The organism is Sphingomonas sp. S2-65 (assembly GCF_021513175.1).
GTDB lineage: Bacteria > Pseudomonadota > Alphaproteobacteria > Sphingomonadales > Sphingomonadaceae > Sphingomonas.
In genome coordinates this window covers 111,034-166,025 of record NZ_CP090953.1, presented here as the reverse complement: position 1 = coordinate 166,025, position 54,992 = coordinate 111,034, and the positions used below count along the sequence as shown (strand labels likewise).

57 protein-coding genes and 3 tRNA genes (2 of these 60 only partly in view) are annotated in these 54,992 nt (G+C 67.1%); 20 read left to right on the top strand and 40 right to left on the bottom strand.

All coding sequences use genetic code 11. The annotated features are described in order from the left end of the window. The 8 genes from LZ586_RS00880 to LZ586_RS00845 all read right to left on the bottom strand — a co-directional run. Positions 1-687: the 5' portion of an XrtA system polysaccharide deacetylase gene (locus LZ586_RS00880; protein WP_235077835.1), read on the bottom strand. 156 nt of this gene lie to the left of the window's left edge; the window shows 687 of its 843 coding nt (coding positions 1-687); it begins with the start codon at positions 685-687; its stop codon lies beyond the left edge, outside the window. Positions 688-691: 4 nt separating this feature from the next. Then, positions 692-1,813, bottom strand: coding sequence for an XrtA/PEP-CTERM system-associated ATPase (locus LZ586_RS00875; RefSeq protein WP_413777305.1), 1,122 nt, complete (start codon positions 1,811-1,813; stop codon positions 692-694). 12 nt (positions 1,814-1,825) lie between these two features. Continuing rightward, entirely contained in the window at positions 1,826-3,418 is a 1,593-nt protein-coding gene (locus LZ586_RS00870; protein ID WP_235077834.1) for a hypothetical protein, read from the bottom strand. Then, the gene (locus LZ586_RS00865; RefSeq protein WP_235077833.1) at positions 3,415-4,500 is read right to left on the bottom strand and encodes an AAA family ATPase; all 1,086 of its coding nucleotides are present in this window, start codon (positions 4,498-4,500) and stop codon (positions 3,415-3,417) included. Before LZ586_RS00865 ends, LZ586_RS00870 begins: the two co-directional genes overlap by 4 nt. A gap of 4 nt (positions 4,501-4,504) precedes the next feature. After that, positions 4,505-6,019 (bottom strand): XrtA system polysaccharide chain length determinant, encoded by a 1,515-nt coding sequence (locus tag LZ586_RS00860; protein ID WP_235077832.1) that lies wholly within the window; start codon positions 6,017-6,019, stop codon positions 4,505-4,507. Positions 6,020-6,032: 13 nt separating this feature from the next. Next, positions 6,033-6,674 carry an XrtA/PEP-CTERM system exopolysaccharide export protein gene (locus LZ586_RS00855; RefSeq protein ID WP_235077831.1) on the bottom strand — a complete coding sequence of 214 codons (642 nt, stop codon included), beginning with the start codon at positions 6,672-6,674 and terminating at the stop codon, positions 6,033-6,035. Positions 6,675-6,773: 99 nt separating this feature from the next. Beyond that, the gene (locus tag LZ586_RS00850; protein WP_235077830.1) at positions 6,774-7,991 is read right to left on the bottom strand and encodes a pyridoxal-dependent decarboxylase, exosortase A system-associated; all 1,218 of its coding nucleotides are present in this window, start codon (positions 7,989-7,991) and stop codon (positions 6,774-6,776) included. Then, entirely contained in the window at positions 7,988-9,487 is a 1,500-nt protein-coding gene (locus LZ586_RS00845; RefSeq protein WP_235077829.1) for an acyl-CoA ligase (AMP-forming), exosortase A system-associated, read from the bottom strand. Before LZ586_RS00845 ends, LZ586_RS00850 begins: the two co-directional genes overlap by 4 nt. A gap of 67 nt (positions 9,488-9,554) precedes the next feature. On the opposite strand from LZ586_RS00845, the gene LZ586_RS00840 reads away from it, so the two are divergent. The 3 genes from LZ586_RS00840 to LZ586_RS00830 are packed head-to-tail and all read left to right on the top strand — an operon-like array spanning position 9,555 to position 11,310. Next, positions 9,555-9,833: an acyl carrier protein gene (locus LZ586_RS00840; RefSeq protein ID WP_235077828.1), complete on the top strand. Its 279-nt coding sequence runs from the start codon at positions 9,555-9,557 to the stop codon at positions 9,831-9,833. Continuing rightward, positions 9,830-10,531 (top strand): hypothetical protein, encoded by a 702-nt coding sequence (locus LZ586_RS00835; protein WP_235077827.1) that lies wholly within the window; start codon positions 9,830-9,832, stop codon positions 10,529-10,531. Before LZ586_RS00840 ends, LZ586_RS00835 begins: the two co-directional genes overlap by 4 nt. After that, positions 10,519-11,310, top strand: coding sequence for a hydrolase 1, exosortase A system-associated (locus LZ586_RS00830; protein WP_235077826.1), 792 nt, complete (start codon positions 10,519-10,521; stop codon positions 11,308-11,310). The genes LZ586_RS00835 and LZ586_RS00830 overlap by 13 nt, the downstream gene beginning before the upstream one ends. A 4-nt stretch (positions 11,311-11,314) precedes the next feature. Here the strand turns inward: LZ586_RS00830 and trxB are convergent, their stop codons facing one another. The 6 genes from trxB to LZ586_RS00800 all read right to left on the bottom strand — a co-directional run bounded on the left by trxB (position 11,315) and on the right by LZ586_RS00800 (position 16,088). Continuing rightward, a complete protein-coding gene (gene trxB, locus LZ586_RS00825; protein WP_235079861.1) occupies positions 11,315-12,286 on the bottom strand; it encodes a thioredoxin-disulfide reductase in 972 nt (323 codons plus the stop codon). A 132-nt stretch (positions 12,287-12,418) separates the two neighbouring features. Next, positions 12,419-12,739: a hypothetical protein gene (locus tag LZ586_RS00820; protein ID WP_235077825.1), complete on the bottom strand. Its 321-nt coding sequence runs from the start codon at positions 12,737-12,739 to the stop codon at positions 12,419-12,421. Between the two features lie 83 nt (positions 12,740-12,822). After that, positions 12,823-12,899: transfer RNA gene (locus tag LZ586_RS00815), tRNA-Met, on the bottom strand. A gap of 91 nt (positions 12,900-12,990) precedes the next feature. Further along, complete coding sequence (locus tag LZ586_RS00810) at positions 12,991-13,515, bottom strand: 2'-5' RNA ligase family protein (RefSeq protein WP_235077824.1); 525 nt, start codon at positions 13,513-13,515, stop codon at positions 12,991-12,993. Further along, a complete protein-coding gene (locus LZ586_RS00805; RefSeq protein WP_235077823.1) occupies positions 13,512-15,443 on the bottom strand; it encodes a potassium transporter Kup in 1,932 nt (643 codons plus the stop codon). The genes LZ586_RS00810 and LZ586_RS00805 overlap by 4 nt, the downstream gene beginning before the upstream one ends. A gap of 174 nt (positions 15,444-15,617) precedes the next feature. Next, positions 15,618-16,088, bottom strand: a complete 471-nt coding sequence (locus tag LZ586_RS00800) for an Lrp/AsnC family transcriptional regulator (RefSeq protein ID WP_235077822.1) — start codon at positions 16,086-16,088, stop codon at positions 15,618-15,620. 139 nt (positions 16,089-16,227) lie between these two features. Between LZ586_RS00800 and ald the strand changes: the two genes are divergently transcribed. Next, positions 16,228-17,331, top strand: coding sequence for an alanine dehydrogenase (ald, locus tag LZ586_RS00795; RefSeq protein ID WP_235077821.1), 1,104 nt, complete (start codon positions 16,228-16,230; stop codon positions 17,329-17,331). Between the two features lie 175 nt (positions 17,332-17,506). Further along, entirely contained in the window at positions 17,507-17,725 is a 219-nt protein-coding gene (locus LZ586_RS00790) for a DUF3072 domain-containing protein (protein ID WP_235077820.1), read from the top strand. 28 nt (positions 17,726-17,753) lie between these two features. On the opposite strand, the gene LZ586_RS00785 is transcribed toward LZ586_RS00790, so the two are convergent. From LZ586_RS00785 to lon, 10 genes are all read right to left on the bottom strand, one after another. Next, positions 17,754-18,416, bottom strand: a complete 663-nt coding sequence (locus LZ586_RS00785; protein WP_235077819.1) for a tetratricopeptide repeat protein — start codon at positions 18,414-18,416, stop codon at positions 17,754-17,756. After that, on the bottom strand, positions 18,416-18,823 hold the full coding sequence (locus tag LZ586_RS00780; protein WP_235077818.1) for a cytochrome c-type biogenesis protein: 408 nt from the start codon (positions 18,821-18,823) through the stop codon (positions 18,416-18,418). The genes LZ586_RS00785 and LZ586_RS00780 overlap by 1 nt, the downstream gene beginning before the upstream one ends. Then, on the bottom strand, positions 18,820-19,347 hold the full coding sequence (locus LZ586_RS00775) for a redoxin family protein (RefSeq protein WP_235077817.1): 528 nt from the start codon (positions 19,345-19,347) through the stop codon (positions 18,820-18,822). The genes LZ586_RS00780 and LZ586_RS00775 overlap by 4 nt, the downstream gene beginning before the upstream one ends. Then, positions 19,344-21,296: a heme lyase CcmF/NrfE family subunit gene (locus LZ586_RS00770; RefSeq protein WP_235077816.1), complete on the bottom strand. Its 1,953-nt coding sequence runs from the start codon at positions 21,294-21,296 to the stop codon at positions 19,344-19,346. Before LZ586_RS00770 ends, LZ586_RS00775 begins: the two co-directional genes overlap by 4 nt. Continuing rightward, entirely contained in the window at positions 21,293-21,727 is a 435-nt protein-coding gene (ccmE, locus tag LZ586_RS00765) for a cytochrome c maturation protein CcmE (RefSeq protein ID WP_235077815.1), read from the bottom strand. The genes LZ586_RS00770 and ccmE overlap by 4 nt, the downstream gene beginning before the upstream one ends. Continuing rightward, positions 21,724-21,858, bottom strand: a complete 135-nt coding sequence (locus tag LZ586_RS18090) for a hypothetical protein (RefSeq protein ID WP_261346056.1) — start codon at positions 21,856-21,858, stop codon at positions 21,724-21,726. Before LZ586_RS18090 ends, ccmE begins: the two co-directional genes overlap by 4 nt. Further along, positions 21,855-22,613, bottom strand: coding sequence for a heme ABC transporter permease CcmC (gene ccmC, locus LZ586_RS00760; RefSeq protein ID WP_235077814.1), 759 nt, complete (start codon positions 22,611-22,613; stop codon positions 21,855-21,857). The genes LZ586_RS18090 and ccmC overlap by 4 nt, the downstream gene beginning before the upstream one ends. Before the next feature lie 157 nt (positions 22,614-22,770). Continuing rightward, positions 22,771-22,845: transfer RNA gene (locus LZ586_RS00755), tRNA-Val, on the bottom strand. A gap of 93 nt (positions 22,846-22,938) precedes the next feature. Beyond that, on the bottom strand, positions 22,939-23,214 hold the full coding sequence (locus LZ586_RS00750; RefSeq protein ID WP_235077813.1) for an HU family DNA-binding protein: 276 nt from the start codon (positions 23,212-23,214) through the stop codon (positions 22,939-22,941). Positions 23,215-23,352: 138 nt separating this feature from the next. Beyond that, positions 23,353-25,809: an endopeptidase La gene (lon, locus tag LZ586_RS00745; protein WP_235077812.1), complete on the bottom strand. Its 2,457-nt coding sequence runs from the start codon at positions 25,807-25,809 to the stop codon at positions 23,353-23,355. A gap of 133 nt (positions 25,810-25,942) precedes the next feature. Between lon and LZ586_RS00740 the strand changes: the two genes are divergently transcribed. Continuing rightward, complete coding sequence (locus LZ586_RS00740; protein ID WP_235077811.1) at positions 25,943-27,670, top strand: M1 family metallopeptidase; 1,728 nt, start codon at positions 25,943-25,945, stop codon at positions 27,668-27,670. Further along, positions 27,667-28,743: a hypothetical protein gene (locus tag LZ586_RS00735; RefSeq protein ID WP_235077810.1), complete on the top strand. Its 1,077-nt coding sequence runs from the start codon at positions 27,667-27,669 to the stop codon at positions 28,741-28,743. Before LZ586_RS00740 ends, LZ586_RS00735 begins: the two co-directional genes overlap by 4 nt. Before the next feature lie 56 nt (positions 28,744-28,799). On the opposite strand, the gene clpX is transcribed toward LZ586_RS00735, so the two are convergent. Both clpX and LZ586_RS00725 read right to left on the bottom strand, forming a co-directional pair. Continuing rightward, positions 28,800-30,065, bottom strand: coding sequence for an ATP-dependent Clp protease ATP-binding subunit ClpX (gene clpX / locus LZ586_RS00730; RefSeq protein ID WP_235077809.1), 1,266 nt, complete (start codon positions 30,063-30,065; stop codon positions 28,800-28,802). A gap of 147 nt (positions 30,066-30,212) precedes the next feature. Beyond that, positions 30,213-30,866, bottom strand: a complete 654-nt coding sequence (locus LZ586_RS00725) for an ATP-dependent Clp protease proteolytic subunit (RefSeq protein ID WP_319938063.1) — start codon at positions 30,864-30,866, stop codon at positions 30,213-30,215. Positions 30,867-31,039: 173 nt separating this feature from the next. Between LZ586_RS00725 and LZ586_RS00720 the strand changes: the two genes are divergently transcribed. Then, on the top strand, positions 31,040-32,353 hold the full coding sequence (locus tag LZ586_RS00720) for a hypothetical protein (protein WP_235077808.1): 1,314 nt from the start codon (positions 31,040-31,042) through the stop codon (positions 32,351-32,353). On the opposite strand, the gene LZ586_RS00715 is transcribed toward LZ586_RS00720, so the two are convergent. The 3 genes from LZ586_RS00715 to LZ586_RS00705 all read right to left on the bottom strand — a co-directional run bounded on the left by LZ586_RS00715 (position 32,317) and on the right by LZ586_RS00705 (position 35,224). Beyond that, entirely contained in the window at positions 32,317-33,252 is a 936-nt protein-coding gene (locus tag LZ586_RS00715; protein WP_235077807.1) for a glycosyltransferase family 2 protein, read from the bottom strand. The genes LZ586_RS00720 and LZ586_RS00715 overlap by 37 nt on opposite strands. 139 nt (positions 33,253-33,391) lie before the next feature. After that, the gene (tig, locus tag LZ586_RS00710; RefSeq protein WP_235077806.1) at positions 33,392-35,074 is read right to left on the bottom strand and encodes a trigger factor; all 1,683 of its coding nucleotides are present in this window, start codon (positions 35,072-35,074) and stop codon (positions 33,392-33,394) included. A gap of 65 nt (positions 35,075-35,139) precedes the next feature. Then, a tRNA-Leu gene (locus LZ586_RS00705) sits at positions 35,140-35,224 on the bottom strand. Between the two features lie 109 nt (positions 35,225-35,333). Here LZ586_RS00705 and LZ586_RS00700 point away from each other — a divergent pair. From LZ586_RS00700 to LZ586_RS00690, 3 genes are all read left to right on the top strand, one after another. Beyond that, positions 35,334-35,579, top strand: a complete 246-nt coding sequence (locus tag LZ586_RS00700; RefSeq protein WP_235077805.1) for a hypothetical protein — start codon at positions 35,334-35,336, stop codon at positions 35,577-35,579. Positions 35,580-35,600: 21 nt separating this feature from the next. Further along, positions 35,601-35,819 (top strand): hypothetical protein, encoded by a 219-nt coding sequence (locus LZ586_RS00695; RefSeq protein WP_235077804.1) that lies wholly within the window; start codon positions 35,601-35,603, stop codon positions 35,817-35,819. Positions 35,820-35,952: 133 nt separating this feature from the next. Further along, a complete protein-coding gene (locus LZ586_RS00690; RefSeq protein ID WP_235077803.1) occupies positions 35,953-36,675 on the top strand; it encodes a Crp/Fnr family transcriptional regulator in 723 nt (240 codons plus the stop codon). Between the two features lie 3 nt (positions 36,676-36,678). Here LZ586_RS00690 and LZ586_RS00685 read toward each other — a convergent pair whose 3' ends face one another. The 5 genes from LZ586_RS00685 to gatC form a co-directional block, all read right to left on the bottom strand. Beyond that, positions 36,679-37,281, bottom strand: coding sequence for a peptidylprolyl isomerase (locus LZ586_RS00685; RefSeq protein WP_235077802.1), 603 nt, complete (start codon positions 37,279-37,281; stop codon positions 36,679-36,681). A 92-nt stretch (positions 37,282-37,373) separates the two neighbouring features. Further along, positions 37,374-38,906 (bottom strand): hypothetical protein, encoded by a 1,533-nt coding sequence (locus tag LZ586_RS00680; RefSeq protein WP_235077801.1) that lies wholly within the window; start codon positions 38,904-38,906, stop codon positions 37,374-37,376. A gap of 281 nt (positions 38,907-39,187) precedes the next feature. Continuing rightward, positions 39,188-40,687: an Asp-tRNA(Asn)/Glu-tRNA(Gln) amidotransferase subunit GatB gene (gatB, locus tag LZ586_RS00675; protein WP_235077800.1), complete on the bottom strand. Its 1,500-nt coding sequence runs from the start codon at positions 40,685-40,687 to the stop codon at positions 39,188-39,190. Position 40,688: 1 nt separating this feature from the next. Beyond that, positions 40,689-42,173, bottom strand: coding sequence for an Asp-tRNA(Asn)/Glu-tRNA(Gln) amidotransferase subunit GatA (gatA, locus tag LZ586_RS00670; protein ID WP_235077799.1), 1,485 nt, complete (start codon positions 42,171-42,173; stop codon positions 40,689-40,691). Then, positions 42,170-42,457 carry an Asp-tRNA(Asn)/Glu-tRNA(Gln) amidotransferase subunit GatC gene (gene gatC / locus LZ586_RS00665; protein WP_235077798.1) on the bottom strand — a complete coding sequence of 96 codons (288 nt, stop codon included), beginning with the start codon at positions 42,455-42,457 and terminating at the stop codon, positions 42,170-42,172. Before gatC ends, gatA begins: the two co-directional genes overlap by 4 nt. A 130-nt stretch (positions 42,458-42,587) precedes the next feature. Between gatC and LZ586_RS00660 the strand changes: the two genes are divergently transcribed. Together LZ586_RS00660 and ruvX are read left to right on the top strand one after the other, a co-directional pair. Next, positions 42,588-43,697, top strand: a complete 1,110-nt coding sequence (locus LZ586_RS00660; RefSeq protein WP_235077797.1) for a DUF3089 domain-containing protein — start codon at positions 42,588-42,590, stop codon at positions 43,695-43,697. Continuing rightward, complete coding sequence (ruvX, locus tag LZ586_RS00655; protein ID WP_235077796.1) at positions 43,694-44,155, top strand: Holliday junction resolvase RuvX; 462 nt, start codon at positions 43,694-43,696, stop codon at positions 44,153-44,155. Before LZ586_RS00660 ends, ruvX begins: the two co-directional genes overlap by 4 nt. A 31-nt stretch (positions 44,156-44,186) precedes the next feature. Here the strand turns inward: ruvX and LZ586_RS00650 are convergent, their stop codons facing one another. After that, positions 44,187-44,432, bottom strand: a complete 246-nt coding sequence (locus LZ586_RS00650) for a DUF6894 family protein (protein ID WP_235077795.1) — start codon at positions 44,430-44,432, stop codon at positions 44,187-44,189. A 154-nt stretch (positions 44,433-44,586) separates the two neighbouring features. On the opposite strand from LZ586_RS00650, the gene LZ586_RS00645 reads away from it, so the two are divergent. Together LZ586_RS00645 and LZ586_RS00640 are read left to right on the top strand one after the other, a co-directional pair. After that, on the top strand, positions 44,587-45,576 hold the full coding sequence (locus LZ586_RS00645; protein ID WP_235077794.1) for an aspartate carbamoyltransferase catalytic subunit: 990 nt from the start codon (positions 44,587-44,589) through the stop codon (positions 45,574-45,576). Beyond that, positions 45,573-46,793: a dihydroorotase gene (locus tag LZ586_RS00640; protein ID WP_235077793.1), complete on the top strand. Its 1,221-nt coding sequence runs from the start codon at positions 45,573-45,575 to the stop codon at positions 46,791-46,793. Before LZ586_RS00645 ends, LZ586_RS00640 begins: the two co-directional genes overlap by 4 nt. A gap of 270 nt (positions 46,794-47,063) precedes the next feature. Here LZ586_RS00640 and LZ586_RS00635 read toward each other — a convergent pair whose 3' ends face one another. Genes LZ586_RS00635 through LZ586_RS00625 form a run of 3 tightly spaced genes read right to left on the bottom strand, consistent with a single transcriptional unit; the run spans position 47,064 to position 49,820 of the window. Further along, a complete protein-coding gene (locus LZ586_RS00635) occupies positions 47,064-48,449 on the bottom strand; it encodes an SPOR domain-containing protein (protein ID WP_235077792.1) in 1,386 nt (461 codons plus the stop codon). An 11-nt stretch (positions 48,450-48,460) separates the two neighbouring features. Then, positions 48,461-49,096, bottom strand: coding sequence for a hypothetical protein (locus tag LZ586_RS00630; RefSeq protein ID WP_319938028.1), 636 nt, complete (start codon positions 49,094-49,096; stop codon positions 48,461-48,463). 10 nt (positions 49,097-49,106) lie between these two features. Beyond that, positions 49,107-49,820 carry a ParA family protein gene (locus LZ586_RS00625; RefSeq protein ID WP_235077791.1) on the bottom strand — a complete coding sequence of 238 codons (714 nt, stop codon included), beginning with the start codon at positions 49,818-49,820 and terminating at the stop codon, positions 49,107-49,109. A gap of 218 nt (positions 49,821-50,038) precedes the next feature. On the opposite strand from LZ586_RS00625, the gene LZ586_RS00620 reads away from it, so the two are divergent. The 4 genes from LZ586_RS00620 to LZ586_RS00605 all read left to right on the top strand — a co-directional run bounded on the left by LZ586_RS00620 (position 50,039) and on the right by LZ586_RS00605 (position 53,042). Next, complete coding sequence (locus tag LZ586_RS00620; RefSeq protein ID WP_235077790.1) at positions 50,039-50,980, top strand: SPOR domain-containing protein; 942 nt, start codon at positions 50,039-50,041, stop codon at positions 50,978-50,980. A 46-nt stretch (positions 50,981-51,026) separates the two neighbouring features. Then, complete coding sequence (locus tag LZ586_RS00615; protein ID WP_235077789.1) at positions 51,027-51,818, top strand: MipA/OmpV family protein; 792 nt, start codon at positions 51,027-51,029, stop codon at positions 51,816-51,818. Between the two features lie 24 nt (positions 51,819-51,842). Beyond that, a complete protein-coding gene (locus LZ586_RS00610) occupies positions 51,843-52,622 on the top strand; it encodes a TSUP family transporter (RefSeq protein WP_235077788.1) in 780 nt (259 codons plus the stop codon). A 150-nt stretch (positions 52,623-52,772) separates the two neighbouring features. Then, a complete protein-coding gene (locus tag LZ586_RS00605) occupies positions 52,773-53,042 on the top strand; it encodes a hypothetical protein (RefSeq protein ID WP_235077787.1) in 270 nt (89 codons plus the stop codon). Between the two features lie 143 nt (positions 53,043-53,185). Here LZ586_RS00605 and LZ586_RS00600 read toward each other — a convergent pair whose 3' ends face one another. Continuing rightward, positions 53,186-53,572 (bottom strand): winged helix-turn-helix transcriptional regulator, encoded by a 387-nt coding sequence (locus tag LZ586_RS00600; protein WP_235077786.1) that lies wholly within the window; start codon positions 53,570-53,572, stop codon positions 53,186-53,188. An 89-nt stretch (positions 53,573-53,661) separates the two neighbouring features. Here LZ586_RS00600 and LZ586_RS00595 point away from each other — a divergent pair, with 89 nt between their 5' ends. Further along, positions 53,662-54,255 (top strand): FMN-dependent NADH-azoreductase, encoded by a 594-nt coding sequence (locus tag LZ586_RS00595; protein ID WP_235077785.1) that lies wholly within the window; start codon positions 53,662-53,664, stop codon positions 54,253-54,255. A gap of 83 nt (positions 54,256-54,338) precedes the next feature. On the opposite strand, the gene serB is transcribed toward LZ586_RS00595, so the two are convergent. After that, positions 54,339-54,992, bottom strand: partial view of a phosphoserine phosphatase SerB gene (gene serB, locus LZ586_RS00590; RefSeq protein WP_235077784.1) — the 3' portion only. The gene runs 222 nt beyond the window's last position; 654 of the gene's 876 nt are visible here — the last part of the coding sequence; the start codon falls outside the window, past its right edge; its stop codon occupies positions 54,339-54,341.

The window sequence follows — 54,992 nt, the reverse complement described above, 5'->3', positions numbered from 1 at the left end:
TGGATCAACTTCCCAGGGATGAAAATAGAATATCGCGGGTGCGCTACCGGCATTGGCGGCGCGGATCGCCCGCTCGGTCACCGCGCTCGGCAGCAGGCGGAAGAAGCCGCCCCCGGCGGTCACTTCGCGGCCCAACACGGTGGCAATGGTGATCGGCATCTCGATCAGGTCGGCGTCCGGCATCGGGCGATACGTCCCGCGCGGCGCGTCGGGGACGCCGTAATGGTCATGCCGCAGCGGCGCGATGCTGGAGGAATAGCGGTATCCCTGCTCGGCAAGCACCGCATGCGCCCAGGGTGTTCGGCCATCGATTGAAAAGCTGGGCGCGCGATAGCCGGTCACGGCTGTCCCGCTCGCATCCTCCAGCGCTTTCTTCGCCCGCGCCAGATCAGCCCGAAACGCGTCCGCATCCATGGTGAACACCCGGGCATGATCCCAGCCATGACTCGCGACTTCGTGCCCGGCGTCGGCGATGCGGCGGATCAGCGCCGGGTGGCGATGCGCGACCCAGCCCAGCGTGAAGAAGGTCGCCGTCACGCCTCCAACCGCGAACAGGTCGAGCACCCGGTCGGTGTTCGCCTCCACGCGGCGGTCCAGCCCTTCCCAATCGGCCCGATCGATCACGGTCTCGAACGCGCCGACCTGGAACCAGTCCTCGACGTCGACCGAAAGGGCGTTGGTGATCATGATGTCAGGCGGCGGTGCCGTGCAGCGATGCCAGATCCGGGCGGCTCGGCGCAGTGCCGGTCTCGACCCAGTCCACCAGCAGCGTCAGCACGCGGCGCAGCGCCGCATCCTGCTGCTGTAGCTGCTGCTCGAGCTCGCCGATCCTGCGGTTCAGGGCCGCGTCGCCGATGCGGCGGTCCAGCCGCTCGGCTGCGGGCGTCGGCGTGGGTGCCGGCTCGGGCGCAGCGCGCGGCAGGTCGACAGCGACCGGCTTCGCCTCGCGCTCTGGAAAGCGATCTTCGAACCCGCGCGGCGACACCGAACGCAACGGCGCGGTGTCGCTGTCCAGGTCGGCGATCACCGCCGCGACGTCATGCCCGCTGAAGGTGTCGATGCGCTCGATCGCGCCGAACAGCATCACACGGCTCGCCAGCTGGTTCAGCCGGCGCGGAATGCCGCCCGACCAGCGGTGCATCGCCGCGATTGCATCGTTGGTGAAGCGCGGCTTGCCCCGCCAGCCCACGCGCGACAGGCGGTGGATCAGGTAGGGCTCGACCTCGTCGCCGTCCATCGGCGCCAGATGGTGCATCGCGATCACGCGCTGGCGCAGCTGATCCAGCCGCTGGTCGGCAAGCGTATGGCGGAACTCGGGCTGGCCGAGCAGAAAGATCTGCAGCAGCGGATAGCCGCCCGCCTGGAAGTTGGAGAGCATGCGCAGCTCCTCCAGGCTGTCGATCGGCAGCGCCTGCGCCTCGTCGACGATCAGCAGCGTGCGCCGGCCCGACCGCGCGACGGTGTGCAGCCCGCGCTCGATCGACGACAGCATCTCGGCCTTGCTCAGCCCAACGCTGTCGATCTCCAGGCCGCCGCAGACCATGCGCAGCAGGTCGTCCGCCGCGATCTGGGTCGACACCAGCTTCAGGACGTTCAGCCGCTCGCGGTCGATCTCGGCGAGCAGGTGGCCCATCAGCGTGGTCTTGCCCGCGCCCGGCTCGCCGGTGATGACCACGAACCCCTCGCCCTGGCTCAGGCCATAGCCCAGATACGCCATCGCCTTGCGGTGCGTCGCGGTGTCGAACCAGAAGTCGGGATCCGGCGTCAGCTGGAACGGCCGCCCGCTCAATCCATAATGATCGTCGTACATCATCTCATCCCGATCTTAGAAGCCGTACCGCAGGGCCAGCAGCGCCTGCGCCGAAGCGCTGGAGTCGCCGTCCCGTTCGTAGCCGAAGAGGCCGAGCGACGCCGTCGCACCGAGCCTTCCGAAATTGTGGGTGTAAGCCGCGTTCGCGCCCCAGCCGAAGATGCCGTCCTCGCCCAGGCTGCTATTATAGTAGCTGGCGAGCAGGCTGGTGCTCACCTGGCCGTTCGCCCCGACATCGCTCGATCCGAACAGCTGGGCATAGAAGCTCTCATCGAACGATCCGTCGAGCAGCGCGCTGCCGCCATCCTCGGGCGCCAGGAAGGTGCGCCGCGAATAGCCACCCCCCAGCCCGATGCTGGTCCCGCCCCGGTTCAGCACCGCCACGCCGGTCACGCCGCGCGAGCGATAGGCCGACGTCACGGCGGAGGCGAACACGTCGTTCAGGCATCCGCCCGCCGCGGCACCGGTGGTGCCATAGATGCAGCCGCTGAACTGGTTGCCGAAAGGATCGGTGGTGGTGACGAAGCTGGTCGGCAGCCGCGACAGCGTGCCGTTCAGCTGCTGGCCGAACGTCTGGACATTGTCATACACGCCGATCTGGATGCCGCTGCTGGCGCCCATCTGATAGCTGAACGATCCGGTATAGGTGTCCGAATTGTACCGCCGGCCGAACCGCGCCTCCAAATTGGTGCGCCGGCTCGGGCGCCAGATCACCCCGGCGTCCCAGAACACCCCGTCCAGGTCATAGGCTATCCGCCGCGGCGAACCTGGATCGGTCACGAAGCGTCCCGCGCGATCGCGCACCGGCTGGCCGGCGGCGTTGCGCAGCGCGTCGCGCTGGCTGATCTCGATCTGCTCATAGCCGACGCCCGCGGTAAGCGCGACGCCGCGCGCCACCGGCAGGACGACGTCGCCGCGGCCGTATTTGCCCTCGAACCGCTGGTCGAGCTGCCCGGCATCCTCGCGCGTGTACGATCCGCTGACGGTGACCCCGACCGGCAGCACCGTGCCCGACTTCACCCCGACGCTTGCGGTGGCGACATGCACCGTCGAATCGTCATAGCGGTCGAGCGGCGCCTCCCCGGCCGGAACGCCGGTACCGTATGGCTCCTCGACCTTGGTGTAGCCGAAGCGGTACGCGGCGTTGGCGAAGGCCGGGCCGATATGCGTGGCCACGCTCGGCCCGGCATAGGCCGAGAACACCTGGCTGACGTTGCGGACATTGCCCTGCGTCGTGTTCAGTGCGTCGCCGCGGATGTCGGAGCGCGTACGGGTCGCGATCGCCCCGCCCTCCAGCGTGACGCCGGGCGCCACCACGACATTAGCCCGCGCCAGCCCGCTGTGCATGTCGTTATCGGCCAGCGGCTCGTCATAGTCGAAGCGCCGCTCATATTGGTAGCTGACCTGCACCTGCACCCGGCGCGACTCGACCGACGCATCGAACCCGGCGCCCAGCGTCGAATAGGTCAGCACATCGCCGCCATCGCCCAGATCGGCGGCGAGCACCTGGCTCGCCTCGATATAGGGCGAGATCCGCGCGCGCTGCGCCCAGGCCGGCTGCGCCGCCGCGGATGCGGCAAGCGCGATCAGGATCAGCTGCCGGCTCATTGCGCCGTTTCCCCATAATAGCTTCCGAACCGGCGTCCGCCGGGCTGGAAGGAGACTGCGTTCAGGATCAGCTGGATATGCTCGCACGCGTCGAGCGTGGTCACCGCCTCGCGCAAATCGCCTTCGGTGGTCTTGTCGGCGCGCACCACCAGCATCGCCTGCCCAACATGGAAGGCCAGCACCGAGGCCGGCGACGCCGCCAGCGCCGGCGGCGAATCGAAGATCACGATGCGGCGCGGATTGGCCGAGGCGAGCCCGTCCAGGATCGCCCGCGCCCGGTCGCTCGCCAGCAACTCGGTGTCGGCGTTGGTCCGCGTCCCCGCCGGCAGCACGGAAAGCTGCGGCACGTCGGTCCTGATGATGCACGCCTCGGCATCGGCGACGCTTCCCCCCAGCACGTCGAGCAACCCGGGACCGCCCGGCAACCCCAGCCGCTCCAGGATGTCCGGCTTGGCGAAATCGGCGTCGACCAGCAGGATCTCCATGTCCTTCTCGGCCGCCATCGAAAGCGCCAGGTTGATCGCGCAGAACGTCTTGCCTTCGTCGGGATGCGCCGAGCACACCAGGATCATCCGCGCGCGGTCGCCCGCCTGGGCAGTGCCCTGGTTCGCCACGGCGCGCGCGGTGGTGAGCAGCTGGCGCTTCACCATCCGGAATTCCTCGGCCAGCGGCGTGATCGGCGCACCCGGCACGATCATCCCGCCCTCGCGCAGCAACGCGCGGTCGATGACTCCCGACTGCGCCTCCGGCTCGGGCGCGAGGAAAGCGTCGCCGAGTTCCAGTTCTTCAACCGGCTCGGACTCGGCCGGCGCGGCGACGACATCCTCGACCGCGACAGGCGCCACGAACACCGGCTCCGCCACGAACACCGCCTCCGGCACGAACGCGGGCTCGGGCACAAATGCGGGCTCCGGGGCCGCTATCGGCTCCGGCACGAACATCGGCGCAGCCGGCAGCGGCTCGGCGGCGCGGAGCGGCGGCAGCGGCTCGACCGGCAGCCTCGGCGCGTCGGCATAATGGAACTGCCCGGCGGCACGCTCCAGCAGCGATCCGCGAAGCCGGCGGGGACTATGGTCGTTCATGCGCTCAGGCCCCCATGCCGCGCTGGAGGAATTCGACGCCGACCAGCCCGACGAACGCCACCATCAGCGCCGCGAACCCGCCGGCGAACAGCGCCAGCCGCTTGCGCCGCAACGCGATCTGCGCGGACGTCAGCACTTCGCCGATCGATCCGATCACCGGCATCCCGCTGGTCTTTTCCAGCCGCGACGCCGTCGGGAACGTCGTCTGGAGCTTGGCCAGCGCGAACGCCGCCGCCACGCCCGCACCCAGCCCGGCGACCAGCACTGCCGCCAGCAGCAGCGGGCGATTGGGCGAAGTCGGCGCCCGCGGCTGAGTCGGCGGATCGACGACGTTGAACTTGACTGCGTCGCTGATGTTCTGCGCCTGGCTGGAGATCTTCACTTGCTCGCGGTTCGCCAGCAGCTTCTCATACTGATCCTTCAGCACCTGATATTGCCGCTCGATCTCGCCCTGCTCGGCGGCGACGCCCGGGTCCTGCTGCATCTTCGATTGGAGCTGCGCCAGGTCGCTTTCGATCTGGTTGCGCCGCTCGTTCAGCGCCGCCACCTGCGAAGCCTTGTCGGCCTGCATCGACTTGAGCCCCAGATAATAGGGATTCGACGTGCCCGCCGCCGCGCCGCTCGTCACCGGCTCGCTGCGCGCCGCGGCCTGGGCCGACGCCATCTGGCTCTTGAGCGCGATCACGTCGGGATGCTGGTCGGTCCAGCCCTTGGCGCGCGCATCGGCGAGCTGTCCCTGGATCGCCTGCAGCCGCGCCCGTGCCGGCCCGGCGACCACTTGCCCGCTCGCGCCCGGCAGGTTGGCGGGCGTACCCGCCATCTGCCCGTTCACGGCGTTTAAACCGCTCTGTGCCGCCGCCAGATCGGACTGGATCTGGGCCAGCTGCGCGCGCGCCGCTCCCACGCGATCGTCCAGCGACCCGGTACCGGGCAGCGCGCCCAGATACCGCGCCTGGAAATCGGCGCGCTTGGCCTCGGCGTCCTGAAGCTGCTTCTGGCGCTCATCCAGCTGCGCTTCCAGGAACTGGAGCGACTGGCTGGACTGGTCGCGGTTGTCGGCAAGATTGTCCTCGACGAAGATGTCGATCAGCTTCTGCGCGATCTGCCGGGCCAGCGTACCGCTCGCCGCGGTGACGGTGATCTCGAACAGGTTGTCCTGTTGCGCGGTCAGCTTGATCGCCTTCTGCAGCCCGGCCACCCGGTCGGCGATGTCACGCTCGCTCGACACGGTGCGCGCCAGGTCGGTCGAGCGTACCACCTTGTCCAGGTTCACGGCCGAGGTGAGCGTCTGGCGCACCCGGTCGATGTCCTTTTGCTGCTGCGCGACGGTGACCCCGTCGGTCGGCAGGATCTGGCGCATCTGCACGAAGATCCGCGCCCGCGATTCGTAGCTGTTGGGCATCTGCGACACGACCAGCCAGCCCAGCAGGCACACCCCCCAGGCCACCGCCAGCGCGATCCAGCGCCGCATCCAGACGGCATGCAGCGCCGCGCGCAGTTCGTCGTACAGGCTGCCCATGCCGCCAGTGTCCTTAGAACATGCTCTGCGGGATGATCACGACGTCACCCGGCTCGAGCTTCACATTGGCGGACACGTCGCCATTCTTGAGCAGGTCGCCCAGGCGGACGCGATATTCGCGCTGCTTGCCGGTCTGCCGGTCATAGCGCACCAGCCGCGACCGGTTGCCCGACGCGAACTCGGACAAACCACCCACCGCGATCATCGCGTCGAGCACCGTCATGTTGGCGCGATACGGGATCGACGCCGGCTTCTCGGTCGCGCCGACGACGCGGATCTGCTGGCTATAGGTGCCGGAGAAATTCTCGACGATCACCGATACGATCGGATCCTTGATGAACTCGCCCAGCGCGATCTTCATGTCGTCGGCCAGCATCGCCGGGGTCTTGCCCACTGCCGGCATGTCGCTGATCAGCGGCGTGGTGATGCGACCGTCGGGACGCACCTGCACCTTGGCCGACAGCTCGGGATTGCGCCACACGAAGACGTTCAGCTGGTCGAGCGGACCGATCACATATTCGTCGCTCGGCACCTCGCGCGTCGCCACGAACGCCGCCGGCGGCAGCTCGGGCCGGCTTCCATTGGAGCAACTCGACAGGATCGTCCCCGTGACGCCAAGCGCCACCGCAACCCTGCCAAACCGATACAAACCCATGCTCGAGCTCCCTTCCAGACGGCTTGCTTACGACCAATGTTTCGGCCGCGTTTCCGCGTGGATCAGGCTCAGCTATGCGCTTGATAGGTAAAAATACTGTTAGGTGTGCGGGATACCGGCAAGCACTTCCCGAACCGGTGCATGTCCCAGGAACGCGGAGGGGCTGGCGGAAGCACCATAGGCTCCGGACGCGAAGATCGCGATGACGTCACCCACGCCCGCACTCGGCAGCACCACCTTGTCGGCCAGTCGGTCGAGCGGAGTGCACAGCGGCCCGACCACGCTCACCGTCTCTTCGCCGGCATTCGCCATGCGACTCGCGACCGCCACCGGATAGTTGCGCCGCACGACCATCCCGAAATTGCCAGTGGCGGCAAGATGCTGGTGCAGCCCTCCGTCCACGACCAGGAAGGTCTCGCTCTGGCTTTCCTTCCGGTCGATCACCCGCGTCAGATAGATGCCGGCTTCGCCCACCAGGTACCGGCCCAATTCGATGGCGAATCGCGTCTCCGGGAATGTCTCGATGACGCCGCCCAGCGCCTCTCCCACCGCCGCGACGTCGACTGCCATGTCCCCCGCGAAATAAGGGATACCGAGGCCGCCGCCGATGTTCACCAGTGGCGGCATGGCACCGGCCTCGTCGCGCAACCGCCGTGCCAGCGCGACGGTCGCCGCCTGCGTCTCGATGATCGCCGCGGTATCCAGCGACTGCGAGCCCGCAAAGATGTGGAACCCGCGCCAGTCCGCTCCCTCCGCGGTCAGTCGCTTCACCAATGCCGGCACGCGCGCGGCATCGACACCGAAGGGAGAGGCACGCCCGCCCATCCGCATCCCCGATCCGCGCAGTTCGAAGTCCGGATTGACTCGCACCGCCAGCCGCGGCGTGACCCCCAGCCGCTGCCCGGCCGCGAGTGCGCGCTCCGCTTCGCCTTCCGATTCCAGGTTCAGCGTCGCGCCGGCCTGGATCGCCGCTTCCAGTTCGAAGTCGCGCTTGCCCGGCCCGGCAAAGCTGATCGCCGCGGCCGGCTTGTGCCGCGACGCCAGCGCCAGCTCGCCCGCCGACGCCACGTCCAGCCCATCCACGAGGGGGGCCAGCGCGCGCACCAACGGCTCATACGGGTTCGCCTTGACGGCATAGTGCAGGCTCACCGCGTCAGGCAGGTGCGTCCGCAGTCCCGCCACACGCGCCGCCACGACGGCAAAGTCGTACAGGTATAGCGGCGTTCCTTCCTCGGCCCATTCGGCGGCGGTTCGCCCGGCGACTGTCAGCACATCCTGCGCGGCATATCCCGGCGGGATTGGTCCCACTGGCTTCATCGTGTCATCTCCGCCTTCAGCGCCGACCGGTCGAGCTTGCCATTGGCGTTCCGCGGCAGGCTGTCCCGCCATACATAGCGCGCCGGCTGCATGAAGCTCGGCAACTCGCGCCGCAGCCGCTCGCGCAGGCCCGCCTCGCCGCTGCCGTCGCCACGCGCCACCACCAGGATCGCCTGGCCAAGCCTCTCATCGGCTATTCCGAACGCCGCCGCCTCGGCGGTCTCCCCGCCCGAAAGCACGGCCTCCTCCACTTCGGTGGGGCTGATCCGGTTGCCCGCCGATTTGATCATCTCGTCGTCGCGCCCGACGAAGCGGAGCAGGCCATCCTCACCTCCGACAACCGTGTCGCCCGACCACACCGCAATGCCGCCGCTCTCCGCGAAGTCCGGGGCGGGCCGAAAGCGCATCGCGGTACGCTCGGCATCCTGCCAATATCCCTGGGCGACCAACGGCCCGGCATGGACCAGTTCGCCCGGCTCTCCCACCGCGGCTCGCCTGCCATCGGCCCGAACCACCAGCACCTCGGCAAAGGGGATCGCCCGCCCGATCGATTCGGGGTTGGCATCCACCAGCGCCGGCGGAAGATAGGTCGATCGAAACGCCTCGGTCAGTCCGTACATCGGGTACAGCCGCGCCGCGCCGAACCGCTCGCGCAGCCCGCGCACCAGGCGCGGCGTCAGCGCGCCACCTGAATTGGTTAACCGGCGAAGCTTGGATGCAGTCTCAACGGGCCACTCCGCCTCCAGCAGCTGCACCCATAAAGGCGGCACCCCTGCCAGGGTGGTGACGTCATACCGCGCAACTGCCTTCACCACATCGCGCGCTGTCAGGTAATCGAGCGGGATCACCCGGGCACCCGCCGCCCAGGTCGAGAAGAGCTGGTTCTGCCCATAGTCGAAGCTGAGCGGCAGCACGCCGAGCACGAGATCTTCAGACTGAATCTCAAGATAGTGCGCCACGCTGATGGCGCCGAGCCATAAATTGGCGTGGCTCAGCATCACGCCCTTCGCACGCCCCGTCGATCCCGACGTATAGAGGATCGCCGCCAGCGCTGCCGGATCGGCTCCGGAGGGCGGCAGCGCGTCGGCGCCCTCCAGTTCGTCCTCCGTGATTATCCGGCAACCGGCGGGCACATCGCCAGCCTCCAGCGCGGGGAGCCTGGCCGCCTGCGTCACCAGCGTCCGTGCACCGCTATCGGCCAGGATGTGGGCCACCTGATTGCGCTTGAGCACCGGGTTGATCGGAACATGCACCAGCCCGGCTCGCGCCGCCGCCAACGGTATCAGGCACGCCGTGCGGGTCTTGGGCAGCCAGGTCGCGACCCGCTCGCCCGCATTCAGTCCCAGGCGGGACAAGGCATGCGCGACGCTGCCGACCTGCGCTTCCAGCCCGGCATAATCGAGCGTACCGGCGCGGTCCTCGAGCGCGACTGCGCCGGGCGCGCCCCGAGCCGGCAGATGGTCGATCGGGCGGGGAACGGGATCCAGTGCGATCATGCCCCACCCTTACCCTTGGCAGCGCACCCGCCAACCCTTAGGGCTCCGAAAATTAGCGCGCAGGGGAATGGCATTGCAGCGGGAAGGGTTTGGCGAGGTCGAGAACACGGTGCGCGGGGTCCTGCGCGACGTGCTGGGCCTCAGCGAGGAGCGGGTCGCCGCGTTCAACGAAGCGACGCCGCTGTTCGGCGCGCTGCCCGAACTCGATTCGCTCGCGGTCGCCGGCGTGCTCACCGAGATCGAGGACCGGCTCGGCATCCTGATCGAGGATGACGAAGTCGATGGCGACATGCTCGAAAGTTTCGGCGCGCTGACGCGCTTCGCCGCGGACAAGGCGCTCAGGTGATCGACTGGTACGACTGGTCCGGCGGCCGCGAAGCGATGCTTCGCTTCGGCCCAGCCTCGGGACCGGTCGTCGTCGTCGCGCTGCCCCTGTTCGAGGAAGCGAACCGCACCCGCACCTTCGCCGTCGCGCTGATGCGGCTGCTGGCGGAACGCGGCATCGCCTCCGCTCTGCCCGACCTGCCCGGCACCGGCGAGAGCCTCGTGCAAATCAAGGCCGTCGGCCTCCCCCAGCTGCACGCGGCGTATCAAGGCGCGGTGGACGCCCTGCGCCGCCAGGAACGCTCCTGTTATGCGCTGAGCATCCGCAGCGGCGCGCTGATCGACGCGCACGCCTCCGTACGGGGCCGCTGGCACTTCTCGCCGCAGCCCGGCGCCGACCTGATGCGCGAGCTCAAGCGTATCGCGCTGGCACCGGGTACTCCCGATCAGGGTAATTGGTGGTCTCTCGAGAATTCGACCGAGATCGCCGGCAATCGCCTGTCGTCCGACCTGCTGAGTGCCCTCGCACTCGCCCAACCCTATGCCGATGCGCCGGGCTCGCCGCTTCGCACCATCCGCTACGATAGCGATCCGCGCCCCGCAGACCTGCAGGCCGCCGGGACTCCTCTCTGGCGCCGCGCCGAGCCCGATCACGATCCGGCGCTCGCCGCCCTCCTCGCCGACGACATCGCCGCCTGGATCCACGCATGCGAAGGCTGATCTCGTTCCGCTGCGAAGGCGCGACGCTGGTGGGCACACTCGACGAGGCTCCAGGCCGCACCGGGCTGCTCATCGTCTCGGGCGGCAACGAGCTGCGCATGGGCGCGCATCGCGGCATGGCCCGCCTCGCCCAGCGTCTGGCGATGTCGGGCTATCCGATATTCCGCTTCGACCGCCGCGGCATCGGCGACTCCGAGGGCGAGAATCATGGCTTCGAAAGCAGCTGCTCCGACATCGCCCACGCCGCCGCCGCCTTCCGCAAGGCTGCCAGGCTCGACCGGCTGGTCGCGTTCGGCAATTGCGATGCCGCCACCGCGCTCATCCTCTTCCACGACCGCGCGGAGATCGACGCGCTCGTCCTCGCCAATCCATGGCTCGTGCCGCCGGCAGGCGATCTACCCCCGCCCGCCGCGATCCGCGCGCACTACGCAGCCCGGCTGAGAGACCCGCGGCAATGGCTGCGCCTGCTCAGAGGTGGCGTAAACCTAGCGAAGCTATTCAAGGGCTTGCGAGCAACTGCCAACACGCGCTCTCAGGATGAAAGCCTCGCCGCCCGCGCCGCGCGGGCGCTCCAAAGGGCGGTGCCCACCACGCTGCTGATCGCCACCGGCGATCATACCGCGGTGGCCTTCCTCCACGAATATCGCGGCGCTCGCTTCGATGCGGTACGCCGCGCCATCCCGATCGCGCAGCACGACACCGCCAGCCACAGCTTCGCCGGCGAAGGCGACAAGGACTGGCTGTTCGACCGGGTCCTCGCCACGCTCGAAACCGCCTAGAACCTTATTCCGCCGCTTCGGCGATCTGCTCGAAATCGGCCTCGGCCAGGAACCGCTCGGCGTCCAGCGCCGCCATGCAGCCGGTGCCCGCCGCGGTGATCGCCTGGCGGTAATGCTTGTCCATCACGTCGCCGCACGCGAACACGCCGGGCACGCTGGTCCGGGTCGTGCCCTTCTCGACGGTGATATAGCCGTCATCGTCCAGCGCGATGTGCCCGCGGAACAGCTCGGTCGCCGGATGATGCCCGATCGCCACGAAGCCGCCATCGACTTCGATCGTCGACACTTCGCCCGTCACCATGTCCTTCAGCTCGATGCCCACCAGCCCTTCGGGCATGCCGCCGCCGATGAAGCGCTCGACCTTCTTGTTCCACATCACGCTGATGCGGTCATTGGCGTGCAGCCGCTGCTGCAGGATCTTCTCGGCGCGCAGCGTATCGCGGCGGTGGATCAGCGTCACGTCATGGCTGTGGTTGGTCAGGTACAAAGCTTCCTCGACCGCGGTATTGCCGCCGCCGATCACCGCCACCTTCTTGCCGCGGAAGAAGAAGCCGTCGCACGTGGCACAGGCGCTGACGCCCTTGCCCTTGAGCAGCTCCTCCGAATCGAGCCCCAACCAGCGCGCCTGGGCGCCGGTGGCGATCACCAGCACATCGCCCAGGTAAACCGTGCCGCTGTCGCCCACCATCCGGAACGGCCGCTGCGTCACGTCGACCTCGACGATCGTGTCCCACATCATCTGCGCGCCGACATGCTCGGCCTGGGCCTGCATCTCCTGCATCAGCCACGGCCCCTGGATCACTTCGCGGAAGCCGGGATAATTCTCCACGTCGGTGGTGGTCATCAGCTGCCCGCCCGGCTGGATACCCTGCACCACGATCGGCGCCATGCCCGCCCGTGCGCCATAGATGGCGGCGGAAAGCCCGGCGGGGCCCGAGCCCAGGATCAGCATGCGCGTGGAGTGAGTGGCGGTCATCATACTCTTCCGGAAAGGTCTGGCCCCGCGTCTACAAGGCGGAGCGCGTCCGACGCAACATGGGGCCGCTTGCGCCGCGCACAATGCTGTGGGCAAACGGCGTGGCGCAGACGAACGGCCGGTGCCGAAATCCTACCCCTTGGGCTCGAACCCATGGGCGCGCCGGATGCGCAGGCCCAGGAACAGCATCGTCGGCCAGAACACCGTGTTGATCACGTCGCTGAGCGTATCCGGCATCACCGCGCCATGCACGAAATAGTCCATCACCTCGTTGGCGAATTCGGCAAGGTACACGAACGACAGCGGCACCAGCGTCGCCAGCGATCGCTTGGTCACGATCCGCACCAGGAAGAGCACCACCATGCCCGCATGGATATGCAGCACGGTATCGGGCGCGCCGGTGCCGTCCCCGATCCACAGGATCATGGCGCCGTACAGCTTTGCCGGGTTCATGCCGCCTCCACGCGCTATATCCTCGCCGCACATCCGGCTGGCAAGAGCGCGGCCTGTGCAGGCACCAGCGGCAACCGTTTTAATGGTAGCGGAGGAGGGACTTGAACCCCCGACCCCAGGATTATGATTCCCGTGCTCTAACCAACTGAGCTACTCCGCCCCGGGCGGCGCCTTCGCATGTTTGCGCGGGCGCCAATCAAGGCCCGCCTTGTCTGGCGGAGGGCGCGACATAAGCGGGGCTTTCGCCGCGGTCAAGCGAACATGTGACGCGAATATGCTTCCCACGGGCCGCCGCGATACCACCAGCTCGCCAACCCCGCGATCCGCAACGGCCGCCGTTCGAACCCGCTGCGAAGTTCGTCCAGCAACGCCTTGGCTTCGGGCCGCGCCACCTTGTTCTGCACGGTGACGTGCGGCCGCCATCCCGCGCGGTCCTGCGGCACCAGCATCGGCGCGAATGCTTCCGCGAGGTCGGCGCGGACCGCGCCAAGCGCCTCCGACTCGATCCGGAACCCCACGCCTCCGCCCAGGTCCAGCACGCCGGCGATCTGCGCTGCCGGCGCCGGCACGCCTCGCGTCGCCGCGCTCAGCCGCTGCTTCAGTTCCGGACCAAGCTCGGGCGCCAGATGGTGGAACAGCGTGCAATGTGCCGGCACCACGTTGCGCTCGGGCGGGAAATGCCGCCGCCGCAGCCCGTCGAGCCAGGCGAAATCCTCCGTCCCGAACAGCGCCGTCACGATGATCGGCGCCGGACCCGTGGGCTGGCCGGCCGTCAAATCTCGACCTGGCTGCCCAGCTCGACCACGCGGTTGGTCGGCAGGCGGAAGAACTCCATCGCGCTTTCCGCATTGCGCAGCATCCATGCGAACAGCTTCTCGCGCCAGATCATCATCCCCGGCCGGGCCGAGGGCAACAGTGTCTGGCGCGCCAGGAAGAAGCTGGTGTCCATCATCTTGAACTCCGCGCCGCACGCGCTGACCTGCTTCAGCGCGGCGGGCACGTCGGCATCCTGCATGAAGCCGTACTTCATGATCATCCGGTGGAAGCCCTTGCCCAGATCGTCGATCTTCATCCGGCGATCGTCGTCGATATAGGGTTCGTCGGCGATCTTCACCGTCAGCAGGATCACGCGTTCGTGCAGTACCTTGTTGTGCTTCAGATTGTGCAGCAACGCGTGGGGCACGCCGTCGGGGGTGGAGGTCATGAACACCGCCGTGCCCGGCACGCGAGTGGCGGAATTGGCGGCCGATTCGATGAAGATCTTGATCGGCATCGCACTCTCGCGCAGCCGTGCGATCATCAGCTGGCGGCCCTTTGCCCAAGTCGTGAGCAGCGTAAAGGCGACCAGCCCGACCAGCAGCGGGAACCAGCCGCCATCGGGGATCTTGGTCACGTTGGACAGGAAATACGCCCCGTCGAACAGCATGAACAGCGCCACCAGCCCGATCGCCACCGGCAACGGCCAGTTCCACACCCGCCGCACCAGCACCGCCAGCATGCAGGTGGTGATGAACATCGTGCCCGTCACTGCGATGCCATAGGCCGCGGCCAGGTTCGACGATTCGCGGAACATCAGGATCAGCAGCAGCACCATCACCATCAGCGCCCAGTTCACCGCGGGCAGATAGATCTGCCCCAGTGCCGAGGCGGAGGTGTGGTTGATGCGAAGCCGCGGCATCAGGCCCAGCTGCACCGCCTGCTGGCATACCGAGAATGCGCCGGTGATCACTGCCTGGCTCGCGATGATCGTCGCCAGCGTCGCCAGGATCACCAGCGGCAGCCGCCAGCCTTCGTTCGCCAGCATGAAGAACGGGTTTTCCGCAGCCGAGGGATCACGCAGCAACAGCGCACCCTGCCCCAGATAATTGAGCATGAGCGCCGGAAAGATCAGCCAGACCCAGGCGACCTGGATCGGCTTGCGGCCGAAATGGCCCATGTCGGCGTACAGCGCCTCGGCACCGGTCAGCGCGAGCACCACCGATCCCAGCGCGAGGAACGCCAGCTTGGGATCAAGTTCGAAGAAGCGCATCGCCCAGCGCGGATCGAACGCCTGCAGCACGTCGGGCCGATGAACGATGCTGAGGATGCCGAGCACCGCCAGCGTGAAGAAATAGACCAGCATGATCGGTCCGAAGAACTTGCCAAGCAAGTCGGTGCCGTGCGCCTGGAGCGTGAACAGCCCGATCAGGATGCCGACGGCGATCGGCAGCACGAACGGCGCGAATCCCTCCTGCACCACCACCAGCCCTTCGACCGCCGACAGCACCGACACCGCGGGAGTGATCATGCAATCGCCGAAGAACAATGCCGTGGCGAGCACGCCGAGCATCACCAGCCCGTGACTCCAGCGTCCAGGTCCCGCCCCGGTCTTGCGCTGGATCAGCGCCAGCAGCGCCAGGCTTCCGCCCTCGCCCTTGTTGTCGGCGCGCATCGTCAGGAAGATGTACTTGCCCGTGACAATGATCAGCAGCGACCAGAAGATCAGGCTGACCACGCCATAGACATGGACCAGATCGACCGCGAGCGGATGATGCCCGACGAACGTCTCCTTGATCGCGTACAGCGGCGACGTGCCGATATCGCCATAGACGACACCGACAGCCCCTAGCGCCAGCGTTGGAAGGCTGCCCTTGGGGTGGTGACCATGTTCCTGGTCTTCTTGCGCGGACGCGTCGACCTGCGCCTCACTGGAAGGGGCGATCACTGCGGCTGTCGCGCTGCGGAAAAATTAGTCCTGGTCATGCGACCTTGATTTCTCGACTGGCTTCGGATCGGCGCGCAGTTAGCATTTGCGGTATGGCCTCGCAACGGCACCGCTCCGCAACCGAAACGGCCCTGACCCGGAGCAAGACGCGCGGCGGGGAACGCAGTTCCGCACTCAGGGCGCATGCGCGAACAGCGCCTCCGCCTCGCCGCGAGTCGGCACCGCGCGCAGCACGAAACTGGAGTTGATCGTCACCACGCCCGGCAAGCGGCCGAGATGTTCGCGGTGCAGCCGCTCATAATCGTCCAGGTCCCGCGCCAGGATCTTGAGCCGGTAATCCTGCCGGCCCGAAACCAGTGCGCATTCCACCACGCCATCGATCTCGGCGACTGCGCGCTCGAACTTGGCCAGATCCTCCTCGATTTGAGTGCCCAGCGTGATGTCGACCAGCGCGGTGATGCGAAAGCCAAGCCGGCGATGCCCCAGTCGCGCACCATAGCCGATGACGTGGCCCGACGTTTCCAGCGCCTGGATCCGCCGGGTGCAGGCCGATTGCGACAGTCCGACCGCATTGGCGATCTGACTGACCGGCGCGCGTGCGTCCGACGCCAGCAGCTTCAATATCGCACCGTCGATCCTGTCCATTGTGCATGATTCCGTCGTCACAGCATCTTCTAACTTGGAAATCATGTATGATCTGTCAGCGGCAGCGCCAAGATTGCAGAGATTCGCCGCCCCGCTTTGACGTATTTTGCCGGCAACGAAATTTGCAGGAGAGTTCGCGATGCGCATCGGTGTGCCAAAGGAAATCAAGAACCACGAATACCGAGTCGGCCTGACTCCGGCCTCAGTAGCCGAACTGGTCGCCGCCGGGCACCAGGTGCTCGTGGAGACCAGGGCCGGCACCGGCATCGACTTCGCCGACGAGGCTTATACCAAGGTCGGCGCGACGATCGCTCCGGACGCCGCCGCAGTATTTGCCGGCTCGGACATGATCGTGAAGGTCAAAGAGCCGCAGCCGCAGGAAATCGCCCTGCTCGAGCCGCGCCACACGCTCTTCACCTACCTCCACCTCGCCGCCGACAAGCCCCAGACCGAGGGACTGATGCAGTCCGGCGCGACCTGCATCGCCTATGAGACCGTGACCTCGAACTCGGGCGCGCTGCCGCTGCTCAAGCCGATGTCCGAAGTCGCCGGCCGCATGTCGATCCAGGTCGGCGCGCATTATCTCGAAAAGGAACAGGGCGGTCGTGGCGAACTGCTCGGCGGCGTGCCTGGCGTGGCGCCGTGCAAGGTCGCGATTCTCGGCGGCGGCGTCGCCGGCATCAACGCCGCGCAGATGGCGGTCGGCCAGCGCGCCGACGTCACCATCTACGACATCAACAACGAACGCCTGGCCGAGCTCGACATGCATTTCGGCAGCCAGATCAAGACGGCCTATGCCAGCAAGGCGGCGATCGCCGAGGCGGTCAGCCGCTCGCAGCTGGTGATCGGCGCGGTGCTGGTCCCCGGCGCCGCCGCGCCGAAGCTCGTCACCCGCGACATGCTGGGAACGATGATGCGCGGCTCGGTGATGGTCGACATCGCCATCGACCAGGGCGGCTGTTTTGAGACCAGCCACGCCACTACACACGACGATCCGGTGTACGAAGTCGACAATGTCATCCATTATTGCGTCGCAAACATGCCCGGAGCAGTCGCGCGCACCTCGGCGTTCGCGCTCAACAACGCGACTCTGCCCTTCGTGCTCAAGATCGCCAATTTGGGCGCAGAAGCCGCGATGCAGGCCGATCCTCACCTCGCAAACGGCCTCAATGTCTCGGGCGGCAAGGTCCGCCACCAGGCTGTCGCCGAGGCCCTGGACCTGCCCTTCGACGCCTGGAGCTGAGCCGGACCCGGTTTACGCCGTCAATCCAGGCAACTGTTTGATCTGAAACGTGGAAAAGGCCGGAGCACCCCGCTCCGGCCTTTTTCTTCGGCGTCAACAAGAGGATCGCATTGACGGCAGGAACAGAAACGGAACGTCACTCGTTCTTTAAGGGAAGCAGCCAAGAGGAACGACAATGGCCGATCACCCCAACCCGAAGACCGAGCCCACCTCCAACGCCGTCAAGGACCCCGACGACTGGGTCACCGGCGACGAAGCCATGACCGGCGCCCAGGCAAGCTACCTCAAGACCCTCAGCGAAGAAGCGCATGAGGAATTCGAGGACGACCTTACCAAGGCCGACGCATCGAAGAAGATCGACGAACTCCAGGAAAAGACCGGCCGCGGCCAGTAAGCCCGACCGATCGCCGCTGCAGCGCCGATCAGCGCTGCGGCGGCGCAGCGGGCTTCGAAGAGGTTGGTTTGACCTGCCCCTCCAGGAAACGGTCCAGCAGAAACAGCCGCGCCACCAGCTGCCCGCGATAGCTTGCATCCGCCGGAGTCAGCTCCACTGCTTTCGCCCAATAAGGACGAGCCTCGGCGAGCTTTCCCTCGCGGATCTGCGCGAGCCCATAGAAGAACGGCGGCCCTGGGTGCTTGGGTGCAAGCGCCATGGCGCGCTCGAACGCGAAACGTGACGCGGGCGAGATCTGGTTTCCGTCATGCTCCGCCAGCACCACCCCCGCCCACGTCCAAAGCCCGGCGTCTTGCGGTGCCTTGCGGGTCGCGCCGATCATCACGCTCGCCGCCGCGCGTGGAGAGCCGGAACGGACCATCGCATCCGCCGCCGTGAAATAAGCGAAGTCGAAGTTGAAGCGGCCGAAGAAAACCTCCCGCAACGCCACGATCTCCGGATCGACCGAGCCTTGCTGTTCAACCACCGCGACCGGATGACCGGCAAGTCCCGGCATTCCCTGCCACGCATATCCTGCCCCGCCGAGCATGAACGCAGTGGCAGGTATGGCCCACAGCCGGCGCGGAAAGCCCACCAGCCAGAGCAGCAACCCCGCAACCGCCACTACCCCCAGGAACATCAGCCAGCCCATCAGCTCCTCGGCTTCACGAAAGCACGCCGGGCGAGCAGCAGCCCCAAGCCGGCGAGCACGAGTGGCGCAAGCCACAAGGGGACGGTCGACCAGCTGAGCGGCGGATCATAGCTCACATAATCGCCATAGCGCTGCACCAGCCAGCCGCGGATCTGCGCGGGCGGCTCCCCCGCCTGGATACGCTGCCGCACCAGCGCCCGCATGTCGCCCGCCATTTCAGCGTCGCTATCGGCAATCGACTGGCCTTGGCAGACCACACACCGCAGCGTCTCCATCAGTGCCTTCGCCCGCGCTTCCTGCGCCGGATCGGGCAACTGGGTGTAGGCGAGCGACGCCGGCGGCAGCTTCGAATCGGCATGCGCCGGCACCGCCAGGAGCAGCAGCACAGGCAGGAGCAACCGCGTCACTTCGCCTTCTCCAGCGCGGCAAGTAGTTCCGGCACGTTCTCGTCTCGGATGTCGCCGATATGCTGATACGCGATCTTGCCCGCGGCATCGATCACGAAGGTCTCGGGCACGCCCGAAGACCCCAAGGCCAGTTGGGCCGAACTCGTCTTGTCATCGCCGATACGAGCATAGGGATCGCCGTTCTGGCGCAGGAACCCGCGCACCGCATCGCCCGTGTCGCGGATCGCGATGGCGTCGATTTCGGCCCCGGCCTGGCGCAACTTCATCAACTGCGGCGCTTCGGCGATGCAGGGAATGCACCAGCTCGCGAAGATGTTGAGCAGCCGCGGCTTGCCCTTGCCGAAATCTGCCGTCGCAATCCCCGGCCTGTCTGCAAGCAGCGGCGGCAGGTTCAGCTGCGGCATCGGCTTGCCGACCATCGCCGAATGCACCCGTCGGTCGCCCGGACGGAGGAGGCCGCTCGCCACCAGCGCGAACACCAACCCGAACAGCACCAGCGGCAGCCAGATCAGCACGCGCCTCACAGATATATCTCCGCGTCTGCCTGGCGCCGCTCCCGGCGCACGCGTCCGACCAGCGCCAGCAGGCCGCCCAGTGCGATCAACCCGCCGCCGAGCCAGATCAACGTCACGAAAGGCTTCCACCACAGCCTCAGCTGCCAGCGGCCCTGGTCGTCGCCCTGCCCCAGCACCGTATAAAGCTGGCCGTCCAGCATCGTCTCGATCGCGGCTTCGCTCGTATTGGTCGGCGGCGTGTTGAAGAAGCGCTGCTGCGGGAACAGGTCGAAAGGTTTCCCCTCCCCGCGACGGACAGTCAGCCGCGCCTCGACTGCCGACCAGTTCGGGCCAATCGTCGGTCGCACCTCCGCCAGCGCCACCTGAAAGGGCCCTACCCTGACATTGTCGCCAACCTGCACTGCCGCCAGCCGCTCGAGTGTGAAGGCGCTGTCGGCCACCATGCCGCCCAGGCTAACCGCAATCCCTAGATGCGCCACGACCATGCCCCAGATGTGGAGCGGCGTCCGGCGCAGGCTACGACGCGCCAGTGGCAGCACGCTCGCAACCGCAAGCCCCGCCGCGAATGCGATACCCAGGACCGAAAGCAGGTGGGAGGCTCCCGTCAGCACGAACGCGAATGCAAACGCCACGCCCGCCGCCGCAACGGGCCAGAGCAGCTTGCCTAGCAGCGCGTTTAGATTGTCGCGCCGCCAGCGGAGCAGCGGGCCGATAGCGGTAGCGGCGACGAGCGCGAGCGCCACTGGCGCGATCGCCTTGTTGAAAAAGGGCGCGCCGATCGACAGCTGCACGCCCGCGGCCTGCGCCACGAGCGGATAGAGCGTCCCGATGAACACGACGCCCAGGATAACGGAGAGCAACAGGTTGTTGAGCACCAGCGCTCCTTCCCGGCTGACCAGCTGGAAAGTGGAGCCCTGCGTCACGGTGCCGACACGCGCGCCGAACAGCGCCAGCGCACCGCCAATATACAAACCGAGCAGCGCCAGAATGAAGGTGCCGCGAGTGGGATCCACCGCGAAGGCGTGGACGCTCACCAGGATGCCCGACCGCACCAGAAAGGTGCCGATCATCGACATCGAAAACGCGACCACCGCCAGCATCAGCGTCCAGGCGCGCAGCCCGTCGCGGGTCGCCAGCACCGTCACCGAATGGAGCAACGCAGTCGCGGCAAGCCATGGCATCAGCGACGCGTTCTCGACCGGATCCCAGAACCACCAGCCGCCCCAGCCGAGCTCGTAATAAGCCCAATAGCTGCCGGCGGTGATCCCGATCGTCAGGAATATCCAGGCACCAAGCACCCAGGGCCGCATCGCCCGCGCGAACGCGGGGCCCACGTCGCGCATCACCAGCGCGCCGACTGCGAAGCTGAACGCGACGGACAGCCCGACATAGCCCAGGTACAGCGTGGGCGGGTGGAAGGCCAAGCCCGGATCCTGCAACAGCGGGTTCAACCCCTGCCCGTCTGCCGCCGCCGGGTTCAGCCGCACGAACGGGTTGGAAGCAAAGCCTAGAAAGGCATAGAAGCCCAGTCCGATGGCCGCCTGCGCGCCCAGCGTTGCCGCCAAGGTCCCCGCCGCCAGCCGCCGCTCGAACATCGCAACGCCCGCGCCGGCGACCGCCAGCACGGTCACCCACAACAGCATTGAGCCTTCATGGTTACCCCACGCACCTGCCACCTTGTACATCAGCGGCTTCAGCGAATGGCTGTTCTCCGCCACCAGCAGCACGCTCATGTCCGATCGCACGAACAGCGCGATCAGCAGCATGAACGACAGCAGCGCCAGCAATCCTTGGACCAGCGCGACGCGGCGGAGCGCGCGCATCATCTCGGCCTCCGCCGCTTCGCGATGCTCGCCTTCGATGCCCGACGCCCTCGCGCCGCCCCAGGCGAGCAGCAGCTGCACCACCGCGAACGCGGCCGCCAGCCACAGCGCAGCCAATCCCAGTTCGGCGATCATTGCTCGATACTGTCCGACTTGTGCATCTTGCCCGCGATCTGCGGGGGCATGTAACGCTCGTCATGCTTCGCCAGGAGATTGTCGGCGGTGAAGCTGCCGTCGCGATTGAAGCGCCCTTCCGCCACCACGCCCGATCCTTCGCGGAACAGGTCGGGAGTCACCCCCCGGAACGCCACCGGAACCCGTGCCTTGCCGTCGGTCACGACGAACGCCACCGACACCCCGTCTGCTCGGCGCTTGAGCGATCCGGTCTCCACCATGCCGCCCAGCCGCACCCCGCGGTCGAGCGGCGGCGGGTTGGCGGCGACATCTCCGGGCGCATAGAAGAACGCGGCTTCATCCTTGAGTGCCGACAGCGCCAGCAATGCCGCGCCGGCGATAGCCGCCAGCGCAAGCAGCCCGAGCACGAGCCGCTGATGCTTTGCCCTCATGCGCTTCGTCTCAACGCCTGGGCAGCCGCTTCGGCACGGCGCATCGCCAGCCAGCTGACCAGCGCCAGGCCACCGGTACCGATCCCGACCACCGCATAGGCTGCGGTCACGAACGCCCAATGATTCATCATGCCGCCATTCGCTTCAGCCGCGCCTCGACTTTTTGCACCGCCAGCGCGGCCCGCATGCGCATCAGGACGACACCGGCAAAAATCAGCGTGAAGCCACTCATCGTGAAGAACAGCGGCCACAGCATCGAGCTGTCGATGGTGGAACTGGTCAGCCCGATGCTCTGCCCCTGATGCAGCGTGTTCCACCACACCACCGAATAGCGGATCACCGGCAGCAGCACCGACCCAGCGACGCCGAAGAGCGCAGGCACGCGCCCGTCTCCGCCTCGCTCGGCATCGGCGCGAGCGAGCGCGATGTAAGCGATGTAGATGAAGAACAGCAGTAGCATGCTGGTGAGCCGCCCATCCCATTCCCACCAGGTGCCCCAGGTCGGCCGCCCCCAGATCGATCCGGTGACGAGGCAGATCGCCGCGAACACCGCTCCCGCCGGAGCAATCGCGCGCGCTGCCATGCTCGCCAGCGGGTGCCGCCAGATCAGATAACCAAGGCTCGCCAGCGCCAATCCGGTCCATCCTCCCATGCCGAGCCATGCGGCGGGCACATGGACGTAGAGGATCCGCACGGTCTCCTTCTGCAGATAGTCGGCCGGTGTCTGAGTCAGCCCCGCCCAAGCACCGAACAGCGCCAGCGCCGCCCCAAGCCAGAACAGCACGGGTGTCAGCGGACGGGCGATCTTCAAGAATCGCGCTGGGTTAGCGAGTGCGTGGAGTGCGGGCACGGCCCCGCGATAGCCGGGTTCCAGCGGGGAATCCATCGCCTACGAACCCGCTGAACGGCCTCGTCGCAGCACGTCCGCGCCGGTGGCGGCACGATTACCGCAGTCTCTTGCTCTTCCTTGACGACCTCATCGATCGCAGGCGAACGGCCATAAGAAAGCCCGCCGATCTGCGACCGGCGGGCTGTTCTATATATGGTGGGCGCGGCAAGGATTGAACTTGCGACCCCACCCGTGTGAAGGGTGTGCTCTACCACTGAGCTACGCGCCCATTGCCCAGGTTCTGGAACCATCGGGCGAAACGGGAAGCGGGCCTTTAGAACTTGGCGGTTACCCTGTCCAGCCCCCGACCCGCATTGTTTTGTCAGATGTTGACCGAGTCCTTCAGGCCCTTGCCGGCCTTGAACTTGGGCTGATTCGACGCCTTGATCGTCATTTCCTCGCCGGTGCGAGGGTTGCGCCCGGTCGAGGCCTTGCGCTTGCTCACTGCGAAGGTGCCGAAGCCGACCAGACGAACTTCGTCGCCCTTCTTCAGCGCGGCGGAAATCGAATCGAACACTGCTTCGACGGCCTTGTTGGCCTCACCCTTACCCAGGCCGGAGATGTCGGCGACCTGAGCGATCAGCTCCTGCTTGTTCATATTGATGGGATCCCCTGAGATGTACGTCCATGAGACGTGGAAACGAACCGCGGCGGCAAGCCGGTGCCTCAGTCAGCACGCGACCGCCGCCGCTGTCAAAACCTTTCCGCCGCGCTTGCGGTGAAAAGTTACGCTGCCTCAATGATGGACGGCGTCGCCGATTGGAGCAACCCCGACCGGCGGCTGCGCGGCCAGTTCGTCGGCATCCGTCCAGTCGATCGCGGTCAGCGGTCCGGTGAGCGCCAATCGCAGCACTTCATCGACATGCGCGACCGGGATGATCTCCAACCCCTCGCGAATGTTCGCTGGGATCTCGGCCAGGTCCTTCTCGTTCTCCATCGGAATCAGCACCGTCTTGATGCCGCCGCGCATCGCCGCGAGGAGCTTTTCCTTGAGCCCCCCGATCGGCAGCACCCGGCCGCGCAGCGTGACTTCGCCGGTCATCGCGATGTCCTTGCGAACCGAAACGCCGGTAAGCGTCGAGACGATCGAAGTGACCAGGCCGATACCGGCCGACGGACCATCCTTGGGCACCGCGCCTTCGGGCAAGTGGACATGGATGTCCTTGCGCCCGAACAGGCTCGGCTTGATGCCATAGGATGGCGAGCGCGCCTTGACGAAGCTGAAGGCGGCCTCGACCGATTCCTTCATCACGTCGCCCAGCTTGCCGGTCGTCTTGATCCCGCCCTTGCCGGGCACGGTGACGCTTTCGATGGTGAGCAGTTCGCCGCCGACTTCGGTCCAGGCAAGCCCGGTGACCGCGCCGATTTGATGCTCCTCCTCGCCCACGCCGAAGCGGTACTTCTGCACCCCGGCATATTCGTGGAGGTTCTCGGGCGTGATGGTGACGCTGGTCTCCTTGCCCTCCAGGATCTTGCGCAGCGCCTTGCGGGCGAGCTTCGCGATTTCACGCTCCAGCGTACGGACGCCCGCTTCGCGGGTGTAGTAGCGGATCAAGTCGCGCAGGCCCGGGTTGGTGAGCGTGAACTCGCCTGCCTTCAGCCCGTGCGCGTCGATCTGCTTCTCGACCAGATGGCGCTCGGCGATCTCAACCTTCTCGTCCTCGGTATAGCCTTCGAGCCGGATGATCTCCATCCGATCGAGCAGCGGCTGCGGCAGATCCAGCGAGTTCGCAGTGCACACGAACATTACGTCCGACAGATCGATGTCGATCTCCAGATAATGATCGTTGAACTTGTTGTTCTGCTCGGGATCGAGCACTTCGAGCAGCGCCGAGGCGGGATCGCCACGGAAATCCTGGCCGAGCTTGTCGATCTCATCGAGCAGGAACAGCGGGTTCGATGCACCGGCCTTGCGCAGGTTGGTGACGATCTTGCCCGGCAGCGAGCCGATATAGGTCCGACGATGGCCGCGAATCTCGGCCTCGTCGCGCACGCCGCCCAGCGACTGGCGGATGAACTCGCGCCCGGTCGCCTTGGCGATGCTCTTGCCGAGCGAGGTCTTGCCTACGCCGGGAGGGCCGACGAGGCACAGGATCGGCCCCTTCAGCTTGTTGGTGCGCGCCTGGACCGCGAGATACTCGACGATCCGGTCCTTCACCTTTTCCAGTGCGTAATGGTCCTGGTCCAGGATGCCCTGCGCTTCGCCGATGTCCTTCTTGAGCTTCGACTTCTTGCCCCAGGGCAGGCCCAGCAGCACGTCGAGATAGTTGCGGACCACCGTAGCCTCGGCCGACATAGGTGCCATCGTCTTGAGCTTCTTCAGCTCCGAGGTCGCCTTGGTACGGGCTTCCTTGGATAGCTTCAGCGTGGCGATTTTCTGAGTCAGTTCGGCGACTTCATCGCCCTCGCCTTCCTCACCCTCGTTGCCCAGCTCACGCTGGATCGCCTTCAGCTGCTCATTGAGATAATATTCGCGCTGGGTCTTCTCCATCTGCCGCTTCACGCGGCTGCGGATCTTCTTCTCGACCTGAAGGACGCCCAGTTCGCCCTCCATGAAGGCGAAGACCATCTCCAGCCGCTTGGCGGCGTCGCGCTCGACCAGCAGCGTCTGCTTCTCGGCGACCTTTACGGCGATATTGGCGGCGACGGCGTCGGCCAACCGTGAAGGATCTTCGATCTCGCTCAACTGCACTGCGGTCTCGGCCGGCAGCTTGCGGTTGAGCTTGGCATAATTTTCGAACTGCTCGACCACCGAGCGCATCAGCGCCTTCAGGTCGGGGCTGAGCTGTTCGGGCGTAACGTCGCCGACCTTCTCGCCGAGCTCGGCACTCGCGCTTTCGAGGGTGACGTCGCCTTCTTCGACCGGGCTCACTGTCGCCGTTAGGAACGGACCGGATTCCTCCATCGTCTCTAGCTTGCCGCGCTCCTTGCCGGCGACCAGCACGCGAACGGTGCCGTCGGGCAGCTTCAGCAGCTGCAGCACTTCGGCGGAAACGCCGGTGTCGTACAGATCGTCGCGGCTGGGATCGTCTTGCGCCGGATCCAGCTGCGCCACGAGGAAAATTTCCTTGTCGTCCGCCATCGCTGCTTCAAGCGCCGCCACCGACTTGTCCCGGCCGACGAACAGCGGCACGATCATGTGCGGGAAGACGACGATGTCGCGAAGCGGCAGGACGGGATAAGACTGCTTCATGGATACTCCTGGGCCCGAGCGGCCCTTGCTCTTCACTATATATGGGGCCGCGGGCATCCGCATCAATCATCATGGATTGTTTGGTTGCGGATTGGCTAGCCGCTCCGTCTAACCCTTGCCGTAAACCCGCCCGATGGAGGTTTCTATCACCACCCGCCTGCTTCTTCTCGCTTCGATGTCCGCGCTGGCGAGTCCAGCCGCTGCGCAGCAGGTGCGCCCGGGCGAGCCGCCGATCACCGCGACGACTCAGGAGTCGGGCGGCCCCATCGATCCGGAGCGCGCAGCGCTTCATCTCGAGCATGCCGACCTCGCGATCGAAGTGCATCCCGACACGCGGACGCTTCAAGGCGCGGCGACGCTGACGCTGCGCACGTCCGCCCCGCAGCGCAGGCTTCTGATCGACTTGGACAAGAACCTGCCGGTGAGCGCGGTCAGCATCGACGGCACTCCGCTTCAACCCGGCGCCTGGGCCAATCCCGTGGGTCGGCTCGCCATCACCCTGCCGCGCCCCCTTCCGGCCAATGCCCGCGCGGTGGTGCGCATCGCCTATGGCGGCACGCCGCACGTCGCGGTGCGCGCGCCGTGGGACGACGGGATCGTCTGGAGCAAAACGCCCGGCGGCAGCCCCTGGGTCGCTACCACGGCGGAGGGCTATGGCTGCGATCTGTTCTGGCCCTGCCTCGACTTCCCTCGCGGCGAGCCGGACACGGTCGACCTCCACATCACCGTCCCCGCCGGCCTGTCCGCTCCGTCCAACGGCGTGCTCCAGCGGGTTGAGAACTTGCCCGATGGCCGCACCATCTGGCATTGGAAGGCGCGCAGCCCCAACCCCTATTCCGTCGCGTTGAACATCGCGCCGTACAAGGAAGTGAGCGCCCCGTACAAAAGCCGGTTCGGCTACACCGTCCCGATGTCCTATTGGTATCTGCCCGGGCGCGAGGCAAAGGCGCAGGCGCTGTTCGCCGAATTCGCCCCGACGCTCGACTTCTTCGAACAGGTGCTCGGCCCCTATCCCTGGTCCGATGAAAAGGTCGGCGTCGTCGAGACGCCCCATCTCGGCATGGAGCACCAAACCATCAACGCCTATGGCAACAACTACAAGAAGACGCCGTCCGGGTTCGACGAGATCTTCCAGCACGAGCTCGCCCACGAATGGTTCGGCAACCAGATGTCGGCCGCCAATTGGGACGATTACTGGCTGCACGAAGGATACGCCCAATATTTCCAGCCGCTCTACGGCCGCTGGCGCGAGGGCGAGGCGCGCTACGCCGCGATGATGGACGATTTCCGCAACCAGATCATGAACCTCGCCCCGATCGTCTCGGGGCGGATCAGGACCGAAGAGGACGTCTATGAGACCAGCAAGGGGGGGCCGGGCAGCGACATCTACGTCAAGGGCGCCTGGGTGCTCCACACCCTGCGCAACCTGATCGGCGACAAGGATTTCTGGGAAGTCACGCGCCGCCTGGTCTATGGCCGCCCCGATCCCAAACCGGGTAATTTCCAGCCACGCTTTGCCAGCACGCCCGAATACATCGCCATCGTCAACCAAGTGACCGGCAAGGACCTGAACTGGTTCTTCGACGTCTATCTCCGCCAGGCCGCGCTCCCCGAACTGATCGAGACCCGCACCGGCACCCAGCTGACGCTGCGCTGGCGGACAGCCGGCGAAACCCCTTTCCCGCTCCCGATCGAGGTGCAAGTGGACGGCAAGGTTCAAAGCGTAGCGATGAACGGCGGCATCGGGACGCTCACCGTCCCGAACGGCGCGCATGTGGTGATCGACCCCGCCGCGCGCATCCTCAAGCGCTCGGCCGCGGTTGACGCCTACCAGGCCTATGCGCAGCGCGGTGGCCAATGATCCGCGCCGCACTGCTCTTCGCCGCGCTGCTGCCCGCCTCGGCAACCGCGCAGACCCTCTATGAGGGGTCCGCCGGACCCGCCCCGATGGTCCTGGAACTCGATCATGGCACCGACGAAGCCGTGGGCCGCTACTTCTACCGCCGCACTCGCTTCGACAGCGACCTGAGCGGCGAACGCCATGGCGAAACCTTTACGCTCGAGTCGCGGCTGACCGAGGACAAATTGGTGCTGACGCGGCAAGGCCCGCGCCTGACCGGCACGCTGACCACCAGCAAGGGCCGCACCTTGCCGGTGTCGCTGCGTCTCGCCACGCTGCCGTCACGCCCGCCCGGCGCACCCGCCGATCTCGATGGTTATGCCCGCTTGCAACTCGCCGGGCTTACCCTTGCTCCCGGCCCCATGCAGCGGATCGGCACCCGCACCATCCGCTGGTATGTCGAGCCGCAGTCGCACACCCGCCTGTTCCGGCTTGAGGACGGCTATACCGCTCCCGCCCGCGACAAGATCAACGCCGCGCTTGCCGAGACTCAGTGGCGCCACGTCCAGCAATGGTTCGACTGCGCGGCCCGCGAAGGCGGCACCGGCGTCGACACCGATGAGGCCAGCGTGCCCCATCTCGACGAACGCTTCCTCAGCTATGCGTGGCAGTCGGCCTGGAGCTGCTCCGGCGCGGCCCACCCCGACTTCGGGACCAGCGGCTTCACATATGACGCGCGCACGGGGGACCCGCTGAAGCTGGAGGACCTGCTCCGCTTCGGCGACGGCCCGCCGCCCGCGGAGGACTCGTCGACGTGGTACAGCTATCGCGGCGACCGCTTCGCGCCGGGCCTCGTCGCATTGCTGACCCGCTATCACCCCGAAGAGATGACCGCCCCGGCTGAGAATGCCGAAGAGGACGAGTGCAACTATGCCGATCCCGAGGTCTGGGATTTTCCCGCCTGGTACCTCACTGCCGACGGCTTGTTCGTCGGCGCCTATTTCCCGCGCGTGAATCGCGCCTGCGACGCGCCGGATTGGGCGGTGATCCCATGGCAAGCGCTTAACGGCCCTGCCCTGCACCGCCAGCCATAAGAGAAAGGGCGCGGCCCTCGCGGACCGCGCCCCCAAACCTTCTCGGCAGTATCGGCTTACGCCGCGCTGCCGGCCTTTTCCTTCTTGGCGTAGATCCGCACCGGCTCCTTCGTGCCGGCGACCACATCCTTGTCGACCATCACCTCGTCGACACCGTCCATGCTGGGCAGGTCGAACATCGTGTCGAGCAGAATGCCTTCCAGGATCGAGCGAAGTCCGCGCGCGCCCGTCTTGCGCTCGATCGCCCGCTTCGAGATCGCGACCAGCGCGTCCTCGTTGAAGCCCAGCTTCACGTCCTCCATGTCGAACAGCTTCTGATACTGCTTGACCAGCGCGTTCTTCGGCTCGGTCAGGATCTTCATCAGCGCGTCGACGTCCAGGTCTTCCAGCGTCGCGATGACGGGCAGACGGCCGACGAACTCGGGGATCAGGCCGAACTTCAGCAGATCCTCGGGCTCCACGCTCTTCAGCGTCTCGCCGGTCTTGCGCTCGTCCGGCCCGGCGACATGCGCGCCGAAACCGATCGACTTGCCCTGCAGGCGGTCGCCGATGATCTTTTCCAGGCCGGCGAACGCGCCGCCGCAGATGAACAGGATGTTGGTCGTGTCCACCTGCAGGAATTCCTGCTGCGGATGCTTGCGGCCACCCTGCGGAGGCACAGAAGCGGTCGTACCTTCCATCAGCTTGAGCAGCGCCTGCTGCACGCCCTCGCCCGACACGTCGCGCGTGATCGACGGGTTCTCGGCCTTGCGGCTGATCTTGTCGATCTCGTCGATATAGACGATCCCGCGCTGCGCCCGCTCGACATTATAGTCGGAGGCCTGGAGCAGCTTGAGGATGATGTTCTCGACATCCTCGCCGACATAGCCAGCCTCGGTGAGCGTCGTAGCATCGGCCATCGTGAACGGCACGTCCAGGATGCGCGCCAGCGTCTGCGCCAGCAGCGTCTTGCCGCAACCGGTCGGCCCGACGAGCAGGATGTTGGACTTCGACAGCTCGACGTCCGCGCCCTTCTGGCCGTGGTTCAGGCGCTTATAGTGGTTGTGCACCGCCACCGAGAGCACGCGCTTGGCGCGCTTCTGGCCGATGACATAATCGTCGAGAACGTCGCAGATCTCCTGCGGGGTCGGTACGCCGCCGTCCTTCTTCGACACCAGCGCGGACTTGGTTTCCTCGCGGATGATGTCGTTGCACAGCTCGACGCACTCGTCGCAGATGAACACGGTCGGGCCGGCGATGAGCTTACGGACTTCGTGCTGCGACTTGCCGCAGAACGAGCAGTAAAGCGTGCTCTTGGAGTCGCCGCCGCTGAGCTTGGTCATTCAATCCATCCTTCACGCGCCGGACGTGGTAACAGGGTTCCGCATCCTACATGCGGAACATCCTCCGGCAATCCATAATCGGCCCGCAGCCTTGCGGTTCCTTGCCGTCCACGTTTCAGTCACGCGGACGGCAAAATATTGAAATCCTTACGCGCTCGCCGTTTCGTCGGTCGCTCCAGGCCGCTTTTCGTAGACCTCGTCGACCAGTCCGAAGGCCTTGGCCTCGTCTGCCTCCAGGAACGTATCGCGGTCCATCGCGCGCTCGATCTCGTCCAGCGGCTTGCCCGTATACTTGGCATACAGGTCATTCATGCGCCGGCGAATTCGGAGAATCTCCTTAGCCTGGATCTCGATGTCCGACGCCATGCCCTGCGCACCTCCCGAGGGCTGATGCACCATGATGCGGGCGTTGGTCAGCGCCACGCGCAGACCCGGCTCACCTGCCGCCAGCAGGAACGACCCCATCGAAGCGGCCTGGCCGATGCACACCGTGCCGACGCGCGGACGGATATACTGCATCGTGTCATGGATTGCCATGCCCGCCGTCACCACGCCGCCCGGCGAGTTGATGTACATCCAGATGTCCTTCTTCGGGTTCTCGGACTCGAGGAAGAGCAGCTGTGCCGTGATCAGCGAGGCCATCTGGTCCTCGACGCCGCCGGTCACGAACACGATGCGCTCGCGCAGCAGGCGCGAAAAGATATCGAAGCTGCGCTCGCCGCGGCTCGACTGTTCGATGACGATAGGAACGAGGCCCCCGGTGACGGGGTCGATGGTCATCTGACCGGAAAGCGGATGCATGTGGGGAAGTCTCATCTTGTCGTTTTGCCCGGCAGCATACATCGGCGCTCCTGCAAAGCCGCGCAAGGGGGCTAGTCGGCAAAAGGCCGTAGTGCGGCCCGCGGCAGACAGTCGCGACAGCCGGCGGTGATGGTTAACCCGGCGTCGACCCTTAAGGGCCTATGACGTCCCTGATGCACGTTCCAAAGCTCTCGCACGAAGACCGCCGCTTCGTCTGGTTCGTCCTGTTGGGTGGCTTGGTGCTGCGGCTGGTCTGGCTGGTCCGCGTCCAGGGCCCCGTCGACGGCTTCTACACCACGGCTGAGGCGACGAACCTCGCGCTTGCGATTGCACAGGGCCGCGGGATCGCCGACGCCTATTTCCCTGGCTACGGACCGACCGCACATCTGCTGCCGGCCAGTTCGGCGATCGCCGCCCTTCCGATCTGGCTGTTCGGGGTGGGCCGAACTGCAGCGGTGGCGCTGCTGGTCTGGTCACTGGCCCAGACCGCAGCCGCTTACCTCCTCCTCCAGGCGCTGTTCCGCAGGCTAGGCAGCGATCCGCTGGTCGCCCGCTGGGGGTTGGCGCTGCTATGCCTCGCCCCGCCGTTCGTGCCGCAGGAAGTGCTGGACTTCCGTTTCTGGGAAGGCGCCGGCGCGGTATGCCTGGCCGCGGCGAACCTCCTGCTGATCCTGCGCTATCAGGAAGCCGGCGGCTTTGGCTGGCGCAGGATGCTGTTCGTTTCGGGCCTGTGCGCGCTCACCTTCTTCTATTGCCCACCGGTAGGATTGGCGGTCGACGCGTGCTGGGGATGGTTCGCGCTGACCCGCCTGCCATTTCGCCACGCGGCCCGGTTCGCCGTGTTGGCGGCCATCGCTCTCGCGCTTGTCCTCACCCCTTGGGCGATCCGGAACGCGCAGGTCATGGGCGCGCCAGTGCTGATCCGCAGCAATTTCGGCCTCGAATTCGCGCTCGCCAATCACCCCGGCGCCGTATCGGGCGCAAACCCCGAGCGGGTTTTCGCCCAGCGGCTCGACGAGATCCACCCCTATGACCCCCATGGCCGCGGCCAGGCGGCGCTCCGGGCCGCCGGCGGCGAAGTCGCTTATTTCCGCGAACTCGGCACTCGGACATGGCACTGGGTCGCCAGCCATCCCGTGGCTTTCGCGCGACTGACGCTGCGCCATCTGCGCGAGTTCTTCTTTCCTCGCGCATGGCAGATGTACTTCACTGGCTGGGAAGGCTTGCGTGACGCCCGCGCGCTGACGATCTCGCTGGTCAACCTGCTTGGCCTGATCGGCCTTGCGATCGGCCTGTATCGCCGCCGGCCCGGCTATCCGCTGCTCGCGATCTATGTCGGCGTCGTCGCGCTGCCCTATGCGCTGCTCCAGCCGATGTCGCGCTACATCTATCTGGTCTATGGCCTGCTTGGCTATCTGGCGGTTGAAGCGCTGATCACCGGCTTTCGCTACTATAGCGGCAGGAACGGTCCCGGCTGGGCCAGATAAGCCAGCCGCCGCATCTCGCGCCGCCCGCGAACGACCGTGTCCAGGATCAGCCCGCTGAACAGGTTCAGGAACGCCAGGATCATCAATCCGGTCGCGAGGATCGCGGTCGGGAAGCGCGGCACCAGCCCGGTCTGGACGTACGTCACCGCCAACGGAACGGCCAGGAGGACCGCCAGCAGCGCGAACAAGCTCGCGATCCACCCAAAGAAGAACATCGGCCTCTCATAGCGGTACAGCGTGACGATCGTGCGCAGGATACGGGCACCGTCGCGATAGGTGCTGAGCTTCGACGCCGAGCCTTCGACCCGCGCGAAATAGCGGGTTTCCATCTCGCCCACCGGCATCTTGAGTTCCAGCGCATGGACGCTGATCTCGGTCTCGATCTCGAACCCGGACGACAGCACCGGGAAGCTCTTCACGAACCGGCGCGAGAATACCCGGTAGCCTGAGAAGATGTCGGTGAAGCTGCGGCCGAAAAGCCCCGCCAGGAAGCCGGTCATCGCGCGATTACCCAGCACATGGCCGCGGCGATACGCCTCCGCCGCCTCATGCACCCTCGTGCCGACGATCATGTCCAGCCCCTCGCCGACCAGCCGCTCGACCATCGCGGGAACGACGCTGGCGTCATAGGTCGCATCGCCGTCCGCCATCACATAGATGTCGGCGTCGACATCGGCGAACATCCGCCGCACGACATTGCCCTTGCCCTGCATCCGCTCGCTGCGGACCACCGCCCCTGCTTCGCGCGCTACCTCGATCGTCCGGTCGCGGCTGTTGTTGTCATAGACATAGATGGCGGCACCGGGCAGCGCCGCGCGAAACGCGGCGACGGTCTGGCCGATCGCGGCTTCCTCGTTGTAGCAGGGCAGAAGAACCGCGACGCGGGGCATGTTGACCATCGAAACTCCCCGAACGGCGCATTCGACACCGTTCTTTCCTCAGCTCGGGGCAAAAGAAAAGCCCACTCTTCTCACCAAAGAGCGGGCTTTTCTCAGAATATCAGCACCCCGGCTTCACGCCGGGATGGCAAAGCCGTTGTCAGCCCTCGGCCTTCTTCTTTGCCGGTGCCTTCTTCGGCTTGGCGGGGGCTTCCTCGCCTTCGCCACCTTCCGCGGCCTCAACCTTCTTCGCGGGCGCCTTCTTGGTTGCGCCCTTCTTCGCCGGCTCGGCTTCGACCAGCTCGTCGGTCGGCGCTTCGACTACGGCGTCGGTCTTGGCGGGCGACTTCTTGGTGCCAGCCTTCTTCGCCGGTTCCTCCGCCTGGGGCGCGTCGTCCGAAGCAGCTTCCTCGGTGGCTACAGCCTTCTTGGCGGCCTTCTTCTTGGCCGGCTTGTGGTCGTGATCATGGTCATGATCGTGATCATGCACATGGGTGCCCGACGCGAAGCCGTCATCGCTCTCGATCGCGGCTTCCAGCTCTTCGCGAGTCACTTCGCGGTCGCTGATCTCCGCCTTCTCGAAGAGGAAGTCGACGACCTTGTCCTCGAACAGCGGGGCGCGCAGCTGGGCGGCGGCCATCGGCTCCTGCTGGACATACTGCATGAAGCGCTGGCGGTCCTGCGGGCTGTACTGCTGGGCGGCCTGCTGGATCAGCCGGCTCATTTCCTGCTGGCTCACTTCGACGCCGTTGGCGGTGCCGATCTCCGACAGGAGCAGGCCCAGGCGCACGCGGCGCTCGGCGATCTTGCGGTAATCATCGCGCTCGCTCTCCAGCTCGGCCTTGGCCGCTTCCGGATCGGCTTCATGCTCGGTCTCGTGCTGCAGCTGCTGCCAGATCTGGTCGAACTCGGCTTCCACCATCGACGGCGGCACCGGGAAGTCGTGGCCGGCGGCGAGCTGGTCGAGCAGCTTGCGCTTCATGTAGGTGCGGGTCAGGCCGTTGAGCTGCTGCTCGATCTGTCCCTTGAGCAGACCGGTCAGCTGCTCCAGGTCCTGGAGCCCCAGCTGCTTGGCGAAATCGTCGTCGATCTTGGTCTCGCCGGCGGTCTGCACCTTGGTGATCTTCAGCTCGAAGGTGGCGGGCTTGCCGGCCAGATCCTTGGAGCCGTAATCTTCCGGGAAGGTGACTTCGATCGTCTTCTCGTCACCGACCTTCACGCCGACCAGCTGGTCCTCGAAGCCCGGGATCAGACGGCCCGAGCCGATCTCTACGGCCATGTCGGTGCCGGTGCCGCCCTCGAAGGCGACGCCGTCGGCGGTCTTGCCGACGAAATCCATCGTCACCTGGTCGCCCTGCGCGGCGGCATGGCCTTCCTCGGCGTCGTTCCAGCCCTTCTGGTTGCTGGCGAGCTGCTCGAGCTGCTCGTTCACGGCCTCGTCGGCAACCGGCACGGTCAGCCGCTCGAGCTTCAGGCCATCGATCGACGGCGCCGGAACGTCAGGAAGCACTTCGAGCTCGACCTTGATCTCGGCGTCCTTGCCCGGGGCATAGTCGCCCTCCAGGCTCACCGACGGCTGCATCGCCGGACGGATCTTGTTGTTCGCGATCAGCGTCTGGATGCCTTCCTGGATCGCGTTGTTGAGCGCGTCCTGGGCCATCGCCTCGCCGTGCATCTTGCGCACCAGGTTCACCGGCACCTTGCCGGGGCGGAAGCCGGGCATGCGCACCTGGGGAGCGACCCGCTTCACTTCGGCATCGACCTTCGAATCGATGTCGGCGGCAGTGATGGTCAGCGTGTAGGCGCGCTTCAGCCCCTCGTTCAACGTCTCGACAGTCTGCATTCTCTCGGGCTTCCAAACAGTGAAAAGAGTGGGCGGCGTCCAGCACTGAAGTGAGCGGCGGTGCCTGGTGCGGGCGAAGGGACTCGAACCCCCACACCTTTCGATACCAGAACCTAAATCTGGCGCGTCTACCAGTTCCGCCACGCCCGCAGGGGCACCGCCGGTCGGGCGGCTCTATAGCAGTCATGGTGCACGGGGCAAGTCGCGAAGCAACTTGGGCGCCTCGCCCGGCGTTCAGGACGCGACAAGGAGAGCGACCATGCCCGTAGAACCACCGATTCCCCAGCCGAGCACGCCGCCCCAGGAGACTCCGGGCGAGCCCAGTCCGGGCACCCCCACGCCCGCCCCGCCCGAAACGCCGGTGCCACAGCAGCCGGAGCCCACCCAGCCAGGCCAGCCCTCCGCCCCCCCGCCCGAGATCAGTCCGCCAACCCCCAACATCGATGTGCCCTCGCCCCAGCCCGGCGGCGATCCCGGCTACGCCCCCGCCCAGCCCATGGCCTGACAGCACGAAGGAGTATCACGCATGACCGACAACAAGCTCGAAGGCGTTCCCCGCGGCCCCCTCACCGACGAGGCCGAAGACCCGCGCTCCGACATCGAGCAGGCGGTGCAGTCCCGCTCGGACGAAGCCGACGCTGCCGGCGGTGGCGCCAAAAGCGGCGTCGCGTCGGGTCCCGGTGAGGAGGACGGCGTCAGCGGCACCGCCGGCGAAGTGAAGAACCAGGACAAGATGCAGCAATAACCCCACTCGGAGCGCCCCGCCGCCCGACCAGCGGCGGGGCATCTCCTCAGTCCAGGCTCACATGGATCAATTGCGCTCCCTTCGTCGTTGCGCAAAGCGGTAGCTGCGTGCTTCCCAACCACAGAAAGAGCCTATGATCGAAAAGCACCTGCTCAAGCTTCGCGCGCGCGACGATATCAGCGCCGAGGAAGAACAGGCCATTCGTTCCGCCGTGAGCGAAACCGTGATGCTGCCGGCTGACCACACCTTCGTCACACCAGGCAAGGTGCTGGACCATTCGACGATCGTGCTCGACGGGATCCTCTGCCGGTACAAGGATCTGACCGACGGTCAGCGCCAGATCACCGAACTGCACGTCGCTGGCGATTTCGCCGATCTCCACAGCTTCACGCTGCAATATCTCGATCACAGCGTCATGACGCTTACGCCGTGCCGGATCGCCCGCGTGCCGCACAAGGCGCTGACCGCGATCACCGAGCGGCACCCGCACCTCACCCGCGTTTATTGGTTCAACACCAATCTCGACGCGGCGATTCACCGCGAATGGGAACTTTCGCTCGGCCGCCGCAGCGCGATCCAGCGTATCGCCCAGTTATTCTGCGAGATGCAGATCCGCCTCCAGATCGTCGGGCTAGCCTCGGAGCGCCACTATGACCTCCCCCTCACCCAGGGCGTGCTCGCCGAATGCCTCGGGCTCACTCCGGTACACGTCAACCGCGTACTCAAGGAGCTTCGCGAAACCGGGCTGGTCGAGTTCCGCAGTGGCCGCGTGACCATCCACGATCTTCCCGGCCTGCGCGACATGGCCGATTTCGACCCGACCTATCTTTATCTCGACCGGAAGCGGCCACGCTGAGGATCAGGGCGCCAACCGCCGCACGCTCAGTATCCTGACCGGCGCGGCCGGCACTTCGCCCTTGAAGCTGCCCGCCAGCGTCTTGGTCGGCGAAACCGGCGCGTCCATGATCTTCACCACCACGTCCATCCCCTCGACCACGCGGGCGAACGCGGCATAGCCCAGATTGTCGCCCGGGCGGCTCGGATCGGCATCGAACGAAGCCTGGTCGCCTACGCTGATCGTGAACTCTCCCCGCGCGGTCCCCGGCGCCAGCCGCGGCATCGACAGCGTTCCGTCAAGATGCTTCACGCCGGTCTGGCTGCTCGGCTCATGCTTGATCGGCGGGTACATCCTGGCCGGCGCGTTCTGCACGCCGAACTGCACGAAGCCGAAATGATCCTGCACCTTCACCGTGCGGTAAAAGCTGATCCCGTCCAGCCGCTTGGCATCGACGTACCGCAGGAAATTGCGCGCGCTGACCGGGGCCTTGTCGGCATAGACTTCGGCGACGATCCGCCCGGCACTGGTCTCGATCACGACGCGCGGATTCTCCGCAGGCCCGGTCTGCGCAAGCGCGGACGAGCCGATCAACAGGCACAGGAACGACAGGACCAGACGGTACATATACTCTCCGGCAGAGGTGGTTCACGAGGAACTTAGGCCAGACGCAGCAGCAGGGGAATGTCTGAAGCTGCGGGGCGAGCAGCTATCAAAGGTCATCCCAGGAGTTTGCGGATGATCTTCTTCATATCTGCAGCATAGAAGTGGGTCGACGCCCGATAAGGTGTGCTGCACGGCAGTGCCAGCACGCCCCCGCCCTTCAATCCAAGCATGACCTTTTTCCGCACACCACACGCCGCAACCATCGCGGGCAGAGCGTCGCCGTTGCCGAACACCGGTTTGCCTTCGATCTGCTCGACGTCGATGTCCACGCGCGTGGTTTTGCACGCCTTCATCCCATCGATCAGGATATTCCTGGCAGTGGGCGTCATGCTGCTGTCGCCATTGCAGTCATCCTTCACCAGCGTGGTTATCGCCTGCAACATCATCGCATCGATCTGGGCCTGGGTGGGAGGACGCCGCATGGCGAGCCGACCTGAGTCGAGGATATTCGCCCACGCATCCGGCATCGGCGCGGTCCCCGAAAGCAGGCTGGTCAGGACCCGCGGCTGGCACGGCTTGTCGCCGCATTCGATAGCGGAGGCAAAATCCGGCGCGGCACCGGCGCGAAGCTGGTTATAGAAGGCGTCTATCCTGCCGAAGGGGCTACCCTCGCCCTGCCGCGCGGCCAGCGCATAGACATAGGCGGGAAGACCGCAGCTATATTCCAGCCAATTGGCGGCAACCTCGTTCGCGGGGACCGCGCGCCAACTACGCTCCCGCGTCGCCAACATGCAGGTAGCAAGCGCATCGTCGAGCTCTGCTCCGGCCTGTTCGGGAGTCAGCCAGCCCCGCTCCAGCGATACCGCCCAGCGCAGAAACTCCGCGCCCCCCTCGTGGATCAGGCGCGCATCGCGATAGCCTTCCACCGCGTCTCGCATCTGAAAGCGGTGGCTCATCTCATGCGCCACGAGCTTGTTCATTTTGCGCTGGACTTCGGGGTCCGGTGCTGCGGGCCAGTTGAAGAGCGACAGCAGGAGGATCTCTCCCGCGCTTCCGCCAATATTCGGACCGCCCGGTTCGCTCGCCAGCGTTGCCGCGATGATTGGCCTTTTGAAGATCGCGTGCGGCATCCGCTGGTGGAGGAACGCGGCGGTCTCGTCCGCCACTCTGCGTATCTGCGCCGCCGCTTCGGGGCTGAGGGCCGGATCAAGATAATCGAGCCCCTGCGCCGCGGAGCGCGGTTTGAGAAACAGGAGCGCAGGCGCATCATCGTCGGTTGGCGCACGGCGGTCGAATGACGCACGTGCCGTTTCTACCGCGCCCGTGCTGGCGAAGCGGTACCGCACCGGTCCACATTGCGCACCGACTGCATAGTTGGACATGTGGGCGTAGACGGCCTCGCCCACCGGAAAGGAGCCAGGATAGCCCGTCACCTTGTCGCTCGTCACGGGAACCCGGAACCTCAGCTCGACCGGGGTCGATGCCGTGTGCGTGAGCGCGTCAGAACCCGCAATGCCGCCGTTGAGGGGCTGCCAACGCGATCGGATCGTGCCGGCACCGGGGCCATCCTTGAGGAAAGCGACCCGGGTACAGCCGGCCGGCAGACTGAAGCCGACAACGAGCGCGTCTGGCTCGGTGCGCTGCACGACCACCGAGACGCCAGCTTCGGGAACATGGGCAGTCGCTGGCGCGGCCGCGCAGAATGCGAGCACGAGCCCCGGATGAAGCTTTCCAGTCAAGCGCATGCATCCCCCGATCAAGATGACGCGTATTGCTCACCTAATACATCTGCGTCGACGTAGCGGTGTGCACAAGCAGAATGCAACAGGCTTGAGCCGCCACGCCCCTACGGACGCGGGGCCACCCCGTGCTTCGACTTGAACGAAGGGGAAGCACACGCCCGTGGCGCGCTTCCCCAATCGCTTCCTTACCCCGCCAGCGCCTTCTTCAGCAGCTCGTTGACCACCGCAGGGTTCGCCTTGCCGGCCATGGCCTTCATCGTCTGCCCCACGAAGAAGCCGAACAGCGCTTCCTTGCCGCCGCGATACTGCTCCAGCTGGTTCGGGTTCTTGGCCAGGATCTCGGCGATCACCGCCTCGATCGCGCCGGTGTCGCTGGTCTGCTTCAGCCCGCGCTCTTCGACGATCTTGCCCGGCGCGTCGCCGGTTTCCAGCATGATCTCGAACACCTGCTTGCCCAGCGATCCCGAAAGCGTCCCGTCGCCGACCAGCGCCAGCAGCTCGGCGCCCTGCTCGGGGCTCACCGGGCTCTCGTCGATGCCCTTGCCCAGCCGGTTGAGCGCACCGAACAGGTCGGAGATCAGCCAGTTAGCCGTCGCCCGCGCGACTTCCTGCTCACCCTTTTTCTGCACCCGCGCGCTCTCGGCCAGCAGCGCCTCGAACCAGCGCGCCGTGTCGGCGTCGGCGGTCAACACCGCGGCGTTGTACGCGCTTAGCCCCAGATCGCTCTCGTAGCGCCGGCGCTTGGCGTCGGGCAGTTCGGGCAGGCTCGCCTGGCACGCGTCGAGGAACGCATCGTCCAGCACCAGCGGCAACAAATCGGGATCGGGGAAGTAGCGGTAATCCTGCGCGTCTTCCTTGGAGCGCATCGACCGCGTTTCGCCGCGATCCGGATCGAACAGCCGCGTCTCCTGGACGATCCGCCCGCCGCTCTCCAGCACCTCGACCTGGCGCCGCGCCTCGAACTCGATCGCCTGCATGACGAAGCGCACCGAGTTGACGTTCTTGGTCTCGGTCCGCGTGCCGAGTTCGTCGCCGACCTTGCGCACGCTGACATTGACGTCGGCGCGCATCGACCCCTGGTCCATGTTGCCGTCGCACGAACCGACATAGCGCAACACCGAGCGCAGCTTGGACAGATACGCCCCGGCCTCGGCTGGCGAGCGCATGTCGGGCCGCGACACGATCTCCATCAGCGCCACGCCCGACCGGTTGAGGTCTACATAGGACCGCGTCGGATGCTGGTCGTGCATCAGCTTGCCCGCGTCCTGCTCGACATGGATCCGCTCGATGCCGATCGTCTTGGTGAAGGCTTCGGGATCCTTCTCGTCCAGGCTGATCTCCAGCGTGCCCTCGCCCACCAGCGGGTGGTAGAGCTGGCTGATCTGATAGCCCTGCGGCAGATCGGCGTAGAAATAGTTCTTGCGGTCGAAGCGCGACCATTTGTTGATCACCGCGCCCAGCGCCATGCCGGTGCGCACCGCCTGGCGGATGCACTCCTTGTTCGGGACCGGCAGCATCCCCGGCATCGCCGCGTCGACCAGGCTAACCTGGCTGTTAGGCTCGGCACCAAAGGTCGTCGCCGCGCCCGAGAACAGCTTGGCGTTCGACGTGACCTGCGCGTGCACCTCAAGGCCAATCACGACCTCCCACTCGCCGGTGTCGCCCTGAATACGATAGTCGCTCATCTTACCACCATGCCTCCGGCCGCGCCGTGAAGCCTGCCCGTTCCTCGATCGCCAGGCTCGCGTTCAGCACGCCCTGCTCGTCCAGCGGCTTGCCGATGATCTGGAGGCCCAGCGGAAGCCCGCTTTTGTCCAGCCCGCCGGGCACGCTCATCGCCGGCAAACCGGCCAGGCTCGAAGGTACGGTGAACACGTCGTTCAAATACATCGCCAACGGATCGGCCGACTTCTCACCCAGCGTGAACGCCGCGCTCGGCGCGGTCGGCGTGAGCAGCAGGTCGCACACCGTCCACGCATTCTCGAAGTCCTGCGCGATCAGCGTCCGCACCTTCTGCGCCTGGGTATAATAGGCGTCGTAAAAGCCTGCCGACAGCACATAGGTGCCGATCAGGATGCGGCGTTTCACTTCCTCGCCGAACCCGGCCGCGCGCGTCGCCGCGTACATGTCCTGCAGGTTCGCGCCCTCGGGCAGCTCGCGCTGGCCGTAGCGCACGCCGTCATAGCGGGCGAGGTTCGACGAGGCTTCCGCCGGCGCGATGATGTAATAGGCCGGCAGCGCGTATTTGGTGTGCGGCAGCGAGACGTCGACGATCTCGGCGCCCGCGTCCTTCATCCACGCGATGCCCTGCTGCCACAGCGCCTCGATCTCTTCGGGCATGCCCGCGACGCGGTATTCCTTGGGAATGCCGATCCGCTTGCCTTTCAGGTCGCTCGACAGCCCCGCTTCCCATTTGGGAACGGCTAGGTCGAGCGAGGTCGCGTCCTTCGGGTCGAAGCCCGCCATATGCTCGAGCATGATCGCGCAGTCGCGCACGTCGCGCGCCATCGGCCCGGCCTGGTCGAGCGACGAGGCGAACGCCACCACGCCCCAGCGCGAGCAGCGGCCATAGGTCGGCTTGATGCCGCTGATGCCGACGAACGCCGCCGGCTGGCGGATCGAGCCGCCGGTGTCGGTGCCCGTCGCGCCCGGCGCGATCCGCGCCGCGACCGCCGACGAGCTGCCGCCCGACGAGCCGCCGGGTGCCAGCGGCGCATTGCCGCCATCGTTGCGGCGCCAGGGCGAAATCACGTTGCCGAAATAGCTCGTCTCGTTGGACGACCCCATCGCGAACTGGTCGAGGTTGAGCTTGCCCAGCATCCCCGCGCCCGCATCCCACAGCCGCTGCGAGACGGTGGACTCGTACGGCGGCGTGAAGCCTTCCAGGATGTGGCTCGCCGCGGTGGTCTGCACGCCCTTGGTGGCGAACAGGTCCTTCATGCCGATCGGCACGCCGGCCAGCGGTTTGAGCGTCTCGCCCGCCGCGCGCGCATCGTCTGCAGCCTTGGCGGCGGCCAGCGCATGCTCGGGCGTCTCGACGATGAACGCATTGAGCGGCTTGGCCTTGGCCACCGCATCGTTGAACGCGGTCGCCACTTCGGTTGCGGAGAAGGTGCCTTCGCGAACGCCGTCGCGCAGCTGGGCGATGCCCAGATCGGTGATGCTGCTCATTCGACCACCTTGGGCACGGTGAAGAAGCCGTGCTCGCCCTGCGGCGCATTGGCGAGCACCGCGGCGCGCTGGTCGGGCTCGGTCACCACGTCCTCGCGCAGGCGCAGGCTGTTGGGGATCACGGCAGTGGTCGGCTCGACATTGGCGGTGTCGACCTCGCCCAGCTGCTCGATCCAGCCCAGAATGTTGTTGAGTTCGGGCGCCAGGCGCTCGGCATCGGCATCGCTGATCGCGATCCGGGCGAGGCTCGCCACTTTCTTCACGGTTGCAGTGTCTACGGACATGGCGTGCGGCTAGCATCACGCGAGCGCCACGCGCAACGCTAATATGGCCCCCCGCTTGCATCGGCAGCACCCATGTCGCACGGGTGAGCGGCCCCGCCCGTCATGCAGCCTCGCCCAAGGGAGACCGAGTTTGGCCAGGAAGTTCCTCTACGCCGTCGTATTCCTGGTAGTGCTCGCCCTCGCCGCCCTGCTCGCCTACCGCCTTTACGGCATCCAGCTGATGCGCCGGTTCATGGTGCCGTCAGGCGAGGTCGTGGCGCTGCAGCCGACCGGCGCCGACGCCTATGCCAGCCCCGACCTGTGGATCGCCCGGCCCGACAAGCCCGGCAATCCCGCGCTATGGACCCCGACCGGCTACCAGCCCGCCGCCGCGCCGAAGGCCGCGGTGTTCTTCATCCACCCGACCTCGTTCCTCGACACAAAGACCTGGAACGCCCCGCTCGACAATGCCGACGCCAACACCCGCGCCGCCCTGTTCCTGCGCGGCCAGGCCAGCGCGTTCAACGGCGTCGGCGCGATCTGGGCGCCGCGATACCGCCAGGCGACCTTCGGCGCGTTCCTGACCAACAAGGCCGCGGCAGCCCAGGCGCTCGACTTCGCCTATCGCGACGTGCTCGCCGCGTTCGACCGGTTCGTGCGCGAAGCCGGCGACCGCCCGATCATCCTCGCCGGCCACAGCCAGGGCGCGCTCCACTTGTCGCGCCTGCTGGTGGACCGCATCGCCGGCAGGCCGATAGCTCGCCGCATCGTCGCCGCCTATGTCGTCGGCTGGCCGGTCTCGCTCACCGCCGATCTTCCCAAGATGGGCCTGCCCGCCTGCGCCGCCGCCGACCAGTCCGGCTGCATCCTCTCCTGGCAGAGCTTCGCCGAGCCCGCCGACCCGTCGCTGATCGTCGACACCTTCGACGCGACCGCCGGCTTCACCGGCAAGCCCCGCGCTGGCACCCCGATGGTCTGCACCAACCCGCTGACCGGCAACCAGGGCGGTGCGGCCCCCGCCTCGGCCAATCTCGGCACGCTTATCCCGGACCAGAACTTCCAGTCGGCCCGCCTCGTCACGCAGTCGGTACCCGCCCGCTGCGAGGGCCGCGGCTTCCTGATGATCGGCGGCAGCGCTCCCGATTTCGGCCAGTATGTCCTGCCCGGCAACAACTACCACGTCTTCGACTACAGCCTGTTCTGGGCCAACACCCGCCAGGACGCCGAGCGCCGGCTAAAGGCATATGAGGCCGCGCGATGATCACCCTCGATGCCGCCGCCTACCATGCCGCCCTGCCCGCCGGCGGCCGCCTGCTCGGCCTCGACGTCGGCACCAAGACGATCGGCACTGCTTTGTGCGACGCCGGCTGGAGCTTCGCCTCGCCCGCACAGCTGGTCCGCCGCACCAAGTTCACCAAGGACAAGGCCGAACTCGCCACCCTCATCGCCGCGCAGTCGGTCAAGGGCCTGGTGATCGGCCTCCCCCTCAACCTCGACGGCACCGACAGCCCGCGCACCCAGTCGACCCGCGCCTTCGCCCGCAATCTCGACGACATGGGCGTGCCGATCCTGTTGTGGGACGAACGCTGGTCCACCGTCGCGGTCGAACGCACGCTGATCGAGCAGGATTTCAGCCGCGCCCGCCGCGCCGAGATGGTCGACAACATGGCCGCCGCGCACATCCTTCAGGCCGCGATCGACCGCCTCGTCAACGTCTGAGCGCGCTCGGCGGCGCGCACATGCTCGTCCCTCAGCTCCGGTCCAGCTGGGCCGCCGCCGACTCGACGCCGATCACGATCACGCTGAACAGCAGCAGTCCCTCGCTCGTGCTCACCTCGACCCGCAGATCCTGCCCGATCGCCCGCTCCGGCTGTGCCTGCAGCACTTCGCCCGCCCGGCGGATCGCATGCAGCCGCGCCTGGCCGACATCCGGCAGCTCGATATCGTCCAGTGGCTCCACGACTCCGTGTCGCAGCGTCAGTCGGAACACAGGCATACTGGCCCTCCACATGGTGGTTGACGTACGGCGCGACCCAGATCTCTAAGCTCCGATCGGGCCGCTCGGTTCCCGCGCGCCGCGCTATCGATCCCGTGCGGGGCCTGACCGATCGCTTGCGCCCCGCGCCGCCGCCCGCTACCCAGCGCCTTTAATGCACGCCTCCGACCACAGCCCCGCGGCCCAGCTTCCCGGCCGCGCCGCCTTTCCACACCGGCATCTGACCGGCATCGCCGGCCTCCAGCCGCACGAGATCACGTTCCTCCTCGACGAGGCGGAACAATGGGTCGAGGCCAACCGGACCCGCGCCAAGAGCGACAAGCGCCTCGAGGGCCTGACTCAGATCAATGCCTTTTTCGAAAACTCCACCCGCACGCTGCTATCGTTCGAGATCGCCGGCAAGCGCCTGGGCGCCGACGTCGTCAACATGCACGCCGCGCAATCGAGCGTGAAGAAGGGCGAGACCCTGATCGACACCGCCGTCACGCTCAACGCGATGCGTGCCGACGTCATCGTCATCCGCCATTCCAGCTCGGGCGCGGTCGACCTGATCGCGCAGAAGGTCGACTGCCCGGTGCTCAATGCCGGCGACGGCTGGCACGAGCACCCGACCCAGGCACTGCTCGACGCGCTCACCATTCGCCGCCGCCGCGGCCGCATCGGCGGCCAGCGCGTGGTGATCTGCGGCGACATCCTCCACAGCCGAGTCGCCCGCTCCAACATGCTCTCGCTCACCGCGCTCGCCGCCGAGGTGCGTGTCGTCGCCCCGCCCACGCTGATGCCCGCCGCGATCGAGCGGATGTACGTCCAGCCCTTCACCGACTTCGACGAAGCGCTCGAAGGCGCCGACGTCGTGATGATGCTCCGCGTCCAGAACGAGCGCATGTCCGGTGGCTACATCCCCTCCACCCGCGAATTCCACTTGCGCTACGGCCTCACTCCCGAACGCCTCGCCCGCGCCAAGCCCGACGCGCTCGTCATGCACCCCGGCCCGATGAACCGCGGCGTCGAGATCGATTCGAGCGTCGCCGATCACCCCGAACGCAGCGCGATCACCGAACAGGTCGAGATGGGCGTCGCCGTCCGCATGGCCTGCCTCGACGTACTGACCCGCAGGGCGCGCGGCGTGGAGGGCTGGGCATGAAGACCGTGTTCCTCAATGCACGCCTGGTCTGCCCCGCCAAGGGTGCCACGACCGGCGCCCTGCTGGTCGAAGGCGAGACCATCGCCGCCATCGGCGATTTCGAGATCCCCAGCGATGCCGAGCGCATCGACGTGCGCGGCAAGACCGTCGCCCCCGCGATCGTGGACCTCGGCGTGTTCGCGGTCGACCGCAAGGCCTCCCGCGCCGGAGGCATCGCCCGCGTCGGGCTGATGCCCGATCAGTCGCCGGTGCTCGACGATCCCGGCATCGTCCGCCGCGCCGCCCTTTCGGGCAAGCCGGCGCTCTGGGTCCACCCGCTCGCCGCCGCGACTCAGGGCCTCCAGGGCAGCGACCTCGCCGAAATGGCGCTCAACGCCTCCGCCGGCGCTCTGGCGGTCGCCACCGGCCGCCGCTGGATCGCCTCCTCGGGCACGATGCGCAAGGTGCTGGCCTACGCGCATGACTGCGGTCTCACCGTGGTCGTGCACGCGGAGGATGGCGGCCTCGCCGAGGGAGCCGCGGCTACCGAGGGAGAAACCGCCACCCGCCTCGGCCTGCCCGCCGCGCCCGCCATCGCCGAAGCGCTCGCCATCACCCGCGACGTGATGCTGGCCGAGGAGACCGGTGCGCGCATCCATTTCCGCCAGGTCACCACCGCCGCCGGGTTCGACCTGATCCGCGCGGCCAAGCGCCGCGGCGTTCGCGTCACCTGCGGCATCACTCCGGCGCACCTGCTGCTGTCCGACATCGCCGTCAGCGACTTCCGCACCTATGCCCGCCTCTCGCCGCCGCTGCGTGACGAAAGCGACCGCCAGGCGGCGCGCGAAGCCGTTCGCGACGGCACGGTCGACGTGCTGTCTTCGGGCCACGACCCTCGCGGCCCGGAGGAAAAGCGCCTCCCCTTCAACGATGCGGAGCCCGGCATGTCGGGCGCCGGCACCCTGCTCGCGCTGAGCCTCGGCCTGGTCCGCGACGAAGTCCTGCCGATCGAGCGCCTGTTCGCGCTGCTGGCGGCCAATCCCGCCCGCGTCCTCGGCCTGAAAACCGGCACGCTGGAGCCCGGCATGCCCGCCGATCTCATCGTCCTCGACGAAGGCGCCCCCTGGCTGATCGACGCCACCCGCATGGCCGCCCGCGCCGGCAACACCCCCTTTGACGGCCTCCCCGTCCAGGGCAAGGTGCTAGCGCTCTACAAGGGCGGCACCCCGGTCGCCTGACCGAACCCCCCTCCTCTCCTGGTCACGAGCGATAGAGTGGAGCCCTTCAATCCTCCCCCGCCAGGGGGAGGTGGCAGCCCCGCGCCAACGGGGATGACGGAGGGGGAGGTAAGCAATCAGCCAGCGGGGCTTCCTCCCCCCATCATGCTGCACATGCCATCGCCGCCTTGGGAGAGGAGCATAAAAGGATACCCGGCGCACAAAGAGAAACGGCCGAGGCACTAAGGCCCCGACCGCTTCGCTTACTCCATCCCCGTCAGTGCGGCGCCGTCAGCGCGACGCCACCTGCGTCCGTCCCTTGACCCACGCCGCGACCTGTTCCCCGGCGGTGCCGCGTACGAAACAGATGCCGCCGCTCGCCTTTACCTGGCGGCACAGCGCGTTGGCGTCCTGCCGGGCGAAGCCGCCGACCGACAGCCGATAGAAGGTCCCGGCTGCGGTCGAAACGTTCATGCCCTGCGGCGTCACGCCGGCGAGCCCGGGCACCCGGCGCGCATAGCGGGCCCAGCCATCCCGCGCGACCGCGGCATTGGCATAGGCGCCCAGCTGCACGTAATAATTCCCGGCCTGGCGGCTCGCCCGCTCGGCTGCCGGCTTCGGCGCGACCGCCTTGGCCACGCGCACGGGCTTGTCGGCCCGCATCGAAGCGGCGGGCGCCGCTGCGGCACGAGCGGCAGGCACCGAAGCGACGCGGACCGCCGCCACCGGCTGCACCACTTCGCTGCGCGCGCCGAACACCACCTGCGGCCCGGTACCGGCGACCTGCACCGGCTCGGGCGCAGCCTCGGCAGGCGCTTCGGCGGGAGCGGCGTCCGCCAGCACGGCGCCGGCATTGGCCGGCACACCGGGCATGAACTGATCGACCGACGATGCGGCGGGCGCCGGCGCTGCGGCCACCGCCACATTGGGTTGCTGCGACAATGCCAGCGCGACCGGCTGGCCGGCATCCGCCACCGGCTGCACGTTCAACAGCGACGCGACCTGGTCATAGGCGTTGGTCGGCCGCGCGAACTGCACCCAGCCGGCAAGCCGCGCCTGCAGCTGGTCGGGCGACACGTCCATCGCCGCGATCTCGGCGGCTTCCTTCCAACGCCCGGTCAGCGCCAGGCTCAGCGCCAGGTTCTGCCGGGTCTTGGCGGTCGCGCTCGCGTCGCGCGCCGCCGGCATCAGGATGTCGACCGCGGTCACCGGATCGCCCGCCAGCGCGAACGCCAGTCCGCGATCGCTTGCCGGGATCTGCGCGGCATTGGCCTGCAGCATCGCCCGCGCACCCGCCCAATCGCCCTGCGCGATCTTGGCGAGCGACAGGTTCAGCGCCACTGCGCCATCCTGCGGGTTCAGCGTCAGCGCGTCGCTCAGCGCCTGCGATGCCGAAGCGAACCGCCCGGCGAGCAGATAGGCCTGGCCCAGCAGCGCGCGGTATTCGGCGTTGGTCGGATCGTTCGCGACTGCGATTTCGGCCTGCTGCACCGCCTTGTCGCCCTGGCGCTTGGCCACTGCCTTGCGCGCGGCATTGGCCGCCGCCGCCCCCTTCTTGGCGCTCGGCGCGTTGGCGGCAAAGGCCGAGATGGTCAGCCCCTGGCTCGCCATGCCGGCGACGGCCATGCCGCCCAGCGTGAGCGCGGACAATCCGAATTTGATCTTGCGGGTGTTCATGGTCCTGTCCTTCACCCCTGGGGCTTGGTCGAGCCGACCTGACGCGCCAGCGCCTCGACGTCGGTGAGAGATTCGAGAAATTGGTCCAGCGCCTGGCACACCAGCTGCTGCGCCGAACGGCGCGTCACCACCGATGCCAGCCGCAGCCGAAGATGCCGTTCCTGGTCGAGCCGGAGCGTGAAGGCGGCCTTGGTCTTGCGTGCGGAAACTTCGCGGACGACTTGCACGATCGCGCTCGGCAGAGCCTCTGCCGTGGGTAGCGCTACCGGAGCGGGTGCCACGGCCTCGACCGGTGCCTCCGCGGCCGCGGCCAGGACTGGCTCGGCAGCCTGCGGCTCCAGAGGAGCATCTGCCTGAACTTCGGGGGCCTGAACTTCGGGGGCCGGTGCTTCGGCCGCGCCGAACTGCTTGCCGAGCATGTCACGCTGGCGCAGCACCACGGGCTTGCCGCGGGGCGCAGGCACGGGCTCGCCGCCCAGGTCCGGGTACAGGGCGTCGTCGCCCATGTCGTTCCAGCCGAGATCGTCCTGCGCGGTCGCGGGGTTGAGCCCGACAAAGCCTTGCGGGCGCATCGCTGGGCGGGCGTGCCCCTTGCGGGCGAGCAGGCCCGAGGAGAGCGAAGCCATCGGCTTGGGATTGCTGATCATCGTGGGTTCCTCAGCTCACCACGCGGCGGCCAAAGCCGCCCGCGGGCCGGGGCGTGCCGAAATGCGCCATCGCTGCGGGAGCGGTGAACACGGTGCGGCGGAAATTCTTCTCGAGCCGGTCGCAGATATAGGTCCACAGCGCAGTGACTTCCGCCGCGGACTTTCCGCGCGGGTCGGTCTCCATGACCGTGCGCCCGTCGATCATCGACGCGGCGAAATCGGTGCGGTGGTGCAGCGTGATCGGCGCCACCGTGCCGTGCTGGGACAGTGCCACTGCGGCTTCGGAGGTGATTCGCGCCTTCGGAGTCGCGGCGTTGACCACGAAGATCAGCGGCTTGCCGGCGCGCTCGCACAGATCCACCGTGGCACCCACGGCGCGCAGATCGTGCGGGCTGGGGCGAGTCGGGATCACGATCAGCTCGGACACCTGGATCACGCTTTGGATCGCCATGGTGATCGCGGGCGGCGTATCGATCACCGCCAGCTTGAAGCCTTGCTGGCGCAGGACCTCCAGGTCCCCCGCCAGTCGCGCGACCGTGGTCTGCGCGAACGCCGGCAGGTCGGTGTCCCGCTCGTTCCACCAGTCGGACAGCGACCCTTGCGGATCGATGTCGATAAGGACGACGGGGCCGTGGCCGGCCAGCTGTGCCTGCACCGCCAGGTGCCCGCTCAGCGTGGTCTTGCCCGATCCGCCCTTCTGCGATGCCATCGCCAGAACGCGCATGTAGCCCCTCGATCCCTCCGGTAAGTGCAGCCTGCCCAATGCCATGCCCGGCTCTAAGAACAGGTTAACGCGGGCCGGGGCCGTCGCTGTGGGGCCTTGCGCGATGGCTAAGGAAATCTTTGCCAAATGCAGGTTAACTGGCATTTTAGGACGATGGGCACCGCCGCCTCGGGCATTTGGCCGGAACGTGGCTGGGCGGTGCGTATGGGGTGGATGAAATGAAGCTGTTGCCGATCCTCTTGGCTGCGGGCGCGCTGCTCGCGACGACGCCCGCCCTTGCCCAGGACGACCCGGTCAAGGCCGGGGTCGAGGCGTATGAACGCGGCGAATACCGCGCCGCGGTCGAGCGCTGGCGCGGTGCCGCAAACGCCGGCAATGCCGACGCGCAGTTCAACCTCGGCCAGGCCTATAAGCTCGGCCGCGGCGTGCCGGTCGATCTCGCGCTCGCCGAGCAATGGTATGGCCGCGCCGCCCGCCAGGGGCACGAACAGGCCGAGGCCAATTACGGTCTCGCCCTGTTCGAGAACGGCCGCCGTCCCGAGGCGCTGCCCTGGCTCGAGCGCGCCGTCGCCCGCGGCGACGCCCGCGCCCAGTACGTCCTGGGCATCATGCTGTTCAACGGCGACGGTGCCGCCAAGGACTGGGTGCGCGCTTATGCGCTCACCGTCCGCGCCTCGCACGCCGGGCTCGACGCGGCGTCCAAGGCGCTGGCCCAGATGGACCAATATGTGCCCGTCGACGACCGGCAAAAGGGGCAGGCGCTCGCCCGCCGCATGGAGCAGGATTATGCCCGCGGCCCCCGCCCGCTTCCCCCGGTCCAAGTCGCGGAAGCAGCCCCCCCGCCGCCGCGCGCTGTCGCCGTCAAGCCCGCGCCGTTCGCAATTTCCCCCGAGACCAGGCGCCCGGCGCCCCGCCCCACCCCCGCACCTCGCCCTGCCCCGGCGCGCGACGGCGGCTGGCGCGTCCAGCTCGGCGCGTTCGGCGATCCCGGCAACGCCCGGCGCCTGTGGGGCCAGGTCTCGGGCCGCTTCTCGGGCCGCCAAGCCTATTACGTGAAGGCCGGCAGCCTCACCAAGCTGCTGGTCGGCCCCTACGCCTCGCGCGCCGAGGCCGCGGCATCCTGCGCCCGGGTCGCGCCCTGCGTGCCGGTGCCGCGCTGAACTAAGCGATTGCGCGACGCGGGGCCTTCTGCGACTCTGCCGGACCATGCCCAAGCACATCCTGCTGGCCGCCGGCGCGGCCCTCGCCCTTCTCGCCCCCGGGCTCGCTTGTGCGCAGGGGCAGGACGGCCCGCGCGAGCCGCGCCGCATCCGGCTCGCGCTCGGGCCGCAATGGGTGCCGAGCTACCCCGGCTCCGACGAGCTCAAGCTCCGCCCGCTGATCGACGTGTCGACCACGCGCGGCGACCGCCCCTTCGCCTTCGAGGCGGCCGACGAAAGCGCCGCCATCCCGCTGATCCGCACCAGCGGCATCGCGATCGGCCCGACCTTCAACATCGAGGGCAGCCGCCGCCGAGAGGAAGTCGACGCGCCGATCGACGAAGTCGGCACCACCATCGAGCTCGGCGGCTTCGCCCAGGCCTGGCTAGCCCCCCAGCTGCGCGCGCATGCCGAGCTGCGCCAGGGCGTCAACGGCCATGGCGGCCTCGTGAGCAACCTCAGCCTCGACTATGTCGTGCGCGACGGCGACCGCTGGCTGTTCTCGCTGGGCCCGCGCGTCTCGCTGTCCGACAGCAAGTATCAGCGCGCCTATTTCAGCGTCGATCCCCGCGAGTCGGCGGCGACCGGGCTGCCGCAGTTCCGCCCTCGCGGCGGCGTGCACGCGGCGGGCGCCAGCGCCACCGCGCTCTACCAGCTGACCGACACCTGGGGCCTTTACGGCTATGTCAAATATGACCGGCTGGTCCGCGACGCCGCCGATTCGCCGATCACCCGCGCTTATGGTTCGCGCGACCAGTTCTCGGGTGGTCTCTCGCTCAGCTTCACCTTCACCCGCTGATCGGCCCGGCCTAAGGGAGGCGCCATGCACCTCCCGTTCGAGCTCGTCGCCGGCCTGGCCGCCATCGCCTTCCTCGCCGGCTTCATCGACGCGCTGGCCGGCGGCGGTGGGCTGCTGACGCTCCCCGCGCTGCTCGCCGCCGGCATCCCGCCGGTCTCGGCAATCGCCACCAACAAGCTCCAGAGCAGCTGCGGCACCGGCGGCGCCTTTCTCGCCTTCGCGCGCAAGGGGCATATCGACTTTCGCCGCTTCGGCCTGCCCGCCCTGTGCGTCTTCATCGGCTCCGCGCTCGGCGCCTATGCGCTCCAGTCGATCGACTCGTCCTTCCTTTCCGCGCTGATGCCGCTGCTGCTGGTCGCGATGGCGGTCTATTTCCTGCTCGCTCCGCGCATGGGGGAGGAGGACCGCCATGCCCGCCTCGGCCCTGCCGCGCTGCTCCTCCTGCTCGCCGCGATCGGCTTCTACGACGGCTTCTTCGGCCCGGGCACCGGCTCGTTCTTCACCACCAGCCTGGTCGCGCTCGCCGGCCTGGGGCTCGTCCGCGCCATCGCCCATGCCAAGTTCCTCAACTTCGCCAGCAACATCGCCGGCCTGCTCGTGCTGATCGTCTCGGGAAAGGTGCTGTGGGTCCTCGGCCTCGCCATGGCGGCCGCCTCGGTCGCCGGCAATCAGCTCGGCGCGCACTCCGCGATGCGCTTTGGCGGCCGCGGCGTCCGCCCGCTGCTGGTGGTCATGTCGCTGGCGCTCACCGCCAAGCTGCTCGCCAACCCGGCCAATCCGCTGCGGCTCTGGCTGGGCTACTGACCGCCCGTTCCGGGCATCCCCAGCCCCGCAACCCCGGCAGCGGCGATGCAAAAACCGCTCTGGTGTTACGCCTCTGAAACAAGGTTGATTCGATCGTCCACTAACTTTACGGACATACCGGCTATCAATCACGCAAAAGGGTGACGCATTATGAAGAAGATTTTTGCCGCTGCAGTCGTCATCGGCGCACTGTCGCTCTCGGCTTGCAACAACAGCGCGCGCGAGCAGGCTGCCGACAACATCGAAGCGAACGCTGAAGCAGTAGCGGACAATCTCGAAGACGCCGCCGACAACGTCACGACGACCGGTGCCGAGGCCAGCCTCGAGAACCAGGCCGACGCAGTGCGCGCCGACGGCGAGAACAAGGCGGACGACATGCGCACCCATGACGCCGACACCAACCTGTCGAACGGCATCTGATACCTGGCCGACGAACGGGGAAACCTGTTCGCACCTAGTCAGATCGACCGGAAGGGGCGTCCGCGAAAGCGGGCGCCCCTTTTTCTTCGGCCCCTTTTCCTATCCGCTCCCGTTCCCAGCGTGGGCCGGTCGGGTTCCCCCGGTCAGCGGCCGACGTCGACGCCCCTGCTCACGTCATAGTGCAGCCGGTTGCGCTCGATTTCCTCGATATGCTCCCCCGCCCAGGCTCCCAGCTCGCGAAGCGGTAGCGCGAGCGAGTGCCCCAGCACGGTCAGCGCATATTCGACTTGCGGCGGCACTGTCGGATGCACGGTGCGGCGCACCATGCCGTCGCGTTCCAGCGCCTTGAGCGTGCGCGTCAGCATCTGCTGCGAGATCCCGCCGATCGTGCGCTTGATGTCGTTGAAGCGCCGCGGATGCTCGATCAGCGCCCGCACCACCATCACCGTCCACTTGTCGCCGACGATGTTCAACACTCCGCTCAGCTTGCGGCAGTGGTCGCTCGTGCAGACGGGGGCAGCCCTATCCATGTGACCTGGTCCTAGAAATATGCGTTCTTGGCGGCGCGGTACTGGTCACATAGCTGACCCTGGTCACAAATCCAGACCGGAGATCACCAATGAACGTCCTGCATATCGACTCCAGCATCATGGGGGCTGGATCGGCCAGCCGCGCGATCTCCGCCGCTGTGATCGAACGGTTGCGCGAAACCGATCCGGGCATCGGCGTCGTCTATCGCGACCTGGTGGCCGAACCGCTCGCCCATTTGACGCTCGACACCTTCATGACGCTCGATACCGGCGCGGACGTTCAACAGCTCCTCGACGCCGATGTCGTCGTGATCGGCGCGGGCTTCTACAATTTCTCGATCCCCAGCCAGCTCAAGGCGTGGATCGATCGCATCGCCGTGCGGGGCAAGACCTTCGCTTATGGCGAGACCGGTCCGGTCGGCCTCGTCGCCGGCAAGCGCGTGATCGTCGCCCTGGCGCGCGGCAATGTCTATCATGACGGCGCGCCCTATGCCGCCTTCGAGCATGCCGAGACGCTGCTGCGGTCGGCCTTCACCTTTATCGGCGTCACCGACCTCCACTTCATCATCGCCGAGGGACTGGGACGCGGCGAAGACGCGCGGCGTGCAGCGATCGACGCAGCGCTGGCCGAGGTCCGTCAGCTGTCACCGGTTGACGACACCCGTGCCGAGCTGACCGCTTGACCGACCCGGCCTGACACCGTCTGCGCGGAGCGGTGTTTCCGCGGTGCCTCGCCACCGAGCACCGCGGCGACTCTGCTCCGCCTTTAGCGCACCCAGTCGCGCATCGGCACGCCTTGTGCCCATAGCAGCGCATCCAGCGGCGCATGGTCCAGCCGCACGCCCGCGGCCGCCGCGACGATCGGCTTGGCGCGGTATGCCACCCCCAGCCCCGCGCGGCGGATCATCGCCAGGTCGTTGGCGCCGTCCCCCACTGCCAGCGAGGCTTCCGGCGCCAGCCCGCGTTCCGCCAGCGCACCCAGCAGCGTCGTCTCCTTGGTCGTGCTGTCGACGATCGGCTTGGTCACCGTACCGGTCAGCACGCCCCCGGCGATCTCCAGGACGTTGGCGATCACGCGCTCGAACCCCAGCCGCTCGCCCACCGGCTCGGCGAAGCGGGTGAACCCGCCCGACACGAGAATAGTCATCGCACCGTGCGCGCGCATCGTCTTCACCAGCGTGCTCGCGCCCGGCGACAACCGCACCCGTTCGTCCAGGCAGCGGTCGATCGCACCTTCCTCCAGCCCCTCGAGCAGCGCCACGCGCGCGTCCAGCGCCGCGGCGAAGTCCAGCTCGCCACGCATCGCCCGCTCGGTTACTTCGGCGACTTGCGCCTTGATGCCGGCATAATCGGCCAGCTCGTCGATGCACTCCACCGTGATCATGGTGGAATCCATGTCCGCCACCAGCAGCATCTTCGC

Excerpts from the sequence above, each read along its gene's own strand:
- LZ586_RS00870 (WP_235077834.1), bottom strand. The coding sequence starts at position 3,418 with ATGAGCCGGCAGCTGATCCTGATCGCGCTTGCCGCATCCGCGGCGGCG.
- LZ586_RS00700 (WP_235077805.1), top strand. The coding sequence starts at position 35,334 with ATGCCCGTAGAACCACCGATTCCCCAGCCGAGCACGCCGCCCCAGGAG.
- LZ586_RS00615 (WP_235077789.1), top strand. The coding sequence starts at position 51,027 with ATGCCCAAGCACATCCTGCTGGCCGCCGGCGCGGCCCTCGCCCTTCTC.
- ccmC (WP_235077814.1), bottom strand. The coding sequence starts at position 22,613 with ATGGATTCCCCGCTGGAACCCGGCTATCGCGGGGCCGTGCCCGCACTC.
- ruvX (WP_235077796.1), top strand. The coding sequence starts at position 43,694 with ATGATCACCCTCGATGCCGCCGCCTACCATGCCGCCCTGCCCGCCGGC.
- lon (WP_235077812.1), bottom strand. The coding sequence starts at position 25,809 with ATGAAGCAGTCTTATCCCGTCCTGCCGCTTCGCGACATCGTCGTCTTC.
- LZ586_RS00845 (WP_235077829.1), bottom strand. The coding sequence starts at position 9,487 with ATGATCGCACTGGATCCCGTTCCCCGCCCGATCGACCATCTGCCGGCT.
- gatA (WP_235077799.1), bottom strand. The coding sequence starts at position 42,173 with ATGAGCAGCATCACCGATCTGGGCATCGCCCAGCTGCGCGACGGCGTT.
- LZ586_RS00740 (WP_235077811.1), top strand. The coding sequence starts at position 25,943 with ATGGAGGTTTCTATCACCACCCGCCTGCTTCTTCTCGCTTCGATGTCC.
- LZ586_RS00600 (WP_235077786.1), bottom strand. The coding sequence starts at position 53,572 with ATGGATAGGGCTGCCCCCGTCTGCACGAGCGACCACTGCCGCAAGCTG.
- LZ586_RS00860 (WP_235077832.1), bottom strand. The coding sequence starts at position 6,019 with ATGGGCAGCCTGTACGACGAACTGCGCGCGGCGCTGCATGCCGTCTGG.
- LZ586_RS00620 (WP_235077790.1), top strand. The coding sequence starts at position 50,039 with ATGAAGCTGTTGCCGATCCTCTTGGCTGCGGGCGCGCTGCTCGCGACG.
- LZ586_RS00850 (WP_235077830.1), bottom strand. The coding sequence starts at position 7,991 with ATGAAGCCAGTGGGACCAATCCCGCCGGGATATGCCGCGCAGGATGTG.
- LZ586_RS00625 (WP_235077791.1), bottom strand. The coding sequence starts at position 49,820 with ATGCGCGTTCTGGCGATGGCATCGCAGAAGGGCGGATCGGGCAAGACC.
- gatB (WP_235077800.1), bottom strand. The coding sequence starts at position 40,687 with ATGAGCGACTATCGTATTCAGGGCGACACCGGCGAGTGGGAGGTCGTG.
- LZ586_RS00865 (WP_235077833.1), bottom strand. The coding sequence starts at position 4,500 with ATGAACGACCATAGTCCCCGCCGGCTTCGCGGATCGCTGCTGGAGCGT.
- LZ586_RS00770 (WP_235077816.1), bottom strand. The coding sequence starts at position 21,296 with ATGATCGCCGAACTGGGATTGGCTGCGCTGTGGCTGGCGGCCGCGTTC.
- LZ586_RS00595 (WP_235077785.1), top strand. The coding sequence starts at position 53,662 with ATGAACGTCCTGCATATCGACTCCAGCATCATGGGGGCTGGATCGGCC.
- LZ586_RS00695 (WP_235077804.1), top strand. The coding sequence starts at position 35,601 with ATGACCGACAACAAGCTCGAAGGCGTTCCCCGCGGCCCCCTCACCGAC.
- clpX (WP_235077809.1), bottom strand. The coding sequence starts at position 30,065 with ATGACCAAGCTCAGCGGCGGCGACTCCAAGAGCACGCTTTACTGCTCG.
- LZ586_RS00645 (WP_235077794.1), top strand. The coding sequence starts at position 44,587 with ATGCACGCCTCCGACCACAGCCCCGCGGCCCAGCTTCCCGGCCGCGCC.
- LZ586_RS00715 (WP_235077807.1), bottom strand. The coding sequence starts at position 33,252 with ATGGTCAACATGCCCCGCGTCGCGGTTCTTCTGCCCTGCTACAACGAG.
- LZ586_RS00650 (WP_235077795.1), bottom strand. The coding sequence starts at position 44,432 with ATGCCTGTGTTCCGACTGACGCTGCGACACGGAGTCGTGGAGCCACTG.
- LZ586_RS00685 (WP_235077802.1), bottom strand. The coding sequence starts at position 37,281 with ATGTACCGTCTGGTCCTGTCGTTCCTGTGCCTGTTGATCGGCTCGTCC.
- LZ586_RS18090 (WP_261346056.1), bottom strand. The coding sequence starts at position 21,858 with ATGATGAATCATTGGGCGTTCGTGACCGCAGCCTATGCGGTGGTCGGG.
- LZ586_RS00800 (WP_235077822.1), bottom strand. The coding sequence starts at position 16,088 with ATGGACAGGATCGACGGTGCGATATTGAAGCTGCTGGCGTCGGACGCA.
- LZ586_RS00630 (WP_319938028.1), bottom strand. The coding sequence starts at position 49,096 with ATGATCAGCAATCCCAAGCCGATGGCTTCGCTCTCCTCGGGCCTGCTC.
- LZ586_RS00640 (WP_235077793.1), top strand. The coding sequence starts at position 45,573 with ATGAAGACCGTGTTCCTCAATGCACGCCTGGTCTGCCCCGCCAAGGGT.
- LZ586_RS00790 (WP_235077820.1), top strand. The coding sequence starts at position 17,507 with ATGGCCGATCACCCCAACCCGAAGACCGAGCCCACCTCCAACGCCGTC.
- LZ586_RS00605 (WP_235077787.1), top strand. The coding sequence starts at position 52,773 with ATGAAGAAGATTTTTGCCGCTGCAGTCGTCATCGGCGCACTGTCGCTC.
- LZ586_RS00855 (WP_235077831.1), bottom strand. The coding sequence starts at position 6,674 with ATGGGTTTGTATCGGTTTGGCAGGGTTGCGGTGGCGCTTGGCGTCACG.
- LZ586_RS00720 (WP_235077808.1), top strand. The coding sequence starts at position 31,040 with ATGCACGTTCCAAAGCTCTCGCACGAAGACCGCCGCTTCGTCTGGTTC.
- LZ586_RS00820 (WP_235077825.1), bottom strand. The coding sequence starts at position 12,739 with ATGAACCCGGCAAAGCTGTACGGCGCCATGATCCTGTGGATCGGGGAC.
- trxB (WP_235079861.1), bottom strand. The coding sequence starts at position 12,286 with ATGACCGCCACTCACTCCACGCGCATGCTGATCCTGGGCTCGGGCCCC.
- LZ586_RS00750 (WP_235077813.1), bottom strand. The coding sequence starts at position 23,214 with ATGAACAAGCAGGAGCTGATCGCTCAGGTCGCCGACATCTCCGGCCTG.
- ald (WP_235077821.1), top strand. The coding sequence starts at position 16,228 with ATGCGCATCGGTGTGCCAAAGGAAATCAAGAACCACGAATACCGAGTC.
- LZ586_RS00830 (WP_235077826.1), top strand. The coding sequence starts at position 10,519 with ATGCGAAGGCTGATCTCGTTCCGCTGCGAAGGCGCGACGCTGGTGGGC.
- LZ586_RS00840 (WP_235077828.1), top strand. The coding sequence starts at position 9,555 with ATGGCATTGCAGCGGGAAGGGTTTGGCGAGGTCGAGAACACGGTGCGC.
- LZ586_RS00610 (WP_235077788.1), top strand. The coding sequence starts at position 51,843 with ATGCACCTCCCGTTCGAGCTCGTCGCCGGCCTGGCCGCCATCGCCTTC.
- LZ586_RS00785 (WP_235077819.1), bottom strand. The coding sequence starts at position 18,416 with ATGGGCTGGCTGATGTTCCTGGGGGTAGTGGCGGTTGCGGGGTTGCTG.
- LZ586_RS00735 (WP_235077810.1), top strand. The coding sequence starts at position 27,667 with ATGATCCGCGCCGCACTGCTCTTCGCCGCGCTGCTGCCCGCCTCGGCA.
- LZ586_RS00725 (WP_319938063.1), bottom strand. The coding sequence starts at position 30,866 with ATGCATCCGCTTTCCGGTCAGATGACCATCGACCCCGTCACCGGGGGC.
- LZ586_RS00635 (WP_235077792.1), bottom strand. The coding sequence starts at position 48,449 with ATGAACACCCGCAAGATCAAATTCGGATTGTCCGCGCTCACGCTGGGC.
- LZ586_RS00690 (WP_235077803.1), top strand. The coding sequence starts at position 35,953 with ATGATCGAAAAGCACCTGCTCAAGCTTCGCGCGCGCGACGATATCAGC.
- ccmE (WP_235077815.1), bottom strand. The coding sequence starts at position 21,727 with ATGAGGGCAAAGCATCAGCGGCTCGTGCTCGGGCTGCTTGCGCTGGCG.
- gatC (WP_235077798.1), bottom strand. The coding sequence starts at position 42,457 with ATGTCCGTAGACACTGCAACCGTGAAGAAAGTGGCGAGCCTCGCCCGG.
- tig (WP_235077806.1), bottom strand. The coding sequence starts at position 35,074 with ATGCAGACTGTCGAGACGTTGAACGAGGGGCTGAAGCGCGCCTACACG.
- LZ586_RS00875 (WP_413777305.1), bottom strand. The coding sequence starts at position 1,813 with ATGATGTACGACGATCATTATGGATTGAGCGGGCGGCCGTTCCAGCTG.